The following is a 57,671-nucleotide window of genomic DNA, read 5'->3' as shown; positions in this document are numbered from 1 at the left end:
CTGGTGCATCTGCTTGTCCCCAACCACAGCGCAGACTTCTGGGGGCGTCTGGAACGTGCGATGCCCGACTACCAGGCGCGCAGGCAATGGCTCGCGGAGCAGGGGGCAGGGTTCTTCTGATCGTCGCGGACCATGTTGGCTGCCTCCGGTTCAGATAGAGTTCTTTCCGTTTGGATAAACTCTACGTGAAGAGGCGCGTCTGGATCAGCCTTCTGCCCTGCACTGCCTCCTGTCTTCCTCGGCGCTTTTGCGGCCCGCTGTCCTCCTTGGCCGGCGGAGGGTGGCGCAATTCAGGGGCACCGATCAGCTTTCGTCATGGGCGATCGTCTGAACGGATTCCGACCGTCGGCCCTCGACCGCAGGTTCAACCCTGCCGGCCCGTGTGCCAGGGCGTAGCGCCTCCGCTCCACCCGCACCCGATTGAATTCAACCCGTTCCGTGACCGATCATTCCGGCCCGTTCCCCGGAGCGACGGTGGCATCTACGGTGCCTTCGTCCCAGGCGCTCCAACGCGATCCACCGTCCGCCTGGACCGGACTCGGCGAGAAGGCACAGGCGGTTGCGAAAGCCGCGCACGCGCTCTACTGGCATGGCGAACCTCCGAGTATCGAACCGGATACGCCCGCCCTCGCCCGCGTCGCCGTGGAGCAGCTGGCCGCGGATTTCAAGGCGTCGCCACAGGCCTTTGTCGATGCCCTTGAAGGCGCACGTGCGGGAGCCGAAGTGCTCTCCACTGATCGCTTGCAGGGTTTCTCGGAAATCGTTCAGAACGCGGATGACGCGGGAGCGAGCCGGGTGGAATTCAATTTCCTCCCCGAGGAGCTGATCGTCACGCACGATGGTCGGCCCGTGAACCTTCGAGATGTTCTTGCACTCGCCACCCCCTGGCTGACCACGAAGCGGAATGAGGCTACGGCTATCGGCCGGTTCGGCATCGGGCTGATGACATTGCAGGCACTTTCGCCTGCCCTCGAGGTCTACTCGGGCCCTTACTCCGTCCGCTTGGAGAGCCCTTCGCTGGCGTGGATCGATCCACCGGCGGCCGCGGCGGCTACCCGCGCTTCGAACATCACCATACTTCGTGTCCCGCTCTCCCCGGGAACGCTCGAGCGGGACGAGATCGCCGGATGGATCGAGCGATGGGACGACGCGGCCCTGCTCTTCTGTGCCAGTGTGGAGGAGGTGACCCTCCGCGTCGGCGGTGAGCAGCTCGGCACCCTTCGCCTGCATTGGACGACGCAGGACGGCAGGAAAGAGATCTGGATAGGCGCCGCGTCGTGCCTGGTTCACCGCCGTCGGGCTGTGGCCGGTGACGGGCGCTGCTGGGCCGTGCACACGGCCGAGGCTCCCGCTCCGGAAGGAGTCCGCCGGAGCCATAAGGCCCACGGCCAAACCACACCTCTTGGAGTCGCGCTCCCGCTGACGCACGCCGACCAGGGCACTGTCTACGCGGGACTGCCGCTCGCGGCGATCGGCGTGCCGGCGAGGATCCATGGGCAGTTCGATCCGACTTCGAGCCGACAGGGCCTCGCGGAGACATCGTGGAATGATGCGCTCTATCCGCTCGCGGCGGACTTGTGGACGGCGGCTGCCGCGCGCCTGTTCCGTGAGCAACCGGCCGCGGCATGGAGCGTAATCCCCCTGCCCGAGGAAGATATGGGCGGCGGCGGAACCAGCGCGCTGTTGGACGAGATACTCGACCGTGCCCGCACAGCACTCGCCCGGCGGGCGGTGATCGACACTGGCGGATCGGAACGTCACTTGACCGAGCTTGCGGTGGAGGTCCCGGCCCTGACCGGCGTCATCACCCCCGACGAGGTGGCGCGCTTGGCCGGTCTGCCGCAGGCGCTTCCCGTCCCTGCACGTGACGCGGCGGAGCGCTGGCGCGAAGTGCTGGAAGACTGGAGGCAGGCAGATGCGCCGATCCCGCCCGAGGTGGACGTCGAACAAGCCTTGGAGCTCCTGAATGAGCCGGGACGTGGCCCAGATGCCGTCATCGCGCTGGTCGCGGCAGCGGTGGAGGAGTATCTCGAGTACGCCCTTGAGGAACTCCCGGCGGTGGTGCTCGCCGACGGCTCTCAGGTTCCGCCACCGGCAGCTTCGGATCCCTGGATGCTGGTCACCGGTGAGGGGGGAGTGGGAGCGACTCTGGACATTACCCGCGCTCTCCACCCCGCCTATGTGACCCGCTCGGCTCCCGTAGGCGTTGTGCTGAAGTGGCTCCGCCGCATCGGGGCCGCCGTAGACGCAAGTGACGTGGCCGCAGTCCTGGAACGGCTTGCCCGGACGGGCGCGGCGGGCGGCGCGCTCCAAGAGGCCCTCACGGATGTCCAGGTCGTGGCGCTCCGGGACGCGCTCGACCAGCTCAGCGCGGAAGGGCGCGCGAAGGTCGGCCCAGGAATCGGAAAGGCAGTCCTGCTGCAGGGTTTCCGGTTCGTGCGGGGCGGAACCCGCGAAGAACTCCCCATCAAACCGGCGGTCGCCTACCTCCCAATCGCGATCGAGCGCGCTCGAGAACCCGGCTTCGCGGAGGCGGCGGCGGAAACCCCAGGCCTGAGTTGGCTGCACGGGCGGTACGCGAAGGTGCTGCGGTCAACTGGGCGGGCCAGTCTCGGGCCGCTTCGATTCCTGCAACTGCTCGGAGCTGAGACCGCGCCGCGGCTTAGGCCCCACCCTAAGCTCGCCCATCGATTCGTGGCGGCGGAACGAGGGCTTCCGAGGATCGTCGAGGGGGGCCCCGCTGTGCGCAGCCGAGCGCTCAGCGAATTGGGTGCTAGCTATACGCTTGAGGATATCGACAGCCCGGACCTGACGGCCGTCCTGCGCTCGATCGCCGCCGAGCGGAAGCCTGTGCAGCGTCGTGAGAGGGCGGCCGCTATGCTCGCCACGCTCGCCCGCGCGTGGGAACGGCTCTCAGGACGAGCCTCCGTTCCCGCTGCGTCTGACTACTACTCCTGGCAGCCTCGGGGCAGGACCCGTGCGTTCTGGTTGTGGCAGGCGGCAGAGATCCCGTGGCTCGACGACGCGAAGGGAACCGCCACCGCGCCACATGCGCTCCAGCGCCGTACACCGGCGACGGTTGCGGTCCGGGGTCCGGCGCCCACGGGCTACCTTCACCGGGACCTGGTGCAGCACCTCAAGGTGCTCGAAGCTCTCGGCGTCGCCGGCGACCCGGATACGGGGACGCTGGTGAGGGCGCTCCGCGATCTCCGGTCCGCGGGAACGGACGATCCGGACCTGCCCGCGCGTACCGCCCTCATCTACCGCACCCTCGCGGAGCGGCTTGGCGACGACAGCCGGATCCAGGGCGACCTCCCGCAGGCGCAGATCGTCGCCGCCTTCCACGAGCCTCCCGGGCTGCTGTTCACGAACCTCGGCTGGCACCAACCCGGGGGCATCCTGACAGGTGCACCCATCTTCGGCCGGTGGCGCGCGTTCACGCCGAGCATCCAGGGTGCGGATCGGCTCTGGACGACGCTAAAGCTGAGGGAACCCTCCGCCGCGGACTCCATCGACGTGCTGCTTCGCATGGGAACGGCCGAGGCCACGCCGGACACCGACGACCAGATTGTAATGCTGGAGAGCCTCCGCCTTCTGGTCCGGAACACTGCGGAGGTGCAATCGACCAAGGAGCTCGCCCGCACTCTCGCCAAGCTCCCGCTGTGGACGAGCGTTGGATGGAGGCAGCGGCGGCCGGTCTATGCGGTTACTGATCTCCCGCTGGCTGACGGGCTTGCGAATGCGCTCCCGATCTGGCGACCCGGGGGCGACGTCAGCCAGTTCACTCCCCTCTTTGACGCGCTGCGGCTGACGCCGATCCCGACGGAATCCGTCCGGGTCATCGACCCGGACCAAGCGGAAGCGGACGAGCAAGCGACCGAAGTACTCCGTGACGCGGTGCATTTGCTGAAGGAAGATCTCGTCCGTAACGACAGGGGGGCAGCCCAAAGACTCACCGTGTCGTGGGAGCAGCTCGCGGAACTGCGGGTGTGTGTTTCGAACGACCTGCGAGTAGGGGTAACCGGCATCGTGGATGGCGAATTGGTTGCGCCAGTCGCAGCCAAGATGGACACGAGCTCCGGCGTACTATTCCTGCGCAACGCCGCCGAGTTGGACCGGGTCGACATCGGCGGTCGCGCCATCGCAGGCCTGTTCCGCACCGAGCCGCGGAGGATCGCGCAAGCATGGCTAGCCGCTTGCCAGGAGGCTCGCGCCGGTCGGGAGGCGGTGCGGGTGCGCACCGCCGAGGAGCACGAAGCGGTGGCGAAGGAGGGCCTCGCTCGTGCGGTGACGGAATTGCAGCGCCGGCTTACGCGTGGAGAAGCACAGCAAATGGCCGGGGGCGGGGCGAACGGTTCTGGTAACGCATCCGCGCCCAACTCCCCCCCGGAGCAACGGCATTCCAGTACGGGCCCAGTCCGCTCCCTGATCGACCCCTCGCGATACCAGACGCTGAATCCTGCGGGGCGCGTGGAGGGTGGCAACACAGCCTCCTCAAAGCAATCCCCTGCATCGCGCCCGCCGCCCGGAAGGTCCCTGCCGGAGCCCAGGCCAGGGGGCGCCCCGCCGAGGCCCGGCAAGCCCGCCCCGGCGTATACGGCCGCCGAACGAGAGGCGGTCGGCCTGGATCTACTCAGAAAGGTGCTCGCGCGCGATGATCAGGAGATCGTAGACCTCCGGGGCCAGAAGGGACTCGGCGCCGACGCGGTCCAGCTGGACCGTGAGTTCTGGGAACTGAAGGTGTATGCCGGTGCTGAACCAGACCAGATCACCTTGCAGGCTTCGCAGGTCCAGAGGGCGGCGAAAGACGAGTTTTTCGTCGTCATCGTCTCGAACGTGGAGGTGGCGGATGCCCAGCCGAGGGTGCGAATCATCGTAAAGCCCCTCGCCCAGTTGCGGATCGTTGACCACGACGCGGTCCGATTCACCGGCGTGCAGTCTGCAGACTCACTCGTATTCGACTTTGGTGCGAGCGACTGATCACCAGCAGTCGGCTCGAGCACCAGCTTCCAGACCGTCTCTGGATGGCCAACCTTCCTTCCAGCCAAATTCATGAACTACTTGGATCAGATACTCTTTACAGCCCGCAAGAAGGTACGAACGTACTTGAGCATTCGAATCGCCCCAAGTGATTTCGCACTTGATGGTCCACTGCTTGAGGAGAAATGGACGCGGACCCGGCGCGGGCTTGGCAGCCCGTTCAGATTATGGCCAATAGGCTTCGTAGCTAAACGGGCGCTTTTGCTACGTTCTCCGGTTCCCCCATTTTTAGTTCTTGGCGTAGTCGCTGCCGTATTTTACATATTGACGGCGCCGTTGCAGAGGTTCAAAGAATGGGACTACGTGCTGACTGACGATGCCGTCGCCCGTTTCTGGCTTGCGTTCATGGGAGTCATCGTTCTAGGTGGCGTGTTGCTCAATCTGGTACTGAACGCGGGATACTGGACGACATCGATTTTCATGATTACAGCGTCATGGATTGCGAACGTCGCTTGGGCGACGAGTAATCTGCCTCCTGACACAGTGAAAACGAACGCCGCGCTTCTCGTGGTCCTGCCATGGTACGGGGTGGTTGTCGCTCAACTGGTGCTCATCATTGCGCTCGGAATCTGGATCGTGATGTCGGCTAGTCAGGATTTCGTTGCCTCTGGCCGGCTTCTCTCGGAGTTTGCGGCGCTTCGTCTACTCGATGTGTTAGTTCTAAGAGACATTATCGATCGCGCAAGCAAAGTATCTCAACTACTTTGGGTGCGTGAGACTCTTCGCGCTGCCTCTAGCTATTTGGCAGCTGAACTCGAAAGGTCGCGGGAACCCGACACAGCCAAGTGCAAATCGGGTGAAGAGAATTTGCGCTGTCTCGACCAAGAAGCTACGAGGCGTTTTCGAAAGCGCTGGAGGGTGAACACCAGCGCCCGGCTTCGCCGAACCCGTGCCATCGAAGATGTAGCTCGGGCGACGCAATTGGGAATCCCGGCTCACTTCAATGCTGGGGATCAGGAAACGAACCGGTTGGTCAGCGAGATGCGTATGCTTCGAGCGAACGAGATTCGTGCTCTCAAGCTTCTGTTGGTGACCCCAACGGAAGCGACTGAGCAGGAACTTCAGAGGCGAACCGTTCAACTCTTGCACGGCATAGTTGCGGGGAACGAGCCCCAATTCGCTCAACGATCCCCGTCAACACGACAGCACCAGTTCCCTCCGGTTCTTCGCCATGTTTTGCTGATCGCTATAGCCGTTTTCGCACTTTACGCGACTGGTCGGGTTGGCGCCGATGGTGCCGGAGGTGATCTCCCTTTCCCCGGAGGTGGTACAGCCGCCGCACTTACCTTGGTCATCCCTTACGTTGCCGTACTCGTAATGACGATCATTGATCCTCTGGCTGCGTCAAGGTTGTCTGCCATGCGCTACTTTGGAGGTTCCTGATGTGTCTTCGTCAGCAGGACCTCGCGCTCTTCCGGCGAGGAGCGAGTCACCCGAATCCCAGCAGGTACACGGCGCACACCGCCATAGGAATGATGATCCAAAGGATTACGAGGCAGAACAGGCGTTCTATGGGTGAGGCATCTTCCGGAAGCACTTGCGCCAGCAAAGCACCAACCATGAGCCAGATCATGGCATAGGTTACTAAAGTGACCGGCGGCAGATTCGGTAACGTTCGAGAGGTCGCATCGAAGGCGAGTACAAGGGTATGCAGCGAAGCACTCATGTGAAACCTCCCTCTCGCCTGATCCGATGCGTCGGCTCCAGCACCACCTTCCGGACCGTCTCCGGGTCTTCCTGCATGCAGCGCTTGAGCAATCGCTCGTTCTTCCAGCCGCCTGCGGCCGCGCTCTCGGTCGCCGGGTTTAGGGTCTGGCCCATCGCCTCGTTCCTAAGTTGAATTGTCGCTTCAGAAATGCATTAGGTAGATCGGCCCCCTTTTCTGTCTTTAACTTTTGTCTACCCTCTGTGATCAACGTCCGCTAACTGGTAAACGGAAAACGGCCGGGACTCTATGTCCCGGCCGTCACTATTCAGCTCCGTTTCATTCCGCGTCGTCTGTTGGCCTCTGCCTCGTGATCACCTGCCCACCCAGTACGTCGCCTTCACCACGAATACGTTGGTGGCAGGCCCACGGAACAGCGCCCCGTAACCCGGTCGAGATCAAACTGTCCTTCAGGAACGAACCCACTGCGCAACTGTTGCCACACCAGGTAGAGTTCGGAGCCGGGGCGCCACTCCCACCGCAGCACCGCGTTCCCCTGCAGGGAGCGGCTAGTGAAGTCTGGGTTGGCGAGACGGAAGGGTGCGGCCGCTCCCGGGCCGTCGGGATCCACCTGGTATGCGCCGGTCGCTTTTTCCAGCGCAATGGTTCCATCGTCTCTGCCGTAGACGGCGAATGCCCGCGCCCGCGCCGATGGTAACTCGCCGAAGCCCCGGTAATCGCCGGACGCCACGAACGGCTGGGCGTAGACCTGGAGCGAGAGCGTTGGTGTGAACGTCTAGTCCAGCCGCGTCTCCAACGAGATCGTCGTCTGTGAGAGGCCCGCAAAGACGTACCGGTGCTCGTAGGTGCTTACAGCCAGTGAATCCCGGACGGCGGTTACGTACTGCCGTGCCAGCCATGCGGCGAGATCGCGGGACCTGCTATGACCCTGACAGCCAGGGACGGGCGCAGCTCTGCGGAACGGCCCACCCGCCGTTCGCGCGTCTCCGCCGCGTTTGAACGCAGGTAGACGTCGCTGCCCAAGCGGAGGTTCGCCGCTGGTCAGTGCTCAAAGACCCGTAGAGCGACGCCGCCGCAGGCGCATCCTACCCCGATCAGCGTCCCGAGCGCGACAGCACACTGGAATCGCTGGGTGTCTAGGGTGACCAGACGTCGCGCTCCCCGCGGACCGCGGCGTCGCGTATCCCCTGGAAGGCCCACGTCGTGTGACCCGGCCTGAAGCGGAACTGTGAGGCGGGATGCGGAACTCCGCTGCCCACCGCCGCTGCTGGTACCACCAGAGCCGTCGCATGCGTCGGCTCCCGAGTACTCTCGGGAGCGGAAAACCGCCTCGAACTCGATCTCCCCCTGCCCTATCCCACGCACCGCGTATTAACGGAAGATCGTGTTACGCCTCCCCGGCTCGTTGTAGAGATACCGTGCTCGAACTGGCACAGGAAATCTATTAATAGAGCTATGGCGCGCATGCTTTACGACAATCACAGGCGGAGTGAAACGGATCTAAACCCTTGCCCGTGGGATGGTTGAGTTTATGTCTCAAAAGGGGCATGCCGATTGCTCTCTTCCGTTTGCGAAGCCCCGCTCAGTTCGTGTCTAGCTAGCTGCCGTTCTTATCGAGTTTCTACAGGCTACCCGCGCCCCTATGCACTCAGCCGTGAACACCCGGATGCGCCCCAAGAAGGGGGCTGACCTCAGCGGCGCCCGGCGCGATGGCCCGGACGCGGTGGCCTGCACCGCAGGCGCGGGACGATTGCCGCTCCACGGCACCCCAGCCCCGGACTTTCTGGCGGATTCCGGAGTGGAACGCTTTCTCGTTCGCGCTACCGCTATCGCTGACGTGCTACAGGACAAGGCGGTGGATAGGCTAGGCGGGGGGATCACTTGGCAGGCCGCCCCCGGACACGACATGAAGTGCGCGCCCAGCGTCGGACCTCACATTTATGACGGCGTCCTGGGGATCGCGCTCTTCCTGGCAGCACACGACCACGCCTGCAGGAACGGTGACCACCGGGACTTGGTGTTGCGAGCCATTGGCCCGCTCAGGCGCACGCTGCGAGAGCTGGTTTACGATAAGGAACGAGCACAACGGCTCCGGATGCAGGTGGGCGGATTCGTAGGATTAGGCGGATTCGTTTACGCGTTTGTGCGTGTAGGCGAGTGGCTGCGCGAAAGGGTGCTGATCGAGGAAGCCCACGACCTCACCCTGCTGTTCACACGCGAGCGCATCGAGGCCGACAACCGCCTGGACGTGGTGGACGGGTGTGCGGGTGCGCTGCTCGCGCTGCTGGCCTTGGATGCAGCTGCACCCCAAGCGAATGCTGATGGCGTCACGCCGCTTGAGTTAGCGTGCACATGCGCCCATCACCTGATGGAACGACGCCGTTCGCACGAAGGGCGGCCGCAGGCATGGGCCGCCCCGGGAAAGCCACCGCTGGGTGGGTTCGCGCACGGCGCCTCCGGAATCGGCTACGCTCTGCTCCAGCTCTTCGCCCGCACTGGCGATGAGGCGTTGCGCGTGGCGGCGCGCGAGGGCGCCGCTTTCGAGCGCAGCCTGTTCGACCCCACCACAAACAATTGGCTGGACCTGCGGACCGGCCGCCCGCTGGAACAGAGCGCCTGGTGCCATGGCGCCCCCGGCATTGCCTTGGCGCGGCTGGGAGCGCCAGCCATCTACGAGTGTGGGCTCAAAGAGCTGCAGGGGCTGCTCCAGATCACCCGCTCTATCCCCGAGACACCACTCGACCACCTCTGCTGCGGCAATCTGGGCCGCGTGGACATCCTTCTCTGCGCCGGCCAAACGCTGGGCGACAGGACGTTCGTGGATGACGCGCTTGCCCAGGCTGACCGCGCTGTCTGCCGCGCCGAGCAGGCTGGCGAGTTTGCCGTCATCCGCCCCGGCGAGGCAGTCGGCCTAAGACCGGGCTTCTTCCATGGGCTATCCGGCGTCGGCTACGCACTGCTGCGACTGGCCAGCCAGGGAACGCTGCCTTGTACTCTCCGCCTGGAGTAAAAGTCCACATGGTGCTCGCGGATCCCGTCCTGACGGCCAACATCTACTGCGACCGGGGCCTCGACGCGCTCATCCATGGAGCGATCACACCGTTCCGTGCGCGGCTCCGCGACAGCGATCCCGGGGGGGGCTGGTCGCTGTGGCTGGTGCGGTATAGCCGGTGTGGCGAGCACCTGAAGGTGCGCCTGCACGGGCACCCGGAGCGGCGGGAACTCGCCCGCAGGCTGCTGGAGGAGTCGGTGCAAGCCTACTTCGCGGGACTTCCCCCCGTCAGCGGAGAGGTGCGTATCAGTCGAATGGGCGCGCCACCCATAGATGTCGAGGACGACGCGACGTCCGACTATCCTGACCGCACGCTCCTATGGACCCGGTATCGCCGCAGCCATGTAAATCTAGGTCCACCGCTCTTTCTGGAGGACGACTGGTACACCGCGCTTTTCACTGCATGTCTGGGCTCCGGGGCCGATCTGGTGCTGGATTTCGTGCAGCCGGATCAAGCTGGCAAGGTGCCGGGCGCGGCCCGCCAGCGCGGGCTACTTCGCGCCATCTTCGGCGGGCTTGCCGCTGTAGGTTTCTCTCCGGACGAACGCGCGGCATACCTAGCGTATCACCGTGACTGGTTGGTCCGCTTCAACGTGGCCGGCCCGGAAGCGGAAGCGGAACTGCTGGCTAGCTACGACCGGCGGGCGGAGGGGATGGCGTCCACCCTTGAGCAGTTGCGGCAGATCGCTGGCGGGTACTGGGGGGCTGCCCCGGGAAGCGTCACGGGCGCAGACGCCGACTGGCGGGACGCGCTCTCCGCCCTCGTGGAGTATCTGGCCCGATTCCGTGGAAATCCGGAGTACCGGCTGGACCCGTTCACGGATGACCCGGTGTTCCCGCCGCTCTTCAAAGCGTTTCACGCCCTTGCGAACCATCTGGGCATTGGCATGCTCGACGAGGCCCTCGTTCATCACCTCGTCTTGCGGGCCACGGCCACCCAAGTGGCCGGTACCGGAAAAGAGGCGGTCGTATGACCTGGCACGACCGCTCCTTCGTGGAAGGCGCGCCCCTCATCGCGCGGGTCGCGGGGTTGTCGGCCGAGATCGTGGAGCGATTCTCTACCGGTCTTTGCGCGGAACTCCAGGCTTTGCGCGGCGCCGAAGAGGAGCGCTTAGCAGCACGCGAGGCGATGGTGGATCGAGTGCACACGGCCGTTCCCACTGCCCCACCGGAATTGCGACGCTTTCTTTTGAACGTCAAGCGCGACTGCTTTAACGGCCGGTCGCTGGAGCGTCACCTGAAGTCTGCGCAATGGGCAGTGCTGCGGAATATCGCGGGCCCGGCCGCTGACCGTCTTGCGACGGCCGAAGAAGAGGCGACAGCCCGCTCGGCGGCATTTGACGAAAGGTTTTTCCGCGAACGCGACCGCCAGCGGCACCTGCTGGAGGAACAGTTGGACAACCCTGCGTTTGTTCGTGGCTTGGCGATGGCGAATCCGCAGATCTCCTGGATCACCCACCGTCTTCGCGACCGCGCGGGCTATGGCCACGGCAAAAAGAAGGCAGAAATCACCTTGCTGCGCTACGTCAGCCGCGCGGCTGTAAAGCTGTCGCCTTTTTCCACGCTGACTTCGCTCGCGCTTGCAACTCTCCGAAGCGACCTCGCGCCCGCGGTGCCGCGCCTCGTGGGAAGCGACTGGCGCGCTCGTTCGCTGGTGCGCATCAAGCCCTACTTGCTGGACCAGTATGCCGAGATGCTGCGCCGGTACCCGCCGTTGCGCGACCGCCTGCCGGTGGTGCTGAACAGTTCGGCAACCGAATCGGTGCCCGGGCGCTTCATCTTCCTCCGGCCTTCCCACTGGATCCATGACGAAGCGGCGGGCAGGCTCGGCTATCGCGAGCAATCCCTGGTACAGGTAGGGCTCAAAGGCCCGCTGGTCACCAGGCTTCAGGAAATCCTCATTGGGACCCAGCCTGGCTACCGGGAGCTGGTTTCGATGCTGGAGCGCGAGTTTGGCGCACGCGGAACCGCAGAACAGGTCGCGGGCCAGATTGACCAGTTGCTGCGCATAGGTTTTCTGCACCTCGTGCTCCCGTGGTCAGGGCACGAGATGCACATGGAAAAGAGGATGCTGCACCACCTCCGGTCCTTTCCACTTGACGACGCGCTCGTGCCGTTCACAGAGCGTCTGGAGCGCTTGGTCCAGTTAGAGGACGGATATGCAGCCGCGGAGGACCCGACGGAGTCGCTGCAGGATATCGAGCGGCTGACAGCGGAGCTTTGGCGGGCCGCCGCGCCCTTGGGCGGGCTCGACCCGGAGACAGGATACGGCCGGGCGTCCATTCATAACGTGCACGAAGAAGTCTTCCTTCTGCCCGAGGTCGCGAACGCCCCACCACCGTCCGTTGTCCACATGTCCGAGGCAGCGGCCGAGAAGGCACTGCGCAGCGTCGAGCCCCTGGTACGGTTGGCCTCGCTCTTTGAGCATCGCCACGAGTTGCTTCACGCGATGGAATCATTCGCCCGCGAGCGCTGGCCGGGCGAAGACGAGATCGCGCTGATGGATCTCTTCCAGGCGATGCAGCCTCTATGGCGGGACTACCTGTGCTTCCGTGTCGCCGCCCGGGAGGACGAGGGCTGGCGCACGACGTGGAACCCGCGGCGGTTGCCGGAGGTGGAGGCGCTGGACCGGTTTCGTGGCGCCGTGCTGGAGGGGATGGAGGAATGCCTGCGGCTTGAGCATGGGGTGCAGCACGTCTCAGGCGAGAAGCTGGCTGCGCTGCTGGACCGGGGACCGGCGCGCTACACCTCGGCTTCTGGGGGCGCCTGCCTTTTCCTGCAGCCGGCGAGCACTGATGGCACGCTATGGATGCTGAACCGGATGAAGGAAGGGACTGGCCGGTTCGGCAGCCGCTACACGCCAGTAATGGACAGCAGGACGCGCGCTGCCTACGCGTCGCACATCGCGGCACGTGGGGTCTTCCAACTGGACGGTGAACGGGTAGAGATGCTGGACCTGCGCTGCGTGCCGGGCGACAACATCAACGTTCACGCATGTCAGACGCCCGCTGTGTTGACCTTTCCCGGCGAGAATCCCGGCGTGGATGCACCAGGGCGGGTGCAGCTTAGTGATTTACGCGTCGTTTTCGGCGCGGGTGAGCCCGCGCTACGCGGCCGCGACGGATTGCGGTACGTCACGGCATTCCTGGGGCTCGCGTACGAAGACTACGTGCCGTCCCTGGTGCGGTTCCTCTGCGCGTTTGGGCCCAGCGAGATGAGCGCGGTGTTCCCACCCCGCGCCAGCCGGGATGACGGCCTGGTTACCATGAGCTGCCGAACGGTTATTGGCAACGTAGTGCTGCACCGCCAGGGATGGTCGTTCCCCACGCGCTTGCTACGGAACGCGATCGAGAAGATGACCGACACGGAAGCGTTCGCCGCGGTGAACCGATGGCGGATGGACCTCGGGATTCCCGATCGCGTGTTCATGGCGGAGCGGAGTCCCCACCCTATCCAGGGATTTCGTTACCAACCCCAGTACCTCGACTTCACCTCTCCGCTCTTTGTGGCCCTGCTGCGCTCGGCATTGGAGCCGCAGGGCGACTTAATCTCCTTCACGGAGATGCTGCCCACCTCGGCAATGTTCTCGCCCGACGCGGCTGGACGGCGGTGGGCGGTGGAGCTGCTTGTCGATTCTCTCGCATTAAGACCGGAGCCAGCCTCCGGTCCACAGCCCGGCGCGTGTGTGCGCGCCGTGTCCCCGCCCACGGTGGCGGGGAGTCGTTTCTCCCGAGCCTGATGGCTCACAGCCAGGAGGTAGCCCATGCCCGAAAACCAGAACCAGATCGAGAACGTGGAGATCGAGCCCCTCTCGGACCAAGACCTCGAGGGGGTCGCCGGCGGAAACGAAATCGGCGAAGAGTTGGTGGGAGACAGCGGCGGCACCACCAGCAGTGGCCCGAGCTGCTGCTCCTGCAGTAGCTGCTCGAGGTAGCCTGAGTTGCACCCGGCGGTAAGCGTCGGGACAGACAGCTTCTCAGATGGTGCGGGTCGTGTTCCCGCCGGTCCCGGCGGGGTGTCGTTCTCCCGAGCCTGATGGCTCACAGCCAGGAGGTAGCCCATGCCCGAAGACCAGAACCAGATCGAGAACGTGGAGATCGAGCCTCTCTCGGAGGATGATCTCGAGGGCGTCGCCGGCGGAAGCTTCTCCGCCGAATTGCCGGGAGACGGCGGTGGCACCAGCAGTGGTCCCAGCTGCTGCTCCTGCAGCGACTGCTCGAGGTAGCCTGAGCCGCGCCTGGCGGTGACGTCGGGAGCAGAGTTGGGCCAGATGAGCGGCTCGTTCACTGGCCTGCCTCTGGGCGGCCGGTTCTGCTTGCTGAGCAGGATCACGCCCGGCTCCTGTTCAGTCTCCAACAGGTGCACTTCTCTCCCGCCAATCGCGGCGGAGCGTCAGTCTCCCGAGCCTGGTGGCTCATATCAAAGAGGTATGTTATGCCCGAGGATCAGCACCAGCTGGAGAACCTGGAGATCGAGCCCCTCTCGGAGGAAGATCTCGCGGGCGTCGCTGGCGGAAACGAAACCGGCCAGGAGTTGGTGGGGGGTGACCCCCGCAGTTGTGGTGGCGAGTGCTGCTCGTGCAGCGCCTGCTCCGGCTGATGTCATTCCGCCCGGCATGAGGGGCGGCAGGCGGAAACCCGCTCGGGTGGTGTTCTAGGCGGTATTTCGCAATGTGCTCCTATGCTGAATGCAGCATTTCATCCGAACCCAATCGCGGACAGCCAGGAGGTAGACCATGCCCGAAGACCAGAACCGATCGATTGAGAACGTGGAGATCGAGCCCCTCTCGGAGGAAGATCTCGAGGGCGTCACCGGCGGAAACGAAACCGGCCAGGAGTTGGTGGGCGGCACCACCAGCAGTGGTCCCAGCTGCTGCTCCTGCAGCGACTGCTCGAGGTAGCCTGAGCTGCGCCCGGGGTGACCGTCGGGGACAGAGGCAGGCCAGATGAGCGGCTCGCTCACTGGCCTGCCTCTGGGCGGCCAGTGCTGCTTGCCGAGCAGGATCACGCCCGGTTCCTGTCCAGTCTCCCCAAAGTGCGCTTCGTTCCCGCCGATCTCGGCGGGGCGTCATTCTCACGAGCCTGACGGCTCATAGCCAGTGAGGTCGCTGTGCCCGAAAACCAGAACCAGATCGAGAACGTGGAGATCGAGCCCCTCTCGGACGAAGATCTCGAAGGTGTGGCCGGCGGAAGTACCGACCTCGTCACGACGAGTGGCGGAGGTTCCTGCTGCTCCTGCAGCCGTTGCTCCAACGACCCCTGAGCTGAAATGGCATAGGGGCTGGCACCCGCCAGCTCCTATGCCGGCATTGCGGTACACCAAGCGAGGGCGGGCAGGACCGGCAGTGAGCCGGTTTCGTTCCGCATCTCCCGGTTCCAGTCCCCTATCGTGACAGAGAGAGCATGGACGAAAGCCAGAAGCGGGCCCTCTTCGAGAACATGAAGATCGAAGGCCTGAGCGAGGAGGAGTTGGAGCGGTTGGCGGCAGGGATGCGCAACACCAGCCACGGCCCCCCCTGCTGCTCTTGCTCGAACTGCTCGGACACGACCGATCTCCGGAAGTGGCTGTCCATGGGGGAAACCCCGGCGGAGTGAAACGAGACAATCACGGCATCATGGGTTACGAGACGGTATTCCCCAGAGGTCACGAACGAAGGGCGAGCCCAAGCCATGGACCAGGTTTCATCCCAACATGCTGATTTCGGCTGGCTCCACTTCGTCGCCCGCAGCGGCGATGAAGGATCGCGCTGGGCGGAGCATTACCGGCAATTCGAAGCACTGGAGCAGCTGAGCACCCGTTCCCTCCTGCTGCTGCGGCGGGGCGATGTCCTGAGGGGCTACGAACTGCTTGAGGAGTTAGGCGAAGCTATACGCACGGTGGTTTCGGCGGACCCCTCCATTCGGTCGGTCTTGGAGCGGTGGTACTACGGGGTGTTGGGCTACTACTTCTACTGCATTGACCGCTCTGATGAGGCGGAGGACGCGATGGTCCAGGCGCACCGGGCAGTCACGGCAGCGATCGGCACCCGTCTCTTTCTGCTGCCGCTGGCCAACCATTGCCACGAGTTCCGTCTGCATCGCGCCCGCATCGCCCGCAACCGCCTTCGCTGGGAGCAGATGCAGGTGCACGTGGAAGAGGCTAGGGCAATGATGGCGGGCGTTGTTCCCTTCTGCGTGCTGAACGATGGCAGTCCCGTGCGGATTGCGGAGGTCTGCGCTTTTTACGCCGCCATTCCGTCGTTGACGGACGCGGAGCGCGACTCGTTGGCGGGATTGCTGAATGATGAGGTGCGTTTGCGCGGCTTTGAGCAATTCGTAAACAGCATGTACCGCGTTCCCGGCTTCGTCATCCCTTACCCCTGAGCCCGGCTTGGAGGACAAATGACCCACACGGCCCTTCATGTCTACTTTTGGGGCGAGGCTGAGACCAGCAGGCTCCTGACCGAGTGCCTGGGCCCGGCCGCCCGCGAGTTGCGGAAAAGCGGTCTGCTCGATCGCTTCTGGTTCACCGTTTTTGATACGCGGGGGCCCCACATTGTTGCCATCCTCAGCTCGACAGCGGCCGCTTCGGGTGCAGTCCGGCAGCTGGTGGGCGCTCGCCTGGAACGGTACCTGACGGAGCACCCCAGTACTGCGCAGCTCACCATGCAGGAAATCGAGCAGCGCCACGCTGAGTGCCGCGGAAAGCAGATCTCTGCAATCGACGCAGAGCCTGGCTTTGCACCGAACAACTCGTATCGCATGGCTCCTCACCCGTCAGACGGCTACCCCTTTACCCGGAGCGCCGGCATAGCGGCGGAGGACGATTTGTGGCGTACGGTCCAGGACGTGGTATTCTGGGCCATCGACCAGCGCCAAGCCGGCACCACCACGTTTGCCGCAGTGCAGTGGATCGGGTGGATGGACCGCGCGCTGGTGCGTGCCGGGGCGGACCCCGTGGAGTTCTGGCGCTATCACGCGCAGACGCTGCTGATCCCGTTGGAAGCAAGGCTACGGGAGGACGCATCCACCGTATTGGCCAACCTTCCCGGGGCTGTGAGGGAGCGGAATCGCGTGCTATTCGATCGCATCTGGGCTGAGCCTTCACAGTCGCCCTTGTGCGAGCAGCTGGTGGAGATCGTCCTGGTCAACGACGGGCGCACGGCCGAGCAGAAGCAGCAACTGCTGCGCGATATTAATCATTGTACGCTGGCGCAGCTGGGCCAGCCCGTTCTGCACCACATCCCGCTGGTTCTGTACGCATGGCAACGCAATCTCCAACTGCAGGCCGCGTAGCGCGAACGGCCACGCCGGACCCGGCCGCTTGGCGTGCGTGGCATTTGTTCTATCACGCCGCTCGGGAGCGGCTGGTGGCGGAGGTGGTGCGACCCACCGTAACGTCGCTCAAGGCCGACGGCGACATCACCAGCTTCTACTTTGTGCGCTACGATCTGGGCGGCCCGCACATCCGATTGCGGGTACGGCCCGCTCCCGGAAGGGATGAACTCGTAGAGGCAAAGGTCCAGTGGGCAGCGTCAGAGTTCTTCAGGCGGGAGCCGTCGACCAAGTCCGTTTCCGCGGAGACGATCCTCTGGCGGAACGCTGGCATAGCGGCATCCGACCCGCTTTCGGGAGGAGCGGCGGACGAGGTCCACCCCGACAACAGCATCCGGGAGTTCCCGGTGTTCTTCGAGGTGGAACGGTACGGCGGCCCCATGCTGTTCCGGCACTCGCTGGAGTATTTCACCATCTCCAGCGACGAGGCTCTCCGCTTCGTCTCGGCCGACCCTGGGGGCGCCGCAGGGCAGCGGCTGGTCATCGCGAGCCGCCTCTGGATCGATCAAGCATGGGGATTCGCGAAGGACCAGGTGGCGTTCATGGATCTGCTGGGCTATGCCAGCCGGCTATTCACGGGCGAGTGGACAGCACGTTTTATCCAGCGCGGTGACGAGGCCTTCGAGCGCCAGCGGGCGGTGCATACCCAGTTGCTTCGGCATGAGTTGAAGGCACTCGTCGCAGCGGACGGGACCCTGAAAGGCGGATTGTCACCGGTTTTGGCACAGGGTGCACGCCGGCTCGCGCGCAGTACCCGCCGCGAGGAGAGGGGGGCGTGGTGGATCATCGCCGCCAGCCAATTGCACATGACGGCTAACCGGCTGGGGCTGCTGAATCCCGAGGAGTTGTACCTGGGGCAGATCCTCTCGCGCGCCGCCCAAGAGCTTGCGACCGCGGAGCCGGAGTTCTGGCGGGCGTTGTGGGGGCGCCGGTAGGCGTAGGCTACCGTAAGATCCGGAGGCAGTTCGGAAACCAGGCGTAATCGCCGGCACTGCTGGCCGGCGGGCGCCACTATAAAACTTGCGCCGTTCAGCGCGTCCTTCTACTCGGTTCCGCCCCGCTTCCTCAGCCGATGCGTCGGTTCCAGCACCACTTTGCGGACCGTCTCCGGATCCTCCTGCATGTAACTTTTGAGCGAGCGATCATCCTTCCAGCCGCCCGCGGCGGCGATGTCGACGAGCGGATAGCCTTTGCGCTCGCTTACCCACTTTCGACGAAGCGTGTGCCACATCCCGCCGGGCTCGCGGGGAAGGCCGGCCGCCGCGAACGCCTTCTCCATCCAATCCCACATCGTCTTCTTGTTGACCGGTCTGCGCGGATCCACGCTCGACGGAAACACCGCCCAGTCCGGGTCCGGCCGCTCCGGCCGGATCGAGAGCAGTGCATCGCGCACCGCCGGGCTGAACGGCCGATAGAGCGCGGTCTTGCCCTTATCCGTCTCACCGGGCCACTGGATCGCCCCGAACTCCTCCCGGTCGAAGTGGATGTCGCACCAGCGCAGCTGCCGCCAGGCGCCGTTGCGGCGGCCGGTACCTTCGCCGACGATCAGCGCGGGGCGCAGCAAGGGATGGACAGTGTCGGCGGCCTGAAGGAGCCGCTCGACGTCGTCGTGCGTGACGATCGGCTGCCGCGGGTTCAGCTCCCGCGGGAACTCGATCCCCTTGAGCGGATCGGACGCGAGGAGCGTGACGCCTGCCTTGTTTTTCGTGACGCAGCCCCAGCGCAGCATCGTGTGCAGCGCCACCAGGTCGGCCCAGATGGTGCCGTCCCGCACGCCGGCGCTCCCGCGCCGGGCGACGTAGAGCAACGACGGATCGCCGCGCCGCCGCGCTTCCACGTATTCCAGCACCGCCTCCTCGTCGAGCGAGGAGGCGCGCTTCGTCGCGCCCAGGAAGGCCACGACACGTTCGAGCTTTCGCTCGTCTTCCTTCCGGGTGCGCTCCGCCTTGGCCGCGTGCTTCCGGCCGGCCAGGTACCGCGCCTTCAGCGCGCCGAGCGTGATCTCGCCCTGGCGCACGCCGTCGCTGGTCGAGCGCAGGTGCGCGATCAGCTCGTACGCCTCGCGGACGGCGCGGTCGCGGTCCTTGTGCCCCAGCGACTTCTTGTCTTCCTTGCCGCTCTTCTTTCCCGGGCTCGTGATCCAGACGGAGCGGTACAGGTTGCTGCCCGGGTACAGCTCGTAAACGCGTACGGTGAGCTTGTACTCACCGATCGACTGGCTCCAGCACTTCTTCCGCTTCGCCCCTGAGCGCTTCTGCGTGGCCATGCTCCGCTCCCGCGCGGCCGAGGCCGCATGCGCCGGGGTCACAGGGCACCCCGCCGGCCCGCGAGTCGGACTGCGTCCGCGGCCGGGTCGTACCCGCGCGTGAGCGCGGGCAGGTCGCCGCGGCGGACGAGATGGCGCCCGCGCCCGGCCGGCCGCCGGTCCGGCAGCGCGCCGGCGCGGAGTGCGCGCCGCACTGTCTCCTCGCATCGCCCGGTCACCTCGGCCGCCTCGGCCACGTCGACCTCGGCGTCCAGCCATTCACGGGCTGCTTCCACGAACTGGACGAGGAGGCGGCACCGCCCGGCGGCGGCGGCTTCCGCGCCATTCTCTCGCAGCACGCGGTTCTCCTCTTCGGCACGGCCTATCCAGGCCGCCATCCAGGGCTCCAGCCCCTTCGGAAGGTCCGGGAGTACGAATGCCGCGCCGGCTGAGCCGGACGCGGCAGAAGCGATCGTCATCGTCTTTTCGTGCTGAGCGCCTGACCGAGGGGTCAGGCGCGGTTGGCAGGTGTGGATTGGTGGAACCGGTGGGCGCGGCGCCCGGGGCGCCGGCGCGGGCCGCGGCACGCGCCGGCGCGTCAGCGGGGCGGTTTCGGCGGCTCGGCCATGTCCCTTTGCCACCTCGCGAAGTCCTCGTCGCGCCAGCCCTGCAGGCGATCTACGAGCGCGCGCAGCTCCGGGTCGCCGGCCATCCGGGCCTTGCTGGCCAGCCGCGCCGCGCGGCCGCCCTCCCCCATCTCCTCCGCCATCAGCTCCAGCAGCTTGGCGACGCCAGACTGATACGTCGCTGCCACAGTCAGCGCGCGCTGCGTGGGCTTCTTCACGGGCTTCTTCGGCTTTGCCATCGTCTCTTTCGATCCGTTTGCAGGGAGGTGTTGAAAAGGCTCGACGCAGCGGGGACACCTCCCGGCGGCGACGAGCCTGTTGTTTTGGGGGACAGAAGAAAGGAGGGCTGGTTCGGGTCGCGAGCGATGAGCATCTGCTCCGGCACCGGTATCAACCCTCCAACCGAAGTGAAGTGCTGAAATGAGATCAGAGCCTGCTGCCGGTGCCGCTAAACCGTCCGCTCAGACAGCCTCACCCTTGCGTGTGAGCGTCCGCCGGATGCCGCGGGTGAGTTTGGGAGGGGAATCTGACCATGCTCGAAGTGATCATCGAGCGCCTGTCCGAGAGAGCGCCGCGCGTACGGATCGCCACACGCTTGGCCGACCTGATCGAGGCGACGGATTCGCTAGCCAATCGGTCTTCCCCGCGTCCGACGCCGGGGCCGACGCTTGCATCCGTGCCGGACGGAAAGGCGGGATTGGATGACTGAGCGTATCCGCTACGCAGCCAGCTTGGAGCGGCAGTCCCGCGATTACGCGGAGGGCGTGGAAGCGCAGTACGCCATCACTCGGCAACGCGCCGCGAAAGATGGCTTCATGATCCCTGACGACCCGATGTTTCGCTTCACCGAAAACCATGTGCGCGGCCAATCGACCAACCGCAAAGAATGGGAACGGCTGGTGAAAGCGGTCGAGAGCGGAGACGCGCCGTTCGAGCGTGTGTACGTCAAAGCCAGACCGCGAACCGGGAGGTGGAAAGACCCCCGCGAGCATGTCCACTGGGAGTTCTGGTTCGAGAAGCATGGTATTCCGCTCGTCTACTGCAATCAGGAGCGGCACATCGACTTGCGCCAAGGGATGAAGGCCGAAGACCTCGGCCAGTTCGTGATGAACATTCTCGAGAGCGCGAGCAGTTCTACCGAGATCAAGGAACTGCGGGAGAAGGTGCGGGTGGGCCGTCGGCAACGCTTTATCGCCGGCTTCTTCCCCGGCACTCAGCCACCCTATGCGTGCGAGCGCTGGCTCGCGAATGCCAGCAAGACGTTCATCCGGGTCATACCTCCCGGAGAGCGGCTGTACATCGAAGGATGCCATGTCCGGCTCCGCTTCGTCGCGGACCAGCGGATTGAGGCCATTAAGCTGATCTTCGACCTGATCCGTCGAGGGAGTGGCACCGCGGTCGTGGCAGGAATCCTGAACGCGCGTCACTTCCCCAGGCCTACACCGGGCGTCCAATGGACCGGCGGAACCGTGCTCGCGATTGCCCGCCACGAGGCGTATTGCGGTGATTACGTCTGGGGCCGCTTGGAAGACGCGGACGGCTTTCGACACCCAGACAAGGCTTCGGAGCCCGTTCCGGCTTCGGAGGCGCTGGCGGCCGACTGGAAGCCGATCCGGTATACGGACTTCATCCCGGATCCGCCGGTCACTCGAGAGGTCTTCAACGAGGTGCAGCGAATCCTCGACGGCACCCGTGAGCTATGGCGTAGGCGCCACGCCACAAGCCCCAAGTACCTCTTGAGCAGTCTGTTGAGGTGCCAGCTGTGCGGGGCTACGTACCATGGACAAGAGGTCCGTGAGTACAAGAGTGGGAAGCGGTACGGCTACTACCGGCATACCCATCACACGCCGGTTGCGTTCGGAGGCCAGTGTCCGAACCCCACCCGAAGCCTGCCGGCGCCGGACGTAGAGCGGAGCGTGCTCTACGTACTGGCCGACCTGCTCCACAACCGAGACCTGGAGCAGCTTGTACGAAGTGACCTCGATCGTCGTCTCGGGCTGATACGGGCGGGAAGCAACGCCGTCCGAATCGAGAAGGCTGAAGAAGAGTTGGCGACGACCCGCACCCACATGCGCAACGCGCTGCAGATGGGCCACCACTTGGGCGGGGAGGCTGCCGTCGCGAACGCCGTGATCGCCAACCAACTCAGCTCGCGGGTCACAGAACTGGAGGAGGCAGTCGCACGCCTCAGGGAGGAAGAGGCGGACGTCCTCCGCATCCTGGAACAGGTCAATCGCATCCCGGATCTCGCGGGACGCATCCAGGCCGTTTTCGCCGAGGGCGATATACAGGCCCGGAACGAACTCATCGCCGACCTTTGCCCTCGCATTGAAGTGGATGCTACCGGCCCGCGGATCTTCATGAAGATCCGCGCTCTCTAGCTCCGCACAGCGTCACTTCGTGTCCACTGGCCGATGCACCCGGTATCACCCCCAACCCTGCTGAGAATTTTTAAGCCATGAATGACTTTCCTGGGAAGATCGTTCAAGACATAAAACTGGAGTACCGCGCGGACGTAGAAATTGAGGGAAGGAGCACTGTGGTGCTTGTTATCGAGGCAGAGATAAACGACTTTGTTCGCCGCGGATCGCACCGGAAGACGCTCAAACGCTTCGTTTCGGCGGACGCACTTCCAATGCTGCAGGAGTTGGCGATCTGTGAGCCGGGCCCCGACTGCACGCGAGACGGGATCCTTGCGGCGCGTGTGCTCTTGGAACTCGCGCGTGGGGCGACTCACAAAGAAGCTGGGGCGGCGGTGGGCCGCCCTTTCCATTTCTCAAGCCGTGTGCTGATTTGGGTTTTGAAGCACGGGCACGAGGCGTTGCGAAGGTTCAAGACCTATGAGAAGCCAAATGCCCGGCGATCAGCGGCCTCGAACCGCAAGGACTCCACCGGATAAGCGCTTGGGGGTACCGACAACGCGTCCGTTTTTCTCCTGTGCTCGTGTATACCCGCCAGTGTTCTATCGAGCTCTGCTTCCGATCTCCCACCGGCGTGAGCCGGGTTCTGGTCCTGACCTGCGCCGTTGCCGCGTGCCTAACCGCGGCGAGCCAGACCTCGCGCTCCAGCGCGTGCCGCAGCCGCCCCTCGTTCGCGTCCAGCCCCGCCAGCTCCTCCTCCACGCGGTCCAAGCTGCATCGCGGCCCTTCCTACCCCCGTCCCTGCCTCCGCATCCGGCCTTCTGATCCTGCGTCAGCCTTTTCTGTTCTGACCCCTCCCTGCGGCGGCGCGGCGCGGCCGGCGAGCCGAACGCCCGGACCCAGCGGATCAGAATCGACTTTAGCCGCTCGAGCGCTTGGGGCCGCCGTCACTGTCGGTGCCGCCGGTACGTCCGATCTGTGGGGGCGGCGGCGTGCGCGGCGGAGATGGCGGTCCGCCGTGGGCGCAATCACAGGCGGCGGGCTCACGTGCCCCGCGTGAGATCGCAAGCGAACACGGGAGAGAAGACGATGACGACACTGACCGGCACGATCCAGGGGGGGGCCACATTGCGAGATGCGCGGCGATACGGAATACGCATTTGCCGTGCTGAGGTCCGACGGCGACTCGTTGTACCAGCTGACCTACTCGGGCCAGGCGACGCAGATCGCCCTCAGCATGTCGGATGGTGAAACCGTCCGCGTCACCGGCCGGCTGCGCGAGGGCACGTCCATCACGGCGGCGGCCGGGATGAGCGGCGAGATGGCCCCGGAGGAAACCGAGTTCGCCCCGCCTTCGGCGCCGTCCCCGGGAAGCTGATGTAGTCGGTGGCGCCCGTTTCCTCCTGGCCGGATCGCGGAGGGGCGTCCGAGGAACCCGTTCCCAGGCGCTCCTCGGCGCGATTGCTCCACGCTGCAGCGCCGACGGGACCCGGACGTCGGTCCAGCCCGCGGCGCGCGCCTCTATGGCGCGGGGCGCGCGCCTCTGGTCCGGACCAGCTTCTCCCACGAGCCGCATCCCTCACCAATGGCAACCGCATCGAGCGCATGCTTACGCTGGATGCGGTCACGAATGGAGAGCGCCTGCTCAACAGTCGGCGGGTCCATCCAGGGCAGCTTCGCGAAAGCCTCCGCAGCCTTCCGGGAAATCTCCGGGTCGTCGCTCCTGAGCCGTTTCAGCAGGAAGGACGCGTCCTGGCGGTACGAGTCCAGCCCATCTCCATGCCGCATCGTCAGGCTCCCTGCCAACAGTCCCGCAGGATCTGCGGGACGGTAGATGTTGCGGCGGAGGCGTCACCGCGCGCCTGTGCTTCCGGCAGTATTTCGATCATCTCGCCTCCGTTGACCCTCGTGTGAGTGAACTCGGCGCATGTTGCGCCGCGGTCGACCGTTCGATCTTCCCAAGTATAGGACGTTCGGGCGGCACCGCGGCGAAGCGGCGCACCCCGCGGGCGTCTCCGACCGGCGACGCCTCTTCCTCACACATCCAACCAGACGTATTCTGATCCCTGCTGTAAAGGTTGTCCGTGGAATATCGTCCCGAATAGCGAATCCCCACGCACGCGCTCGCGCGCACGCGAGATGGCACATCCGAAGGTCTCGGTCCCCCGTGAATACGAGTTCAACGAGGCCGACCGGGCCGCGTTCCGGACGCGGTTCTGGCGCTGCCCCGTGCGCCTGGTCGAGGACAGCACGTGGGCGGCGCTATGGACGGCCGGCGGCCGCCGGAAACGCGGGGGCGGCGCCGCCGGCGCGCTGCTGCCGGTGCTGGCGCTGCACGCGTGGCCGGAGCAGGACGGCGCCGTGGCGGGGTGGACCGGAACGGCCTCCCTCCCGTATCGACGGCTGGCGCGCCTGGCCGGGCTCGACAAGGACACGGTCACTACGGCGCTCGGGGACCTGGCGGCCCTGGAGCTCGTCCGCGTGGAGGTCGAGCAGATCGCACCACGCGACGTGCGCCGGCGCGCGCTGGTGCGCGTCGCTGCCCAGGCTTTCGCGGCGGATGGCGAGCGCCACGTGCGCTTCCCGGGCAGGTTCGTCTACGGGGGCGGATGGGGCCGGCTGCCGGGTGCGGCGGAGAGGCACCTGTGCGTGGCGTGGGCGGCGTGGGCGCGCGCGCAGATTACAGACCCGGGCGCGGGGCCGCTGCCGCGCGAGCTGGACCTGCTCCGGGAGAGGCTCGGTCTGGTGAGCGGCATGGGGAGGACGGCCGTGCGGAAGGCGGTCGCCGAGCTGGTCGCGTGGCGGACGCCGACGGGCGCCGGTCTGGTGCAGGACAGGGGCGGATTTCTGCGTCCGGACCTGGAGGGGGAGGCGGCACTCCACGAGTGGCCGCTGGCCAACGCGGAGGCCGCTGCGGCCTCAGAGTCCGCGGAAGCTACGGCCGCAGAACCGAGAACCGCCCCGCGACCGGCCGCTGACCCGGAGTTGGAGAACAGCGCGGCACCCGCTTCCGACCGGAGCGGCGCGTCGGCCGCCGCGGCGTCAGCGCGGGAAGGAGCCGGGGCGGCTGAGGCGGAAGAGTCCGCTCGAGGGAACGCGGGAGAAGCGGGCGCAGCGAGCTGTGCGACCACGGGTGCGTGGTGGTCGGAGGCGCGCCGTTGAACCCGACGATGTAGCCGCTGCGCCCCCGCCCTTGCCGCCGCTCGAGGGGCAGGCCGCGTTCGAGGCGCGGAAAGCCTGGCTGGTGCGGCGGTACCTGGCGCGGTGGGCGGCCCGGGTGCTCCGGCGGAGTTGGGAGCCGGCCCGCGTGGCGGTGTTCGTGGACCTCTGCCCGGGGTCAGCTGTGGATGGTCGCCCGTCTGGGTTGCAGGCGGCCCTGGAAATCGCGCAGCGCATGCGCCTGAAGAGGCGGCGGGACGCGCCGCTGCCCCTGGAGGTTGTTGCGGTCGCGCAGGATCTGGAGCGTGCCCAAAAGCTGCGGTCGGCGTTCAGGTTCTACTCGCATGCGCGCCTGCTGAGGGTGACGCAGATGCCTCCAGGCGACTGCGTGGATCGCTTCGGCCCCCAGCAGGCCATCCTCGTCTTTCTGGGCGCAGTTGAGGACGCGGTGCTGACCGTCCCGGAGATTCAGCTGGCCTTTGCGAAGCCCGATCGGGAACTGGTGGCGCTGAGCAGAAGCGGGCTGCCGGATCCGCCAATCGGACGGCTGTGGCGATCGGTCCGCGATCTCCGGCAGGAGGACCAGGGGGATGTCACGCGTTTGGCTCGGGGCGCCATCAGGGCAGGGGCTCGGACGGTGCTCTCGACGCCGCTGCTTTCGCAGGCTGGGGCTCCCGCCGGCCTGGCGGTGCATGCTGCGAATGGCTTGAGTCCGATGCCGCAGTGGAAAGCGGCGCTATCTCCGTCCGGGCACCGCCGACAAGCGCCTGCGCAAACGGAGTTCAGGGGTCGCTCGGGCCAGGAACCCCAATCCGTGGCGGAGATGATCGCCCGCGCCTTTGCTGGGCGCCAGGTGCCGTGGTCGCACGCGGATTGGAAGTTCTCGCCGCTGAGACGGTATGCCTTGAGGGCGTCGGCGCTATTGCCCAGTGAGTTGCTGGGCTTAAAACGGGAGCTCACAGCCCGCGGCTGCCGTGAATCGCACCGGCCGCTGGCGTACCGACTTCCGAAAACCTGACTGAAGGCGGGCTCATCAGGCGTGAGCCCCTCCTCTATATCTTCGAAGGCACTTACGAGTTATGTCGGGCCGTGCTGTGCAATAATCAAAACGCGAATCTAGACCCATCATTTTCCCCACGTCACTACTGAAGCGTGCTCGCACCACACGAACTGGGGGAGCGTGAATGTAGTGAAATCCGATCAAATGAGAACCAAAGGTATTCCCGCCCCATTTCGAGGCGGAAACGCCCCACCTTGGGGCTTTTCGGACCTACCTGCTCAGGTGTGCAAAATCTCCGGAGATAAGAAACAACAACGACTTACATAACTGTCGTGAACAGTGTGTTTTTTGGTATAAAGGTTGCTTAGAGCGAGCCGTCACCTCACAAACCCCTCGGTGACGTCTCAACCCGTAACCAGCTTTCACCCCCACACCCCAAATGGAGGAGCAGATGCGAGTAACGCTGCACACTGGGTAGTGCGCGCCACCCCGATCATGGCATCATGTTCGACTTCTTCCTTTCCTCCTGTGGAGCCACAATGATGACTGTACCAGCCTCAATGCGCCGCGCGGGCGCCTGTGTCTGCTTGCTCGTGCTGATCGCTCTCTCCGGGGCGTGCGAACGTAACCCGATGGAGCCACCCGTGTCGGCCGAGCGCAGTAATCCTGCTTTGGGCGGTTACCTGGGCCCGAACAATTTTACAGGGGATGAGGACCAGACGGCCCCCTCATCGGGACCTCAAGGACAGGATTCTACAGTGACCGTAGAAGGCTGGACCTGAATCGCTGACGGTTGGTTGGAATGAGGGGAGGGGGTGGCTGATCGTCAGGCCACCCCCTCCCCTTTTCCAGTGCGGTCCATTGGAAGGCTATCGGAGGGCTTCCATTATCTCATATACAAGGTCGTCAATGCGACGCTCATTGAACAAAGCGCCAACACGAACGAATGTATTCGTATCAGGCCCGACTCTGGGGAGTTCCTGAAGAAAATCTTCGGCCTTTGCGACTACAAAGAGTTCTTTGCGCTTCTGGGCGATGGCGTGTGACCGTTCTGCATACCTTCGCGCCTGCTGATCGCGTCCGAGTGCTGCGGCACCATAACCGAGGTCCAACAGTGCCTGAGCGTGGTTTTCCCCGAATGCAGAGGTTGCACCAAGCAAGGCTTCTACATGGCTCGTAATTCCATCGAACTTGGCAGAATCTCCGAGCTTTCCATAGCTGTGGGCGATGTTGGCGAGCACCACCAGGCGACGAACGGGCTCTTCGACAACCTGCAAAACTTCGTTGAAGATGGACAGTACTCGTTCTGGGGTGCTTTCGCGAATCAGCCAGACATACGCGAGATCATGCGCCAATTGCGCGATACGGTCCTTTCGGGCGCCGCACGCATCCAACGCTTTGCGGGCGTACGACACTCCCTCGTCGGTCTTGTCACGCTCAAACGCAACTACGGCGAGGCTGTGGTAGCCATCGCTCTGAAGTTCACGAAGCCCGTGGTCTAGTGCAGTCGCCAAGCTGCGCATGTGCGATGCCTCAGCATCCTCGAACTCCCCTTGCTGTTCCTGAGAACGTCCCAACCCGGCGTAGGCGCGGGAAACTGTTTCCCAGTCCAGTGCTGCCCGACCTCGCTCGATGGCGGCTTTGAAAAGCCGTTCTGCTTCTTCGTAAACAGCGAGCCGCCGGGCCAGTCGGCCGGCCTTATAGGCAGCGACTGCACTGGAGGGATCCAAGTCTATCGCGACCCTCGCGTAGGAAATCGCCAGATCGAGTTCCAGCTTCTCCTCGGTCCAATCCGCCAACTGAATACATGCGTGGGCGGCCCCGGTCCGGTCTCCATGCCTCATCGCGCCGACGACTGCTCTCGACAGACGCGCAATTTCCTCGTCCCCACCCCGTGAGCGCTTCGGCAGCACGCCTACACATCTGCTGTCGTTCTCTTGGAGCGAAGCAATGCTAACGCGAAGCCCATTCAGGAGTTCGTGGAGCAGTTGCGTTGTCTGCGTGGACAGGGTCCGAGCTCCCCCACTCGCGCGCCGACGACGGTTCCCACGATCAAACGCTGGCATAAAAGTACCTCGATGCGAATGTTTCTTCCCGAGCGATGAACGGAAAACAGATGGACATGGCGGCACCTAGTTCTTCTTGGAAGAGCGGCCGCTTGGGAGCGCACGGCTTCCACTAGGTGATGCGGCCGGCGGCAGAGCGGCCGCAGGCTTGACAGGTGGGAGTGCTGCGGGAAGCGCCCGTTCTGGCCGACGCGGTACCGTGGGATGGTTATCGATCATCACACTGTTGATTCGCACGGTGTGCTTCTGGATCGCCCTTCTGAAATCCTTGATCGAGATACGGGGTTCAGCCCCGCTTTCCTCTTCGAGTGCTCCGACATGCTGGACGATCAGCCCTGTTACTTCGTCAGTGACCTCTTCAATGGCGGCTTCCAGCGCATCGTACACACGTGAGTCGAATGGCTCTGCTCCTGCCAGCAATGCGGAGCCTGTCACCTCCCAGTTCTCTTTAAGCTCTTTGATCAACCGGGTGCTCCTCGCTTTAATCGGGCCGATCTGCGTATTCGAAGCTATCATCTGGGACAGATCGCCGATGCCCGCGGCAAGCATCTCCACCGTTGTCGTGCGGAATTCGCGCAGGTAGTCCTGTACGTGATCCATCACGACATGTTTGTACAGTGATGCGAGCCGCTCCGCTTCCTTAGTCTCCCTGAGTTCTTTCTGAGCTCTCCGATTCAGTCGCACTGCGCTGAACGCAGCGATGGCACTGATGGATGCTGCAATCGAACTCAGTAGCGGTGCAAGCTCGAGCAGCGTCACCATGGGCGGCCATGGTGAGGCTGCTCGACAGAGCCCCGTGTGCCTGGGCAGTAGGGGGACACGGCTTGGCTCATGCGGCCGCGCGTGACTCAGCTCGCTGCAACTGAAGGACGGCTCGCCCGATCTCGTCCTCAATCTCGGCACTGAAATCCGGTCCCGTGAAGCTGTACTTCTCACGGAAGCGATCCTCGCCCAAGCGAAAGATAGAAGGCCGGATGAAGCCACGGAGGAAGGAAGAATTCACCGAAATCACCCGTGCTGGGATCACGATTTCCACCGGATAATCCTGAAGATCATGATAATCCAACTGGGCCTCCCGGCGTGCATCTTCGCCGGTTAGATCACCCGCTAGGAGCCGCTGGGGACCAACGATGGCATCGAGAATGGAATCGAGTTCGATGCGGACGGCGGTGGCGGTGGTCATGGCTTTTACCTCACGTCTTATTGTAGAAAGCAGTCGCACACGGCGAACTGCAGGGTCAACAGTGTGCCTGGGAACTCACACCCCAGGTTTGTGACGGCCGAAGGATCGGGCCGGTCACGCAAGTCCTTCGCCGCATTGAAAGCAATATCACGGCGTTTTGCTGTACGCCGACGCTCCAGCCGACTCTCCTGCAACGTGTATCGTCCGTCGAGGAGCACCCGGGTGGTACCCGAGATCCAGCACATCCTCGGGTTGCCCTCAGGAGCTTGAGCGAGGATGTATTCAAACAGTTCCAAGCCACGCAGGGTTCCAACGCCTCGTTCATCCTCGAAGGCGGTACTGCCATCCTGGATCGCGAGCAGGGTCAGAAGATCGGCTTTTGTCCATGAGGTGTCGAACCCGTCACGCCGCTCGTGCTCGGCAATTAGGAGTTCGTAGTCCTCAAGTGTCGGGAACCCGCGGGGGGCTGCTTGGATGGTCGACGCGATGCTCTGTCCGAAGTTGAAGACGGTCACATGGAGGATCGGAGCCCCACCCGTCCCGTTCTCTACGTGCTCGGAGATCCACCAATCCGAATCCGAGTGTGTCGCTGCGTTCGTCATGGCTTCTCCAAAGCCGTGACCGAACGATTTGCTGAATTCCGCGCTCGGCGTTCCTCTGCCGTGTTCCTCCAGCCAAGCCGCTAATCTGTCGTAGATTCGTTCTCCGTCGATCCCCGCAGCCTTCTGAGCCTTCTTCTTGTCCCACTCCGGCGCGCGCCGACCACGATGCAGAGGAAAGAGAGAGGGCTTCGGCAACTTGGTCCGGTCCTCGGCAGCAACCATTCGGGACGCTCCAGCAGCTGCGAGCGACGGGAGGAGTCTCTCAGTGTGCGGCAAGCGCAGAGTGATCTTAGATCCGCGGTTTCCGGCCTCTTCGAGCACAGCCAGCATCGTCGAGGCCGCACACGTGTCTACGTGCTCCAGACCGCCCAGCTCAATCTCGATCTCCGCAGCGCCGGCGAGAGCAGCCGCTGCGATGCGCCGGATGCTCCGGGTCGCGAGCTGGGGCTCTCTCACGAACGAGAATACCGCAGGCATGTCGATCGTAACCCTATCTGCATCCCGTGGGAGATCTTCATCACCGTGGGAGAAACAGGCGAGGTGATCGAATGGCTCTCCCGCGATCACGTCTGCACTGCCGGGAGACGGGCACCCGTACGACGGCGGTCGTGGTTTCGTTTCGAACCTCTTCCGCCAATTGAGCGCGCGTGGAGCGGAGTGCCCGCTCCACCATTCCTTCGGTCGGAAGTATCCGTGCCCGGTGCGCTGATGCATACGTTTACCACTTTCGTGGCCGGCGGCAACGTCCGTCCGGTGGTCAACAGGAACTGCGTCGCCCGCCTAAGCCTCGCATTTCCCGTCGCATCTTCCAAGCCAGTCCCGATCTGGATGTCACGATCTAACCTAACGAATTCCTCCGTAGCGACATAGCACGCCATTGGCTCCCAGGCAACCAGTCCAAGCCACCCGTTGCAGATTGCAACGACCGTGGCACAAGTGCCCCATTCCGGTGCGCGCCGCCCCATTTCGCTTCGCTTCGCATTTGTCAAGGTTTATAGATACCGGATCGCAAGATTTACGTAATTCACCAAGGCGAAGGCGGCGTTCCCTCCCGTGCATTCGATTCTGGTAGTTGACCTCGGCGCGAATCCCGGGGCTTCTGCTTTGCCTACAACCGATAAACCGGAGTCCGGCACAAGGGACGGCCAAGTAGCCGCCCCTGGTTTGCGGCAACGGAGCTTGGTGAGAACGCACGTTCACTGATCGTCTTCCGGTTCGTCGATGATCTCAAGTGGCGCTTCGCCGCGGATAGGGCCGTTGTCTCCCTGTGTTTCAGCGATGATGCGGACCGTTCCCCGGAAGGGGGTGTTGCCTGCGGAGAAACGTACACTAGCGGTGCTAGTGGAATCCGATGTGGACGGAAGACCAAACTGGCCGATTGGTGTTGTCGTTCCAGCCATCACTGCTGAAAAACTGACGGGTGTGCCGCGTGAAACCACACCACCCGAACGACGGAGCTGGGCGGAGATCCGTACCTCGTTCTGAATGCCTGCCGGCACAGCGAACGTTGAGGGCTCGACAGTGATCGACTGCGGCCGCGCGACAGAGAACGTGACAGAGTCCGTGAGGATGTCGGGATCGACGCTCACGCGCAGCCGGGCCAGCGATGGGCTGGTGGGCGCCCGCAGGAAAGCGGTGGCTGTTCCATTGATCGCTGGGAGTGTCAGTTCTCGCGTGCCACTCTCAGTGAAAACACCGGCTGTCGTTGTGAACTTGACGGATGGACGATCCTCGGGGCGGCCAAGAGGAACCGTCGCCGTGATCCGTATCGACGTCGAGCCGTCTGCGAGAGCGATCGCCGGAGTAACCTCGAGTGAGGTCAATGCACGGTCAGGAGGGATGTTGGGATCATCGTTGTAAAGGCAGCCGCTGGAGAGCGCCAGCGATGCGTACAACATCCAGTTTCGAACTCGCATGTGACTCACGCGACCGAGAGGGTGATTCTTGTGATGAACTCAATGCCTCGATCCGGTCCGAAAACGGTGATGTAGACGGGCGCGATAGCCACACGGCGTCCGTTCCCGCGGACAATACGGAAATCATGTGACGACTCGGCCGGGCTGCTTCTAACCGCGACGTCCTTGGTAATCGTCTTCACCATCTGGCCTTCGTTTCCTTGAAAGTGCAAATCGTTCTCTTGTGGTGCTGGGTTCTCTTCTGGTGGAGGGGTAAACGAGAAGCGCACGCGTGCGCGCCCCTCGCCTAGCGTCCCGAAGAGATGCAGCTTGATCGTGATGTCCTGCGGAAGTGCCAAGGTACCAGCTGGACCCGTGGGCTGGCGCGATTGATTGATGCTCATTTTCTATATCCTACTTCGACAGGACGTCTCCGAGTTTGCCGAGCGCCCCACGTGCGTCCCAGTCGAATGATAGCGACAGGAATGGGGCCACTGACAAGTGCGACTCTTCTTCGGTGGCAGAATTGTCCAGGTCGCGGAGGAAAACGCCCCCGCCCGACACCCGGAGCACATCGGCGAAACGAAAGCCGACTCCAAGCACTCCGGAGGTGCTGCCGAACAGATCGTCTCGCTCCCCCTCTTTCGCGAGCGAGCCAAGCGTTAATCCTGCCATGAAGCCGAGCGACCGATCCCAGGAGTTCAGGACCGACTGCGGAACACGTCGGTTCAGCGCCCTGGGGTAGTAGTTCACTCCCAGGTATGGAATTCCTTCCTCAACCAAGAACGCATACAGAAGCCCGACGTCGGCAGTGAAATACCGTCGACTCCGCAAATCCAGCGAGGTTTCGATCGAGCTTCCAATAAGGGGAGCATCGGTCCGTTGCTTCAGGACTACGTTCGTCGCGACCGACGAAATTACCTGCTTCCGGTTGACCAGTGACTGCTGCAGGCTCCCATAGTATCGCTGGACGTCTGAAAGCTCGGAACGCAGTATGTCGAGCGCTGCGACGAGCTGGGGCATCCGTCGGCTCCTGTCCGAAACTGCTCGCGGGTTTGCTGCTGCGACGGAGGCGAGTGTTCTGAGTGCGGCGAGGCGTTCCTGGGTTGCGGCCAGATTCCGCAACGGGACATCCACTTCGCTGCTGTCCCACATTTCCCCGACCGCGAACGGAACGAGCGGACTGATCGTTCCCTCATCCGTTAACGTTACTTGGCCTCCTGCAATCCGCTCGAAGAAGTCCGGAGGGCTCTCCTGAGCGAGAAGCCGTGCCGCGTCAGCGCCTAGAGTATGACGTGTTGCAGGTTCACCGACGTCCGAAATTGGGTTACGGAGGCTCGCGGCCAGCGTGCGGAGCTCGTTCGCATAGTCTCTGCCGACGTCAGCCAGCCGTGCCTCCGCTTGGGAGGCGGCGCGGCTGACGTTCCCGATTGCATCCGTTCGTTTGCCATGAGCGTCCGCCAAGTCCCTGGTCTGCAGTTGCGCCTGAGTCTGGGCAAGTGGTTGTGAAAGATCAAAGATCGACGACTGCTTGCGGTCGATGTCGCCACCTGGTGGCGCGGCCGGCAGGGCGTTCACCAGTTCGGTCTGAAGCGCGCGAACTTGTGCGTTGTCCAGATCATTGCTCAGGTTCATCGGACGCAGGACGTTGTCTATGTTCCGCTGCACTCGTCGCACGAACGCAACCGAGTCTTCGCCGACCGGCGCGCTAGTCGTCCGGATGCAGAAGAGATAGAAGCGATCCGGGCGTAGCAGCGGCAACTCGAGATAGAATGAATCGGCAGGAGCTCGTGTCCATGGCGGAACCGAGGTTTGCCACTTGTCGCTGCCGGTGCACGAAGGCAGTTCATTCTTGAGTTCCTTGTAACGGCCCTCGACTGTCAGGGCTCCAGGAAGATTCCGTCCGACGAGGAAAAAACGCTCATCGAAAGGGACTTGCCCGCGAACAGCTCCGGAACGCAGGTCAACAATGACCCGCTGAATAGGATCTTGAGCCCGAAGCGCATCTGGAAGGAGCAGAAGGACAGGCAGTAGGAGCAGGCGAGCGCAAGCTGGGAGAGTGTGGCGGAGGGTCGGCATTGAGCTATGTAGGACTGATGAAGAAAAGAAGCCTTAATCTGCCGCAGATTAATGAAGCAGATAAGCCAACGCAATAGATTCGTAGCCGGCGAGGCGAAGGCAATCGCCTGTACCGGTCGTCGCATGCTGGGCGGCTTTCCGCCGCGTGGGCGCCATACACAAAGTCCGAAGACCCGCAGCTCCGTGGGATCTGGAGGCAAGAAGATGACGACACTGGCTGGCACGACTCAAGGCCCTGGCCAAGGGGAGGACGCAGGAGCGCCGTCCTTTGGCGCGTCCCTAGTGGTAGCTCACGTAGGCTTGAAGCGCGCTGACTCCGTCGCGAACGCCTCCACAGTCACGTTCAACCCGAATGCCCACATAAAGATGGTGAACAGGTCTCGGAAGGTGCCTAGATAAGTCGGCGCGAAGGTCAGGTAGCCGATGGCCAAAAGTGCTGCCGCCACCACGGCCCACCGGGCAAAGCTGTCCTGGGCGATCTCATTTTTCGAGCGGGCGCGCAATTGGTCTAACGACACGGCCATTGCTACAGCAGGCTGTACGATCCGTTGGACCAGGGGTGCGGCGCTGGTCATCACCAAGGGTGCCGCCTCGTTCGACCGCGGGGCGGGGGTGTGTTCCGGGCCCGCCTCTTGGCGGTCGCCGAGTGGTGAGCCGTCGCGTTCAGCCTTGGCTTTGCGCGCTGCCCCCAAGGTGGCCTGGGCAGCCTCGAGATAGGCGTGCTGGTCCAGCTGCGCGATGATCGACGGCTGGTCCGACGCATTGACCTGCGCGAGTTGCGCCTCCACCGCCTGGCGAAATGCCTGGCCCAGCGCCACGGGGTCGGCTACGGCGCGCAGCGCGTCCTCAGGGGAGGGGGCGTCACGCAAGTGCCGCGCGAAGTCCTCCACCGCTGCGTGCAGCCGGTCCAACGCCGCCACGTCAGGCGCGGGAGCTGTGCGCAATATGGCAATCACCTCCGCGGCCGTCTGGCCCAGCCATTCCGGCACCCTGGCCAGCTCGCGCGCCTCGTACGCGCGCACGGCGTCTACGGAGCCGAGCAGTTGGTAAAGCCCGTCGGCTGTGATGTCGTCAGGGAGCGGGTCCACGGGCGGGAGCGCAGGGAGCACACGGCTCACCATTGTCCGCAGCGGCTCGGCCACCGCGGCCGGGAGCGGCAGCCTCAGCGAGGCTAGAGCCCCCAGCCAGCGGTGCTGGTCTCCCGCCCAGGCGCGGATCGGTGGGCGGAGCGCCTGCAGGAGCTGCGTCCGTTGCGCTCGCGTGGCGACAAGTGCGCCCCCGGCGTCGCGAACGTCCAGTGACGCACGGGCCGCGGCCAAGTCCATCTTGGAAAGCGGCTCGGCCAGCGCCATCGGGAGCGTCCACCCTCCTGACATGAGCCGCGCCAGTTCATCCACCGCGGTCTGCGCCGCTCCCAGCCGCACCGCGAGCCCCGCGTGTGCCTGCTGCAGCGCTGTCTCCGCCCCCGTGACGGCGCTTCGTAACGCTGACAGATCACTTCCCTTCAGCGCGGCCTGCAACGTGTCCAGCGGCGGCTGCGCCGCCCTCACAAAATCAGCGTCCATAGTGCGGTTCACCTCCGCCTGCATCCGCTCCACTAGATCGTACGCCGGCAGCCGCGCACGGTTGAGCTCAATCCGCTCCACAGCGCGCACGCGCAGCCACCATCCTGCGATCAGCCCAACCATGATGGAGAGGAAGAGCCAGAGCAGGGAGTTGCGGGTCACCACTTCGACGGGTATCTCGAGCGGGGCAGCAGACTGCGGGGAGTGAATTCGCAGAGTCCCCGTGGACTTGCCGAGGGGAAGCTCGCCTTCCAGTCGGTAGCCGACCGCCGCGTTCCCGCCGGCCGGCAGCTCAGGCACCGCCGCTTCTAATTCCAGTGAGCCGTTGACGGCGCCTCCGGCGGGGCTTAGCAGCGTAGGCCCCTGCAGCCGAAGCGAATCCGCTCGGGAGAGGCCACCGGTCTCACGCACTTGCAGCGTCCCGGCTACAGTGCTGCTCCCAGGCCAGCGCACGCGCTGCAGCTTGAGGGGGCCGGCTGCCAAGACTGCCGCAGGGCGCACCAGCCCCATCTGGAGCACTATCGGTGTCTGTCCTCGGGCGGTCGCCCGCACTGTCAGGAGGTACGGCCCGGGAAGGCTTGCCGCGGTGAGATCCGCGTGTACCAGCAGCGCTTCGCCTTCCGTCGCAGGCGAAACGGAGAACGCGCGATGCCAGTTCTCGTCGAAGCGCGCCCCTCGGCGCACGTCCACCACCTGCAGCGTCACGTCGGACAAACGCACTGCGGTGTCCAGCTGCAGGGGGATGCGCGCAACGGCCGTGTCCGTGGTCCCCCGCAACTCGTACTCCGCCCCTCGCAGCAGAGCGATCCACGTGGTGGACTGCGCGGCCAATGGGGCGGCGTGGGCGGCTGCCCAAGTCAGGAGCGGGAGGAGGACTCGTAAAACGCGCTTCATGAGAGAGTAGTGGGATCCAATGTGAGGTCGGCGTTGCCGTAGCAAGCGAACGCGAAAGCCAGCGGATTGCCTTCGGTGATGAGAGTACGGTTGAACGCCTGCACCGCACCGCCGAGCGAGCGGGTGCCCCGCCACAGGTCCAGGGTCACCTCCTGGGCAAAGCGGGCAGCCAGGCCAGAGAAGACGGTGCACTCCGCCCCGATCACCGCAGCGGGGCCGGCACTGGTGAGATGCACCACGAAATCGTTCAGCGTGTCGACCTGTGAGGCAGCGGCGCTGCACGCCATCAGCAGCACGATGGTGCGGGGCTGGTCCCGCCACCTTCCCTGCTGCGCCGCCTTGCGTGCCACCACTGTAGAGGTCAGCCACTTGCCGTGGGGCAGCGGCGTGCCGGCTTTCTGAGGGATCAGAGCAATGCGCGGTCGGTCGGGCTCGCCGGGGCGGATCTGGGTCTGCAGGTGGCCCAAGACGATGAGCACTGCAGGACGGCTAGTCGGGTTCCAAAGCAGGTGCAGTAGGTCGTCCTCGGCACTCAGCGGCTGCAGGGCCGGCCCCAACTCCCGACCCAACTCGTGCGCGAGGCGCTGTGCGGGACCATCCGGGTTTCCTACTGCCAGCGAGACCCCGCCTCCCGCAGGGCGCATGACCGCCGGCGGCCCCGCTGCCGCGGCGGTGCCAACCAACTGCTCAATGCGATGCCGCACCCCCCAGAACCCGTCCACGCAGCAGACGTCTTGGCCCGGATTGTGGGGGCAGCCGAGGACGTTCGGGTCCGAAGCGCCGAGCCCGTCGATCGGCCGGCCTACACATACTGGAAGGGGGGCAGCGCCAGCGACCGGGTCGGGCAATGGGTAGTCGTAGAGGATGGACCAGGGAAAGGCCAGGTTCGCGTCGTGGCGGATGATCTGCACCGTCTGGTCCCGCTCATTGCGCAGCATTCGCAGCCGCTCGGCCATATCGTCCCCCACGCGGCCCGTCAGGGAGAGGTAAAGCTCATTCCCAAGCCACGCCATCTGGCGTACCGCGTCTCGGAACTCCTCGCGCTGCTCGTCACCCGGCGCCGGGTAGGGAGAGAAACGGGCCTCGGGGAACTCCGTCCCCGCTGTCCCCGCACGGTATGTGGCTTCCTCCAGCAGCTTGCGGTAGCGGTCGACCTGATCCTTGAGAACCTCGTCCGTGAATGGCACCGGCTCCGCCGCTGCGTCCTTCTTGATCATGAAGGCGTGCTGCGCACCAGAGCCATTCTGGTTCACACCGATGGTGAGTGCGCGCGGGCCGAGCCGGTCCAGGTCTGCGAAGAGCTCGGTGCGCGAGAACTCCATCTCCACCTCAAGCTTCCCTTTCTCAGGCCTATTCAACGCCTCCCCCACCTCCGCTCGCAGGATGAATGACTGCAGCACGTGGTTGCGATGGTAGAGCAGCACCCGCAGCTCCTTGACGCCGGGAGTACTCGGCGCCTCGAGTTCGAACACCACGGGCGCCACCGAGCCCGCCAGAGGAAGAAAGAAGCCCTGTACCCGGGGCGAGTGCAGGATGAACTCCTTCTCGAAGACGGCCACCTCCACCTCGTGCCCGTCCGTCGCAGCGAATTCCTCCAGCACGATATCCAGCGAGGGGGGCCGCTCTGCCAAGAGTCCGCCCTCTACCCGCCCGGCGACTACGTGCACACGCAGCAGGTAGCGCCCCCCCGTTGCAAGCCGGCGTTCGCCCTGCTCCCCGCGCCCATTCTTGTCCGCCAGCGTCAGGTCCACGTAGCGCTCCTGGCGCTCCGCGATGAGGCGGGCTACCAGCGGTGAGCGCGCCACCTTTGTCAGCGAGGCCCGATATCCGTGGATCCCGGCGCGTACTCGCTCCAGTTCGTCCTCCGCCTCGGCCAGCGGTACCAGCCCCCAACGTTCCTGGCCAAAGTCCCAACGCAGCCGCTGCGCCCTCCCCAGCGCCTCGTCCATCGGCCGAACCTGCTCCCGCAACTCGTCCAGAAACGGCGCCGTCGCCGCGGTCATTTCCTTATCGGAGTGCGTCAGCACCCGGTCCAAGTTCAACGGAGGCGCGGCAGCCAGCATGTCCTGAACCTCGCGCGTGAACTCCTCCACTGACGACTGCATCCGCAGTGATTGGTTGGCCACCGGGTCGGTCCACAACCGAGGTGGCGCGGGAAGGCCCACCTCCGTCCGCCGCATGGCGGAGCGCACCGCCTCGTGCAGTGGGTGGTCGTGGATGATGCCGAACAGGAACTCCGCCACAAACGCACCTTCCCCGGGGCCGTCCGTGCGTACACGCAGCAGCGAGGTGTCCCTTGGTAGCGGCACAGGACACCCCTCGGACCACTCCTCCTGCGCCCGTTCCTCAAGCGCAATCACAAGGCGCGGGCGGTGCTCCCCGCGTGGCACGCCGCGGCTGAGCGTCGTCAAGGCCTGCTCCGCCGCATCTGCGTGGCCGATCACTACGTCGTACTGCTCGCGCAGGAAGGTCTGCCGCGGCGAGAGATCCGGACGCTGACGCAGCACCAGCCCGTGTGACCGCACGCTTGGATTGTCGCGGTACCAGCCCGCGTCGCGCAGCGGCTGCAGCACGCGTTCCGCCTCTGCATCCAGTACCAGGATGCGTAGGGGAAGCCGGAAGGGCGTCCGCTCGCGCCACGGCCGAATCGGAATTCGTGCGATCTGGATGCGATCACGGTCAACCATGGGGCCGATCAGCTCCCCCACGAGGGCCTCCCACGGAAAGGCGGACAGCCCCGGAGGCGCCTGCACCAGCACGGGAAGCGGGGTAGGCCCGGTGGCATGCGGCCCCGTGCGATCTGGCAGAGAACCCGTCAGCGTCACCAAGCGGTCGTTAAGCAACTCGGCGACGTACACGCCAGCTTGGAGCGCGTGATCCAGCGACGGTCCCCTGCGTCCGCTGCTCTGTCCGGCCAGAAGTCTCTGGAGCAGGGCGGCCTGCGCCTGGGGGAGATCTGCAGGCCGGAACGACTCGCGTCGCCGCCAGCCGCGGGAGGGGACAACGTGAAGTCCGGTGTTGTCCTCATAGGTTAACCACAGGCCGTCTGTGCGCACGGACCAGCGAAGCACGACCCAGGCGACGGGAAGCATCTCTGCCATGGATCCTCTTGGGCAGAATCACGGGAGCAGGCGAATGGAGGCGCGACCGAGGATGATCTGCGCCGCGGAAGGACATGTATTGTCGTTGGACGTGCGGTACGCAACGTTCGCCTAAGCCCGACATGATTGCCACCGGAGGGCGTACGGCACCCGCAGGGTACATCGTAATGGTTGGTACGCGGGCGCGGTTTTCCCCACTTGCCGGTCCCGCAACCGGGACAGGTCTCGGTCCTACTCAGAATGAGGCTTACCCTCATTGGTGAATTTTAGAGGCACGCCCCCTCAACCTCCTTACTCGGAAACGATTGTCAGACCCGCCTCGGTGCCTTGTGGATGGGTACCTCGATGGCTGAGAGGCCGGGGCCGCGCGGCGGTGCGCCGTGCTGCCCTACAACAGCGCGGCCGGCATGGCATGGACCGGTGCCGTTCTCATGTGATGCGGCGCCTCTCGACTACTTGGAGCGGTCTGAGCGGTGCCGCGGTTTCGTCCCCTATGTGGGGAGTGAGGGCGCGTTCGGCGGAAACGGGCGGTTTGCCCGCCGCCGGCGCGTTCACAGGTACGAAACACGCGCTCACGCGAGATCACAAGCAACGATGGAGGCAAACAGATGACGACACTGACCGGCACGATCCAGGGCGATCCGCATCGCGAAATGCGCGGCAATGCAGACTACGCTTTCTCCGTGCTGAAATCCGACGACGGTTTGCTGTATCGGCTGACCTACTCGGGCGAAGCCATCGAGATTGCCCTTCCGATGCTGGATGGTGAGACCGTCCGCGTCACCGGCAGGCTGCGCGAGGGCACGTCCATCACCGTGGCGGCCGGGTTCAAAGGCGAGATGGCTCCGGAAGAAACCGAGTTCGCGCCGCCTTCGGCGCCGTCGCCAGCAAGCTGATGTAGTCGGCGCGGCCGCCGGCTCATCCGGCCTGAGAGTTTCGGAGCCGCGGTGGGGCACGGCACCGAGTCGTGCCCCACGTTCCGTGCTGAACACAGCATTCCGTGCTGAACACAGGATGCTGTCGGGTACCGCGGCGAGGGCCGAAAGGTCGCGGTGGGTTTCACCCCGCCGAGGTTCCCTGATTGCTGACACTTTCCCTGCTGGAATGGGGCGCGGATACGCTGTGCGCTGGCTGACCACCCTATTTTCCAAGGGAAGAGCCGTTGCTGGATTCTGTTGTTGATCCGCTCTTGAAGGCGCTGGTGTGTGCGCTGGGCCTTTGGCTGTCACATCACGCGCTTACGGTGGAGTGGGACCATGTGCGGGAGGCATCGCGGCGCGAAGGCATCAGCGAAGAGGATCTACGGCGGGCGCGGCGGAACCTGTTCGCCATCTGGTTCGGACTGACGGCGGCGCTCGCGTGGGGCTTGGCAGAGGCGATTGTGCAGGTGTGGGTAGTGCTGGCGGCGCGGGGTGCCGCGTGACGCGTTGGAATGGGAAGGGCGTCCGCACAACGAGGCAGCTTGAGCGTGAGTTCAGGCGGGGAGCGCAGGTGCTGGTGTGGATAGACGCGTAGGGCGGCGTGCCACGTCGGGTCGGCCGCAGCCCCTCGCTCCTAGCGACGCCGGTACTCGAGCGCATCACGAATGGCGAAATGCGGGTTCGGCCGGAGGCGTGCGTCACGTACGCCTAAAGGGTAGGCGTTCGCGCCGGCTGGTGCTGTGTGAGCGGATCGTCCTCCGGGTGCCCTAGTACGGGCATCTCGGCCCGCGCACACCGTCTGTTGTGCTCCTTCCTGAACTCGCGGAACTCCGCGATCCAATGCTGCAGCCGGGGCACGAAGTACGCGAACACGTGGACGAAAGCCACGTTGACGGCTGTGCCCGCGGCGAGGATCGGGCGGAACGACCACGGTGAGGTGGACCTCAACGGCCTGAGCCAGTCCGGATCATTCTCTGACCCCGGGTCCCCGCTGGCTGCGGCAATTGCCATGAGCGGCATTCCCCCGTGCGCCACGGGGTTCAGGTCCTGGTAGAGGTGGGACAAAGGGTCCAGTCCAACGTCCCTTATCAGCTTGTGGATGTTGTCGGGCCCATTCCGCAGGGCATACCAGGGTCGCCCAGGCCCGAGAGGCTGCAGCGCCGCGAGGGCCTCCTTCCCCGCACGATCGCTTGCGTTGGCGCTGTATAGCTGCTGCAGGCCGTCCAACGCATCCTCGAAGCCCGCCCGGTCTTCCTCGTCCAGTCCGCCCGCCTTCTTTTTCCGCTCGAGCTCGTGCTCCATCTGCCGCAGAGACGACAGCAGATAGGCGGCAGCGAGGACGGGATCCCGCCGGGTCGCAAGAAGCACCACCTGCGGCGCGTGCTCGAGTGCTCCGCGCGCTTGGGCGGCGGCCGGCGCGATTGCCATGTGCCGGAGGAGGATGTCGACGGCGTCAGCGAACTCCAGGCATTGGCGGAACGCCATCGCCACGACCATATCAACCTCGCTGACAGAGACGTCGCGGCAGTCGTGGAGGAACTTGTGGGAGAACTGGACCAGGGGCCGGAGCACTTCAAGCTTGTGGCCGAGCTGTTTCTGGGCCGCTTTGCGGCTCTCGCCGAAATCCAGATCCCACGGAGAAGTTTTTGCCATTGAGGTGGCGGCATGGAACGAGAGGTCCGCCGATTGGCGGGCGGTGAATGAGAAGGCGGCGAGGCAGTTGGCGCCGACTTGTCAGGTGCCTCGCAGCCGGCGCATCGCCTCGCGCGCGGCGGCCTCGGCCTGTTCCTGTTCCTCAGCCGTCGGCGGGTTCGGATCGGGCACGTAGCTATCGAGATCAGGCGGGGGCGGGAGTGCCGGCCGGTCGGGTCTGCCGCGCATGCGCAGGTATGCGCGGATGAGCCGGTCGAGCAGTCCGGACGGGAGATCGTCGGCGTCGCGCATGAAGGATGGAAGTCTTTGTGCGGGTGGCGGGGTCAGCGCGGGGCAGCGATGTCCATCGCGGCGAGGTAGCGCCGCACCGCGGCCGCTTCCTCGTACGTGAGCGTTACGATCCTCCTGAGCACGCCTGTGCGGAGCCGCTCCTGGAGCCGCTGGAACCGGCGCTTGGCCGCGGTATCCGCGACCCCGAGCGCGGCCCCCGCATCCGCCCAGGCATCCCCCTGCACCAGCCGGTGCCAGAGGAGGGTCTGCGCGTCCTCGCCTGCTTCGGCCAAGGCCTCGTCCAGCAGGCGGAGCATCAGCCGCTTCCCCTCGGACACCGGAACCTTCCCGCCGTTCCAGGGCTCCTCCTCAGGCTCGACCAGCCCAAGCAGGTCCAGGTGCTCCGGGTAGGCGGTGGAGTCCCACTCTTCGCGGGTCCTGCGGGCGTGGTCGCACGCGATGTTCGAGGCCACTGTCCGCGCCCACGAGACCAGCTGCCCGCTGGTCTCTCCACGGAATGAGTGCAGTCCCTGGGCCACCCTGACAAGCGTGTCCTGCGCCAGGTCGGCCGCCAGCTCGTCCCCTTCCCTCCAGTCCCGCAGCCAGCGGCGCAGGTAGCGGAGCACATCCACGTGCACCTCCGCCAAGAGCTGCGCCATCGCAGCCTCGTCTCCCGCCCGCGCCGCCCGCGCCAGCGTCACGAGCAGGTTCCCGGGTCCCGAGTCTTCCATCGCCCCTCCCGCGGTGCACGCGCATCCGTCCGTTCACGCTGGCAGACGAAAGCGCGGCACCGGGTGCCGCCGTTTCGTCCTGTCGTGCGGATGGCGCGGTGCGGCCGGGGCGGGTGCTCCCGGTGCGGGCGCCCTGGCTCGAACGCGGATGCCGGAGACGAAAGGGCCGAAGGACTACCAGGCGATGGCGCGGCGGCGGAACGCGGCGTGGCTGGGGCCGGTGGCGAAGAACGCGAACACCCGCACGTGGTGGAAGTGCCTGGTGTGCGGCAGGTGGTGGTGGACCATCTACAACGCGCTGCAGCGCGGCAGCGGCTGCCCCGACTGCGCGGTGCGCCGCCGCACTGGGCTGCGCACGCTCGGGCCCGGCGCGTACCGGGCGCTGGCCGAGTCCCGCGGGTTCCGGTGGACGGGCCGCCACCCGGGCACGGCGAAGGCGCGGACGGAGTGGACCTGCGCGCGCGGGCACGCCTGGCGGAGCACGTATACGCGGATCGCGGCAGGACGCGGCTGCCCGGGATGCGCACGGGCCGAGCACCTGGAGCGCTGCGCGCGCGATCGCCACACGGACGCGGACTACCGGGCTGCCGGCGCGCGCGCGGGGCTGGAATGGCTGGGCCCGCTGCCCGGGAGCGCATGGGGCAAGACGCGGTGGCGGTGTCTCGGGTGTGGGAGGGTCTGGGTCGCCCCCTTCCACAAGCTCGCGCAGGGACGCGGGTGCCCGAGGTGCAGGCTGGACAGGCGCAACGCCGGGCTGCGGATTCCGCCCGAGCGCTACCATGCGCTCGCCGCCGAGCGCGGCTTCGAGTGGCTGGGGCCGCCGGCGCGGCGCAACGTGCACCACACCCGCTGGCGCTGCCGCAAGGGGCACGAGTGGGAGGCGAGCTACGCCTGCATCGAGCGGGGGGCGGGCTGCCACGGGTGCCAGGACCGCGTGAACGGGATGCCGGTTTCCCAGAACCAGAGGCGGCTGGCGCGGATGCTGGGAGGGGAGCTGAACCGTCGCGTCGGCCGGCTCGCCATCGACGTCGCGGTGGAGCGGGAGGGCGTGCGCATCGCGGTCGAGTACGACGGGTGGTACTTCCACGGAGCCCAGCAGGACAGGGACGAGGCACGCGACCGCTCCATGATCGCGGCGGGCTGGCGCGTGCTCCGGATCCGCTCGGCCTACATGATCCCTTCGGAGGAAGATCTGGAGGGGGCGGTCGGCCGCCTCTTGGCCGGCGAGGAGCGCGTGGTGCTCACGCTGCCCGACTGGGGCGTGGGGCGGGCGCGGGGACTCGCCTGGGAGCCGGCGCGCCCGCCCCGCCCGTACCGTCGGCGCCACGGGGCAGCCCATGCCTGACACCGTGCTGCGCGACGCTGCCTTGGAGCGCATCGCGGATGCGCTGGACACGACCACCGCGTTCCGCGTGGCCCGCAGGTTCGAGCCGAGGGGCCGGTACGCCGAGCCGGATGGCAAACCCACGTACCGGGCCCTTTTCGTCGATGTGGAGACCACGGGACTCGACACAGAGCGCGATCACATCATCCAACTCGCGCTGCTGCCGTTCGAGTACGCGCCGTCAACGGGCCGCATCTATGCCGTGGGCGAGCCGATCGTGCAGATGGAGGATCCCGGCCGGGCGATCCCGCCGGAGATCACGATGCTCACGGGGATCTCGGACGCCGACGTGGCGGGTAGGTGGATCGACGAGCAGGCTGTGGACTCGCTCGCGGCCGCGGCCCGCCTCGTCGTCGCGCACAACGCCGCGTTCGACCGCCCCCTGCTGGAGCGCCGCCTGCCGCTGTTCCGGGAGATGCCGTGGGCCTGCTCTCGGGTGGAGGTGCCGTGGGCGGAGCACGGCATCGCGGCGGCGAAGCTCGAGTTCGTGCTCTTCAAGCACTGCAGGGCCTTCTTTGAAGGGCACCGGGCGGACCAGGACTGTCACGCGGCGCTGCACGCGCTCGCGACGCCGTTCCGGTCGGGAGAACTGCCTTTCGCCCTGCTTCTCAAGGCCAGCCGCCGGCGGACGGTCCGGGTCTGGGCGCTGGATGCGCCCTACGAGGCGCGGCTGGCCCTCAAAAGCCGTGGCTATCGCTGGAGTCCGGGGGAGGGCGGCCGGCCTAAGGCGTGGTATGTCGACCGGCGGGACGAGGAGGTGGAGGGCGAAACCGAGTGGCTCAGCGAGGCGGTCTATCTCCGCCGGCGCGACGCGCCATGGCGGCTGCATGCGTTCGGCGCGGTCGACCGCTACTCGGTGAGGGTCTGAAGGCGTGCGCGGGCACCAGGACGGCCGGGTCGAGCGCGTCACCGACGCGGCGGTGGCGGAGGAGATGGCGGCGGGGCGGTTCCCGGCCGGCGATGCGCTGCAGTCGATCCGCGTCCGGGCGGAGGCTGCCGTCCATCTCGCGGACCTCGCGGAGCACGACCCGGAAGACGTGTATGTGGTGGGCTGCTCCCGGGAGATCCTGCTCGGAGGCGAAGGGCCTGGCGGGTACCTCGTCCTCGGACGCGTCACGCGGACGATCTCGCGGCCGGACCAGCGGGTCGCGCTGGTAGTGGCCGCCGGCGTGTCGCGGGAGGACGCGCTCGTGCGCCTGGCGCACATCCAGGCGCACGTGGCGGCGTTGCCGACGGGCTCCGTGCTGGCGCCGGCGAGCGACGAGGAAGGCGCGGACGGCGACGCCGCGGCCCGGCTCGAGGCGGCCCTGCGCATGTTGCTGGAGGAACAGGCGCCTGCGACCGACGGGTGATGCGCGAGCCGGCTGGCCTGCGCATGGCCATGCCCGTGGGTTCGCCAACCTCCTACCACTTCCCCGCCGTGAGCCCGTGACCCTGCAGTGCCAGCCATCGGCGCGCCGCTACACGCGCCGGGTCATCGCTCCCGGTCAGCGCGCATTCCACCTTTCGCCGGACGCGGGCGACCGTGCGCTGGAACCGGCGTTTCGCCCCGGCTGCGGTCAGGCCCAGTGCGTGGGCGGCCTCCTCCCAGCTGTCTTGCCGCACCACGCGGTGCCAGAGCAGCGCGTGGACCGCCTCCGGCTCCGTCCCGAGCGCCTCGTCCAGCACCGCCAGAACGGCGCTGACAGCTTGGCTCCGTTCGGCCGCATCCGGATCGCCTTCCACCTCCGCGAACTCGTCGCCCAAGGCGCGCACCTCCCACTCCCGCAGGTGCTCCCGCAGCCGGTCCATCGCGGCATTCCGCGCGACGGCGCGGCACCAGGCGAAGAGGACGTCGTCGGTGCCGGCGCGGCAGGTATGGATGCCGGTGGCGATCCTCACCAGCGCTTCCTGAGCCACCTCTTCGGCCGCGCCATCTCCGACTCCCGCGAGCCATGCGCGGCAAGATCGGACAACATGGACATGGACGTGCGCGAGCAGGCGCTCCAGCGCGTGCTCGCACCCATCCTTCGCGGCCGCGGCGAGGTCGACGAGGCCGGTGCGTGCGGTTGAATCTGGCATTCCGCCGGAGCCCGGGGACACGGCGCCACGGGAGCGCCGCATCGTGACGAGGCGTGCCTGCCCTGCCTGTGCAGTAGACAGAGTAAACACGGAATCCGGGCATTCTAACAGGACGGCGCCTCCGGCGCGCGGGCGCCAGTCGCCGTTTTCCGGACACATTCGGCCATGTGGGGCGGAAGGCCCTACTTGCCGGCTGGAGTCCCAGCAGGCGTGCCGGCGGCGGCGAGTATGTCGGGGGGCAGTTCGATGCCTGCGGCTGCGTGGTGCTCGCGCAGGGAGGCGATCACGCCGCCTGACGCGGCGGGGCGGCGCTCGGGCGGGAGCGCGCGGACGAGGACGAGCAGCGCGTCTGAGGCGGTGATCGGCGGGCCTTCGATCCGCTCAATGTGCTCATAGTACCAAACGAGCAGCTTCTCGAGCGTCTTTGGTTGCGGGCGCGACCCTTCAAGGAAGAGTTCAAGGCCGCGGTGAGCTATGCCGATCTCGCGCGCAACGGCTCGGCGGGAGGTCGCGTCAGCCCGCGCCTGCGCGGAATCGCGGAGGCGGGAAATAGAGACATAGCGGTCAGGGAGCATTGCGACCCCGGCCGGCTATGGCTAAGTTTCGGCTAAAATAAGTTGGGTTACACTGGAGAGCATAGGCGCGGGCGCCTGCATCGGCAAGTTCGGCGTCCGGCACGGTGTACCCGGCCTGCGACTCACCCCATTCGAGAGTGTGCCCTGATGCCCTTCCGAAGGACTGCCGCCCTCATCATTGCCGCGTCGGCGCTGGCCGGCTGCGGCGACGCCGCTGATCCCGGCCGCTCCGCCGAGATCATTGTCCTGTCCGTTGACCCCGTCCTTTACGCGGATGGCTCCCCGGCCCTCGTTTTCCTGGTGGAGAACCGTAGTGGCGTGACGGTCGAGAGCGTCGCGATCGAGGTCGACGCGCGGCGGGACGGCCGTACAGTAGCCCACGCCGTCACGCAGTTGAGCGACGTGTCGCCTGGGGAGCAGGTGGAGTCGGATCCCGCGGTCTTCGCGACCCTGGACTCGCATGCCGACTACGAGTGCTATCGCTACCGCGTGCGTGGCTACGATGGTCGGGCCCGGGTGCTTTGGGACCAGTCGTCCGACGAGGCGTGCTCGTGAGGGGCGGGACAGGCTCCGCGCGGGCGCTCTGCGGGATTGCGCTGCTGCTGGCCGCCTGCGGCGCCCGCGGCCCCGATGAGGGCGAGTTCCGTACGGCCATCGACCGGCACCTGGCGAGCACGCCGAAATGCATCGGGAATATCGCATGGCGGTTCCCGGCCGACGTCCGGCGCGAGTACCACCCGGTCCACGAGCCGGAGCACGAGGCTATGCTGGCGCGCCTCGACGTGCTCGTGCGGCTGGGGCTCTTGCGCTCCTCGCCTGTGCCGAACGCCCCTTGGGGCCGGCCTATGCGGTACGAGCTGACGGAGGCGGGCAGCCAAGTCTTCCGGGAGTTTCCGGCGGGGCGGTGGGACCCGAGGAAGCCCGTCGGGGCCTTCTGCTACGGCACGCCGGCGGTGGACTCCGTGGTCCGCTACACCGAGCCCGCTGAGGAGATGGGCCAAGTCCAGACGGAGGTCACATACACGTACAGCTTGCGTGACGTCGCGCCGTGGGCGCGGGACCCGCAGTTTCGCCGCGCGGCACCGGAAGTCGAGCGCGAACTTGCGGAAGCGGGCCCTCCACGCGAGGCGCGGGCGATCCTGGTGGAGGCGAGTGATGGCTGGCGCGTGCTCACTTTACCGTGATCACCTGCGGGGATTCGCATTGAAGGACAAGGCGGCCCCCCGGCAGGGGGCCCGTGCGTTTCCCCATAGCCGCCATGCGTATCACCTGTACGTGGGCTGACACAATGGACAACGGCACCGCTCATCACGAGTGGAGTCGGGAGGGCGGCGCTGTTCACGCTGTCAGGCAGTTGCAGTAGCAACTGCACGGCGTACCAGGCGACCAAAGGGCGAGTTCAGCAGGGTGCGGCGGCGAGCGGACGGGACGCTGGTGCGCACCTACCCCCAAGGCGGGACGGTGGAGTTCTTGGCCACCGGCTTTCCGCTGTACCTGAAGGACCGGTACGGCAAGGTGCACGTCCAGTATTCGTACGATGGGCTGCAGCGGCTGGTGCGGCTTACTGATCCCGCGGGGCGGTACATCCACGTCACCCACGACGCGGCCGGGTATGCGCACACCATCACGGATCCGGGCGGGCGCGTGGTGGTGCTGGCGCACGCGGGGAGCGAGTTCACGGGGATCGTGGACCCTGACAACGTCTCCGCCCTGGCGCTGGAGTACGTGCAGGACGGCACGCATTTGGTCACGCGTTGGACCGAGCGGGCTACGGCGCTGGAGCGTGACCTACGACCACACCGCCTCCATGCGGCAGCTGCTGGCGCCGCAGGTGACGGTCGGCACGAGCCTGCAGCGGCCACGACGCTTTACACGCCGCTGCCGACGGCGCTGCTTCCGGCCGCTGGAGCCGGAACCGCCGCTGTGCCCGGCGCTCGGGTGAGCCCGGCGGCCCTGTACGTCACCGAGCGTGATCCGCGCGGCGCCGTGACGCGCATGAAGGTGGACCGGCTGGGCCAGCCGGTCGAGGCCGTGGACCCGCTCGGGCGCGTGGAGGTGACGGAGCGCAACGATCGCGGCCGCGTGACGCGCACGATCTCGGTGGCCGCAGATACGGCGGATTATGAATACGACGCCCTCGGGCTGAACCTTTCCCGCGTGACGGACAGGCGGACCGGCGGGGTCGTGACGATGACCCACACGGCGGACAACCGCCTCCTCAGGGTCTGTACCACGTTCGCCAACCCCGGCTGGAGCCGGAAGACAGGGTTTAGTTTTAGCAGGATGGGCGGCAAGCAACCCAACGAGCCCGAGCTCCTGCTCCGCCTCCGCGCAGCCCTCCCGGGTGTCCCAGCGTTCGCAGACCAAGGCAGCCACTTCGGCCGTGCATCCGCAGTGGGGGCACCCGTGTGTCGACCGCACCAAGTACAGGGGACTCCAGATCGGCAGGTCGCAGTCCTCGGGCATTGGTGGGGAGGGGGTCATCAGCGGGTGTCCGCGTCTCCAAGCTGCTCTGCAGCATGCCGGATCCGGGTCGCCTACAGCTTTCCCCTAAGGAACTTGGGTACGTTTCCGGAGCCGGCGGCGCGCCGCCGGCTCCGGCTGCGGCCTGCGAACCTGCGGGAACGGAGCACCCTCACCCGTGCAGGTGGAGCGCCGCTTCAGCAACCCGCGCGAAGGGGTGGGGCTGGGGCTGGCCATCAGCCGCGACCTTGCCCGCGCCATGGGCGGCGAGCTCACCGTCGTCAGCGCCCTGGGCCAGGGCAGCAACTTTACCCTGCGCCTGCCCCGCGCCGGGCCGTCGTAGCACCGGGCGGCGCCGCGTCTACATTCCCCACGTTACGGCGCTCCCATTGCACGATTTTTCATTCCTGCCCAGATTCAGCTTCCGCTGATCGGCCAGCCGCCGCACGCCCCACGACGTTCGTGGCGACCCCGCCCTTCCAGGCCCCCTCCCGCAGTCCCGCCGTTTCTCCCAGCCTCATCCGACATGCCCTGTCCCAACGCGCCGTCCCAGGCCGTCGAATTCCTCCATTCCTCTCTGTTTTCCTCCGTTCCTCCGTATCCACGCTCCTGGATCCAGCGGCCGAAGCTCAGGATGGTCTGGAGATCGGATCTCGCCCGCGCCTTCACGCCCCTGCTGATCGCCCTCGCCGCGGTCGTGGCCGCACCCGCCATGGCCGGCGCGCAGGTGGAGTGCAAGCCGCCGGGCGCGGAGGAGAACCAGTCGGCGCCGCTGTGCTACACCGAGCCGCACGTCTCCATCGTTCCGGGATCGGTGCAGGTGAGCCAGCCCAGCGTGCCAGTGACGATTGAGGCGTCGGACTACTACCTGGACGGCGGCAACCCGTCCAGCTTTCGCGTCTACCTGGACAACGTGGACGTGACGGCGCAGTGGCCGGTCACCACCACGCCCACGGGAAGCGGCACGGGAAAAAAGTTCACGCTGCGCACGACGGGGAGCGTGGCGCTCTCGCAACTGGCGCCACGGCGGACGCTGCGCGTGCGGCTGTGCGACACCGCCACGCAGTGCCGCACGCCGGAGGCCGAGTACACGCTGGCGCTGCCCGGCGTGCAGGTGAACGGCGACAACCAGTCGGGGATCGCCGGGGAATCGGGGAGCGTCGCCTTTGAGGTCTACAACACCGGCACCGTGCCGGCCACGTTCGACGTCGCGCCCGGGTGCACGGGCGTGCGGACGGGACAGGCCTACGCGTGCTCCGCCGACCAGGCCAGCGTAACCCTGGCGGCCGGGGAGAGAAGGCTGGTGTGGGTGGCGTACGCGGGGTTCGCCGTCCCCGCCGGCACCACGATGTCGGTCACGCTCAACGCGGTGCAGCGGGGCGCGCCCGGCGTGCGCGACGCGGGATGGGTGCACATGGTGCGGGGCGCGGCCTTCGGGGGGACGCAGGTGGCGCCGCAGGTGGCGGTGGTGGACCTGAACACGGGCGCCACGGTGGACCGCGGGGCGTGCGTCACCGTGGCGACCGCCCCGCGCGGCGCCTACGAGTGCGGCGACCTGCGCCTGGCGCACGCGCTGCCGGCGCAGCTGACCCGCGGCCGCGCCTGGGCGCCGGCGCTGCTGTACAACAGCCAGCACGCCGCCCCGCGCCCCACGGTGTACGTGGACGTGACCCTTCCCGCCGGCGGCGCCACCCCCGACGGGGTGCAGATGGTGGTGCGGCTGGGCGGTGCCACCTACAGCGCCACCTTCCCCTCCGCCGACTACGTGCCCGGTGTTCCGCGGCGCATGGCGCTGCAGTGGGATGGCGCCGCGATGGCCACGGGGGCGTACGACTACACGGTCCAGGTCATCCACGTCTACGGGACCACCCAGGTGGGCTCGGCGCTGGTTCCGGGGGTGCTCACGGTGGTCAACCGCGCGGCCGGCCAGTTCGGCGCGGGGTGGTGGCTGGCGGGATGGGAAAGGCTGTGCATTGGCTGCGGCCCCGCGGGCGCGATCCTGTGGATCGGCGGCGACGGCGGCACCATGCTGTACCGGCGGGCCGCGGCCGGGGCGCCGTGGGTGGCCATGCCGCCTGATGGGCCGCCCGACACGCTGGCCGTCACCGCCACCGGCGGATACGTCCGCAGGCTGCGCGGCGGCGCCACGGTGCACTTCGACGCGTCGGGGCGGCACCGGCGCACGCTGAACCGGCTGCAGCAGGCCACGGTGTTCGACGTGACGCCCGGGGGGCTGCTCACGACCGTCCAGGCACCCGCGGCAGGCGGGGTTACGCCCACCTGGACCCTGTGGTACAGCGACGACCGGCTGCAGCGGGTGGACGCCGCCCTGCTTCCCGAGGGCGCCGTGCGCAGCACGAACGTGGCGTACCCCCTGGGCGGCGCGCGGGTGACGGGCATCACCGACCCCGACGGCGACGGCGTGGCCTTTGAATACGACGGGGCCACCGCGCGAGTGAGCGCGCAGCGGGACCGGCGCGGCACCTGGACGCGGTACACCTGGAACAGCGCCGCCAAGCTCACGGGCGCGCGGCTGCTGATGAACGGGGCAGCGCCCTCCGCCGACGACATCATCCAGCAGTTCACCCCGGCCGAAGGGCGCAGCGTGGCCCAGGCGGGGGGCGCCGGACCGTTCATGGACGCCGTCGTCAACGCGTACACCGAGCTGGACGGGCCGCGGACGGACGTGGAGGACCGCACGCGACTGTGGCTGGCGGAGCGCGGTGCGCCCTACCGCATCGTGGACCCGCTGGGCGCGCAGACCCTGCTGCTGCGCACCGACGCGCGCTTTCCCGCGCTGGTGACGGAGAGCATCGGGCCCACCGGGCAGCGGGCCACGGCCGGCTACACCGCGCGCGGCATGGTGGACACCACCGCCGTGGTGAACCCGCTGGGCGACGGCGTGAACGTCATCACCCGCTACACCTGGGACACCCGCTGGGACGCGCCCACCAGCACGCGGACCGAGACGCTGAACCCGCAGACCGGCGTGCGCGCCGCGGTGCCGGGCACCGTCTCGCACACCGGGTACGACCCGCTTACGGGCCACACCACGTGGCGGCAGGACGGGGACGACGCGGCGCGCCGCACCACGTTCACCTGGTACCCGGCGACGCACGCCGCCGCGGGACAGCTGGCTTCGGTGCGCTCCCCGGCCGCCCCCGCCGCGGGCCTCGGCGTCGCCGTCGCGCGCGACTCGCTGGTCTACGACGCCCGCGGCAACCTGCACATGACCGTGAGCCCCACGGGGCTGCTCACGCTGCACGTGCGCGACGCGCTGGGGCGCGACTCCATCGTCTACACCCCCGTGGCCGACGACGCCGCCGCGCGCGACCCGGGGCTGCTGACGATGCACGGGGCCCGCCAGCTGCGCTTCTACGACCAGATGGGCCGCGACACGATGACGGTGAGCATCGGCCCGGCGATCAACCACGCGCCCAACCCCGACGTCACGTTTACGCCCAACCCCACGGTGCAGGAGCACCTGACCGTGCGCACGCTGCTGGACGACGAGGGGCTGCCGCTGCGGGTGACGCGCTGGGCAACCCCCGACACGGCGGAGGTGGGCGAGCAGGTGACGGAGTACGTGTACGACGCCGCGGGGCGAAAGCGGCAGGAGATCACCGGTGGCGGGCACCTGCCGCAGCTCTTCGAGTACGACGCGGCGGGCAACCTGGTGGCTTGGACCAGCGGGCGGGGGCTGCGGACCACCAGCGAATACGACGCGGTGGGCCGGCTGGTGCTGCGCGCCACCCCGCCGGTGCTCTACGAGAAGGCGCCGTACTGCGGCCCGGCCGAGTCCTGCAGCGGAACCACCTTTCCGCTGTACCCCAACGAAGGGACCGGCTACCGCGTCCCGGCGGAATGGACGCACTTCGGGTACGACCTGCTGGGGAACATGGTGCGCGCCGAGAACGCGGACGCCATTGTCTCCCGCACCTACTATCCCAACGGCGCGCTGAAGACGGACTCGCTGCGCATCCGGAGCGTGGACGGGGTGGATTTCTCCGCGCACGTGTACGGGCTGCGCTACGCCTACGACCGCGCGGGCCGCGTGGCCGAAGTGGAGCATCCGGCGGTGCTGGCGGGGAGCAGCAACCTGGATCAGTACGCGTACGACGCGGGGACGGGGGCGCTGGCGGGGATGACGGACCGGTTCGGCAACCCGTTCAGCTTTCGCTACGACGTGCTGGGCCGCCTGGCCAGCATCCGCATGCCGCCGGCGGGAACGCCGGTGGTGGATTCGCTGCAGTACGATCTGGAGGGGCGGCTGGTGTGGCGGCGCGAGACCACCCCGGCCTCGACGGTGCCGCTGCAAGACGAGCGGCTGACGTACGACGCGCGGGGCAAGCTGGTGCGCGTGCAGGTGCTTCCCACGCTGCGCCGGGGCGGCAGCACCTACTCGTCGTGGTACTCGGGGCTGGGCAGCCTGGTGGCGACGGACTGGAGCAACACGGGCGACGTGCAGTGGTCGCGGGAGCAGTTCGTGATGGATGCGCTGGGCAACATGGCGCACAGCCGCACCTATCGCCCGGGTCCCGAGAACCCGGCCAACGACTATCCCGACTTTCGCTACGAGTACGACTTCCTGGGCCGCGTAAGCTCCATCCACAAGGAGGGCTACGCGGTGGGCACCGACCACACCGACCGCCACTTCGACGCCGCGGGGAACGTGCGCGCGGGAACGCAGGTGGTAGAGAGCTACGACTTGGCGAGCGGGGTGACGCAGCGGGTGCGCGCCGTGAACAGCCGCTCGTACTACGACGCGGACGAGCGCCTGCGCGTGTTCCAGCAGTACGACACCGACTTCAGCGGCAACAAGGGATCGGGCGTGTGGGAGGAGTACCGCTACGATCCGCTGGGCCGGCGCGTGCTGGTGCGCACCCGCCGCGAGAACCCGCTCTGCTACGGCGACCCCAAGACGTGCATCAGCAGCGTGACGCGGTTCGTGTGGAGCGGCGACCAGATCGTGTGGGAGTTGAAGGACGCGACCGGCAGCTACGCGGCCGATGCGGGCGGGCGGGTGAGCTACGTCCACGCCGGCGGCATCGATCGCCCGCTGGCCATCTGGAAGCAGGGCGTCGGCACGCTTGTGACGCACCAGAACTGGCGCGGCCAGTTTGCCATGGGCACGTACACCAGCGGGGCGCCCAGTGATTGCCAGCAGTATCCGCCCAGCGGCTGCGTCCCCGTGGGCTGGCCCGGGTGGAGCACCACCGCGTGGCACGAGAAGGCGGGCACGGCCCCCACGACCGGCTACGAGCACTACTGGATTGGCAGCCTCGCCGTCGGTATGCGCGACGCCAGCGGCCAGGTGTACATGCGCAACCGCTACTACGATCCGCAAACCGGCCAGTTCACGCAGACTGATCCAATCGGATTGGCGGGCGGGCTGAACGCGTACGGCTTTGCGGCGGGGGACCCGGTTTCCTATTCGGATCCGTATGGGCTCAGCGCCGAAGAGTGTTGTCCGAAGTGGCTGGTCGACGGCGTGGCAGGATTCGGGGATGCTGTAAGTCTTGGACTCGCTGGCGTGATCCGCCGGAACACACCCGGTGGAGATGGGGTGGACTACGGGAGCGGCGCCTATGCCGCAGGCACAGCAGCCGGTGTTGCCGTTGGAACCGCTACAGGCGTCGGCGTCGCCGCAAACGCCGGCAGAGGCGCGAATGCCGTCTCGGGTACCGCGCGCGCACGACAACTCGGAGGCGCCGGTGAAGCCGCCGTCGGTCTGGCCCGGAATACCGTACGAATTCCGTCCGCAACGAGAACAGCGGCTTACCGAGTACCGGATGGGCTCACGGCTACGACTGTAAGTGAGGTGAAGAACGTGGCGCGCCAGGCCCTCACCTCGCAGGTTCGGGATTTCATCGCATTCGCGCAGCAGACCGGGCGGCAATTCGATCTCTATGTGAGGCCGACGACGCAACTCTCCGGACCGTTGCAATCCGCGATCAGAGCAGGGCAGGTCAACCTCAGGTTCATTCCATGAGCAAGAAAAGCTGGGTCAGTGCAGCTGACCTGATGGCTGAACTCCAGCAGGATCCGGAGTATCAGAAGCAGCAAGCCGAGCGGGAGCGCACGCACGAGGAACGTGTGCAGCGGATACGGGCAGCCGCCGAGCCGGTCGTGCACGGACTCCAGAGCGCGGGCTTCGCCGTGGACGCGGTAGAGGAGCTCGCAATCCGATATGCTCCGATCCCGAAGCCCGCCATCGACATCTTGTTGTCTTGGCTCCCCCGCGTGCAGGACGACACGGTACGGGAGATGATCGTACGCGCCCTGGCTGCCACAACGGAGCCCTTCGACGGCCAGTCGCTCGCCCGCGCCTTCGAGGAAAGTGGCTCGGAATCCCTCCGCTGGGCCATCGGGAACACGATGGCGCTGGCACATCCGACAGGACTGGCGGAGTGGGTGCTCGAGGCTGTCGCCGATCCAGCATCGGGAAAGGCCCGGGAGACACTCGCGATCGCAACGGCGACCCTGGTGCCTGCGGCAATCGCCTGCCGAACGCTACCGCCCCTGCTGGAGGAATTTCCCGTCAGCGTTGCACAAGCGTTCGCACAATGTGGCGGCCCCACGGAGGCCGCACTGCTCCAAGCATGGCGAGGGCGCACCAAGGGCTGGCAGCGGAAGGAGATCGACAAAGCGATCCGTGCGATTCAGAAGCGGCATGGTTCAGCCACGTAGCGCTTCCTAAGCCTTGGAACTCAGCGACAGTGCTGATTCACTCAAGAGTCACTCGAGCATGCGTTGAGATGGTCATGACGGGACCTCTACGGCCTAGAGCGGTTTGCAGGGCAGTCTGTAGTCGCCTGCCGGGCGCAAACCGTGGAAATTCGCGAGATCGACGCGGCCTATCGACTGCAAACCAGATCGCAAACCGCTCTAATGCCAGCCCAAAAGCCATGTTGGGTGTTCTGGACAGCAGCGAGAAACCGGTATTGGCTAAGACATTGGACGGCCGAGTCGTGCGTGCGCTGCTTCGTCGTGGATTGGGCGCAGGAAGATCGAAAGGGCTTTCAAATTACCCCCCTGGGCAGGACCGCGTGCCGGGAGCCCATGGACTCCCAGAGCGGCAGTAGTGCCGGTGTGAATCGGTTAGCGAGCTATGGATCTGTGTTCAGCGCGTTGAAAGCGTCACGCGTCCCCGCGGCCACGATAGAAATCTGCAGCTCGTTGCCGAGATACTTCAGCAGGTTGCGGAACTGGTGCTGCTTCGTCAGATGGCGGCGACGATGTGGTGGATCTCATCGATCACCAGGACGCGATGCCCTTCGCGCACGCCTCCGCCCCCTCGCGCCGCCGGAGGCTGACTTCGGCCTATTCCAGGGCACCGCGCGTGGTCGTTTCGGCAATTTCGCGTGGGCCGCGAACTGGACCATGCTGATGAAGCGGGAGACGGACGCGCGCCTGCGTGAGCACGGCGTGTCCCGGCCCCCTCGCGCGTGCCGGAGCTCTGCACGCGTGGGACGGGAAAGGACTCTCTGCCCGACTTGGTGGAGCCGCAGGCAACCTGTCCCGGGCCGGGCTCAAGGACCCTAACGACCAGCCTTGCCCGGCCTGCGGCCGCTTGGCCTCGGGATTCCGGGCGCTGTTGATGGACGTCGACGCCACGCTCCCGGAGGGGGTGGACCTTTGCCGCGGCCGCAACAATCCGGCGATCTACATCGTGACCGAGCGCTTCGCGAATGCGATACGTGAGCTGGGGCTCACCGGGTGCGTCGTGCGCCTCTTCGCTACTCCCTCGCAGCGGCTTCTGACGCTC

At 66.2% G+C, this 57,671-nt stretch carries 52 protein-coding genes (2 of these 52 only partly in view); 31 read left to right on the top strand and 21 right to left on the bottom strand.

Going from position 1 to position 57,671, the window contains the following annotated elements:
* The 3 genes from VGC13_RS04495 to VGC13_RS04485 all read left to right on the top strand — a co-directional run.
* Positions 1–120, top strand: the 3' portion of a protein-coding gene (locus tag VGC13_RS04495) for a SprT family zinc-dependent metalloprotease (protein WP_331124014.1). The gene continues 579 nt to the left of window position 1, outside the view; the window shows 120 of its 699 coding nt (coding positions 580–699); its start codon lies beyond the left edge, outside the window; the stop codon is at positions 118–120.
* 354 nt (positions 121–474) lie between these two features.
* Positions 475–4,980 (top strand): sacsin N-terminal ATP-binding-like domain-containing protein, encoded by a 4,506-nt coding sequence (locus VGC13_RS04490; RefSeq protein WP_331124013.1) that lies wholly within the window; start codon positions 475–477, stop codon positions 4,978–4,980.
* Positions 4,981–5,106: 126 nt separating this feature from the next.
* Positions 5,107–6,423: a hypothetical protein gene (locus VGC13_RS04485; RefSeq protein ID WP_331124012.1), complete on the top strand. Its 1,317-nt coding sequence runs from the start codon at positions 5,107–5,109 to the stop codon at positions 6,421–6,423.
* Between the two features lie 46 nt (positions 6,424–6,469).
* Here VGC13_RS04485 and VGC13_RS04480 read toward each other — a convergent pair whose 3' ends face one another.
* Positions 6,470–6,706, bottom strand: a complete 237-nt coding sequence (locus VGC13_RS04480; RefSeq protein WP_331124011.1) for a hypothetical protein — start codon at positions 6,704–6,706, stop codon at positions 6,470–6,472.
* Positions 6,703–6,861: a hypothetical protein gene (locus VGC13_RS04475; RefSeq protein WP_331124010.1), complete on the bottom strand. Its 159-nt coding sequence runs from the start codon at positions 6,859–6,861 to the stop codon at positions 6,703–6,705. Before VGC13_RS04475 ends, VGC13_RS04480 begins: the two co-directional genes overlap by 4 nt.
* Positions 6,862–8,372: 1,511 nt before the next feature.
* Between VGC13_RS04475 and VGC13_RS04470 the strand changes: the two genes are divergently transcribed.
* The 10 genes from VGC13_RS04470 to VGC13_RS04425 all read left to right on the top strand — a co-directional run bounded on the left by VGC13_RS04470 (position 8,373) and on the right by VGC13_RS04425 (position 18,006).
* Positions 8,373–9,716 carry a lanthionine synthetase LanC family protein gene (locus VGC13_RS04470; RefSeq protein WP_331124009.1) on the top strand — a complete coding sequence of 448 codons (1,344 nt, stop codon included), beginning with the start codon at positions 8,373–8,375 and terminating at the stop codon, positions 9,714–9,716.
* An 8-nt stretch (positions 9,717–9,724) separates the two neighbouring features.
* Positions 9,725–10,732 carry a lantibiotic dehydratase C-terminal domain-containing protein gene (locus VGC13_RS04465; RefSeq protein ID WP_331124008.1) on the top strand — a complete coding sequence of 336 codons (1,008 nt, stop codon included), beginning with the start codon at positions 9,725–9,727 and terminating at the stop codon, positions 10,730–10,732.
* Positions 10,729–13,497: a lantibiotic dehydratase gene (locus VGC13_RS04460; RefSeq protein WP_331124007.1), complete on the top strand. Its 2,769-nt coding sequence runs from the start codon at positions 10,729–10,731 to the stop codon at positions 13,495–13,497. The genes VGC13_RS04465 and VGC13_RS04460 overlap by 4 nt, the downstream gene beginning before the upstream one ends.
* Positions 13,498–13,521: 24 nt before the next feature.
* Positions 13,522–13,692: a hypothetical protein gene (locus VGC13_RS04455; protein ID WP_331124006.1), complete on the top strand. Its 171-nt coding sequence runs from the start codon at positions 13,522–13,524 to the stop codon at positions 13,690–13,692.
* Between the two features lie 126 nt (positions 13,693–13,818).
* Positions 13,819–13,983, top strand: a complete 165-nt coding sequence (locus VGC13_RS04450) for a hypothetical protein (RefSeq protein WP_331124005.1) — start codon at positions 13,819–13,821, stop codon at positions 13,981–13,983.
* A gap of 510 nt (positions 13,984–14,493) precedes the next feature.
* Positions 14,494–14,658: a hypothetical protein gene (locus tag VGC13_RS04445; RefSeq protein WP_331124004.1), complete on the top strand. Its 165-nt coding sequence runs from the start codon at positions 14,494–14,496 to the stop codon at positions 14,656–14,658.
* 502 nt (positions 14,659–15,160) lie between these two features.
* On the top strand, positions 15,161–15,352 hold the full coding sequence (locus VGC13_RS04440; RefSeq protein WP_331124003.1) for a hypothetical protein: 192 nt from the start codon (positions 15,161–15,163) through the stop codon (positions 15,350–15,352).
* Positions 15,353–15,427: 75 nt separating this feature from the next.
* Entirely contained in the window at positions 15,428–16,120 is a 693-nt protein-coding gene (locus VGC13_RS04435) for a hypothetical protein (RefSeq protein WP_331124002.1), read from the top strand.
* 18 nt (positions 16,121–16,138) lie between these two features.
* The gene (locus tag VGC13_RS04430; RefSeq protein ID WP_331124001.1) at positions 16,139–17,032 is read left to right on the top strand and encodes a lantibiotic dehydratase C-terminal domain-containing protein; all 894 of its coding nucleotides are present in this window, start codon (positions 16,139–16,141) and stop codon (positions 17,030–17,032) included.
* Positions 17,033–17,106: 74 nt separating this feature from the next.
* A complete protein-coding gene (locus tag VGC13_RS04425) occupies positions 17,107–18,006 on the top strand; it encodes a lantibiotic dehydratase C-terminal domain-containing protein (RefSeq protein WP_414682978.1) in 900 nt (299 codons plus the stop codon).
* Between the two features lie 107 nt (positions 18,007–18,113).
* Here VGC13_RS04425 and VGC13_RS04420 read toward each other — a convergent pair whose 3' ends face one another.
* From VGC13_RS04420 to VGC13_RS04410, 3 genes are all read right to left on the bottom strand, one after another.
* Positions 18,114–19,337, bottom strand: a complete 1,224-nt coding sequence (locus VGC13_RS04420; RefSeq protein WP_331123999.1) for a tyrosine-type recombinase/integrase — start codon at positions 19,335–19,337, stop codon at positions 18,114–18,116.
* Positions 19,338–19,375: 38 nt separating this feature from the next.
* A complete protein-coding gene (locus VGC13_RS04415) occupies positions 19,376–19,795 on the bottom strand; it encodes a hypothetical protein (RefSeq protein ID WP_331123998.1) in 420 nt (139 codons plus the stop codon).
* 119 nt (positions 19,796–19,914) lie between these two features.
* The gene (locus tag VGC13_RS04410) at positions 19,915–20,181 is read right to left on the bottom strand and encodes a hypothetical protein (RefSeq protein WP_331123997.1); all 267 of its coding nucleotides are present in this window, start codon (positions 20,179–20,181) and stop codon (positions 19,915–19,917) included.
* A 293-nt stretch (positions 20,182–20,474) separates the two neighbouring features.
* Here VGC13_RS04410 and VGC13_RS04405 point away from each other — a divergent pair, with 293 nt between their 5' ends.
* From VGC13_RS04405 to VGC13_RS04390, 4 genes are all read left to right on the top strand, one after another.
* Positions 20,475–20,651, top strand: a complete 177-nt coding sequence (locus VGC13_RS04405) for a hypothetical protein (protein WP_331123996.1) — start codon at positions 20,475–20,477, stop codon at positions 20,649–20,651.
* On the top strand, positions 20,644–22,323 hold the full coding sequence (locus tag VGC13_RS04400) for a recombinase family protein (RefSeq protein ID WP_331123995.1): 1,680 nt from the start codon (positions 20,644–20,646) through the stop codon (positions 22,321–22,323). Before VGC13_RS04405 ends, VGC13_RS04400 begins: the two co-directional genes overlap by 8 nt.
* A gap of 77 nt (positions 22,324–22,400) precedes the next feature.
* Entirely contained in the window at positions 22,401–22,841 is a 441-nt protein-coding gene (locus tag VGC13_RS04395; RefSeq protein ID WP_331123994.1) for a hypothetical protein, read from the top strand.
* 626 nt (positions 22,842–23,467) lie between these two features.
* Positions 23,468–23,680, top strand: a complete 213-nt coding sequence (locus VGC13_RS04390) for a hypothetical protein (protein ID WP_331123993.1) — start codon at positions 23,468–23,470, stop codon at positions 23,678–23,680.
* Between the two features lie 143 nt (positions 23,681–23,823).
* On the opposite strand, the gene VGC13_RS04385 is transcribed toward VGC13_RS04390, so the two are convergent.
* On the bottom strand, positions 23,824–24,090 hold the full coding sequence (locus VGC13_RS04385; RefSeq protein ID WP_331123992.1) for a hypothetical protein: 267 nt from the start codon (positions 24,088–24,090) through the stop codon (positions 23,824–23,826).
* A gap of 351 nt (positions 24,091–24,441) precedes the next feature.
* Between VGC13_RS04385 and VGC13_RS04380 the strand changes: the two genes are divergently transcribed.
* The gene (locus VGC13_RS04380) at positions 24,442–25,464 is read left to right on the top strand and encodes a hypothetical protein (RefSeq protein ID WP_331123991.1); all 1,023 of its coding nucleotides are present in this window, start codon (positions 24,442–24,444) and stop codon (positions 25,462–25,464) included.
* A gap of 31 nt (positions 25,465–25,495) precedes the next feature.
* Complete coding sequence (locus VGC13_RS04375; protein ID WP_331123990.1) at positions 25,496–26,479, top strand: hypothetical protein; 984 nt, start codon at positions 25,496–25,498, stop codon at positions 26,477–26,479.
* A gap of 851 nt (positions 26,480–27,330) precedes the next feature.
* On the opposite strand, the gene VGC13_RS04370 is transcribed toward VGC13_RS04375, so the two are convergent.
* The 9 genes from VGC13_RS04370 to VGC13_RS04330 form a co-directional block, all read right to left on the bottom strand.
* A complete protein-coding gene (locus tag VGC13_RS04370; protein ID WP_331123989.1) occupies positions 27,331–28,260 on the bottom strand; it encodes a tetratricopeptide repeat protein in 930 nt (309 codons plus the stop codon).
* A gap of 333 nt (positions 28,261–28,593) precedes the next feature.
* Positions 28,594–29,289: a hypothetical protein gene (locus tag VGC13_RS04365; protein ID WP_331123988.1), complete on the bottom strand. Its 696-nt coding sequence runs from the start codon at positions 29,287–29,289 to the stop codon at positions 28,594–28,596.
* A 67-nt stretch (positions 29,290–29,356) separates the two neighbouring features.
* Positions 29,357–29,710 carry a hypothetical protein gene (locus VGC13_RS04360; protein WP_331123987.1) on the bottom strand — a complete coding sequence of 118 codons (354 nt, stop codon included), beginning with the start codon at positions 29,708–29,710 and terminating at the stop codon, positions 29,357–29,359.
* 17 nt (positions 29,711–29,727) lie between these two features.
* Positions 29,728–30,879 carry a hypothetical protein gene (locus tag VGC13_RS04355; protein WP_331123986.1) on the bottom strand — a complete coding sequence of 384 codons (1,152 nt, stop codon included), beginning with the start codon at positions 30,877–30,879 and terminating at the stop codon, positions 29,728–29,730.
* Positions 30,880–31,508: 629 nt separating this feature from the next.
* On the bottom strand, positions 31,509–32,207 hold the full coding sequence (locus tag VGC13_RS04350) for a hypothetical protein (RefSeq protein ID WP_331123985.1): 699 nt from the start codon (positions 32,205–32,207) through the stop codon (positions 31,509–31,511).
* 26 nt (positions 32,208–32,233) lie between these two features.
* Positions 32,234–32,611, bottom strand: coding sequence for a hypothetical protein (locus tag VGC13_RS04345; protein ID WP_331123984.1), 378 nt, complete (start codon positions 32,609–32,611; stop codon positions 32,234–32,236).
* A gap of 10 nt (positions 32,612–32,621) precedes the next feature.
* Positions 32,622–33,842, bottom strand: a complete 1,221-nt coding sequence (locus VGC13_RS04340) for a hypothetical protein (protein WP_331123983.1) — start codon at positions 33,840–33,842, stop codon at positions 32,622–32,624.
* Positions 33,843–34,576: 734 nt separating this feature from the next.
* Entirely contained in the window at positions 34,577–36,682 is a 2,106-nt protein-coding gene (locus VGC13_RS04335; protein ID WP_331123982.1) for a hypothetical protein, read from the bottom strand.
* A 59-nt stretch (positions 36,683–36,741) separates the two neighbouring features.
* The gene (locus VGC13_RS04330) at positions 36,742–39,846 is read right to left on the bottom strand and encodes a hypothetical protein (RefSeq protein WP_331123981.1); all 3,105 of its coding nucleotides are present in this window, start codon (positions 39,844–39,846) and stop codon (positions 36,742–36,744) included.
* Positions 39,847–40,454: 608 nt separating this feature from the next.
* On the opposite strand from VGC13_RS04330, the gene VGC13_RS04325 reads away from it, so the two are divergent.
* Entirely contained in the window at positions 40,455–40,742 is a 288-nt protein-coding gene (locus VGC13_RS04325; RefSeq protein WP_331123980.1) for a hypothetical protein, read from the top strand.
* Positions 40,743–41,008: 266 nt separating this feature from the next.
* Positions 41,009–41,269: a hypothetical protein gene (locus VGC13_RS04320; protein WP_331123979.1), complete on the top strand. Its 261-nt coding sequence runs from the start codon at positions 41,009–41,011 to the stop codon at positions 41,267–41,269.
* 205 nt (positions 41,270–41,474) lie between these two features.
* Here VGC13_RS04320 and VGC13_RS04315 read toward each other — a convergent pair whose 3' ends face one another.
* From VGC13_RS04315 to VGC13_RS04305, 3 genes are all read right to left on the bottom strand, one after another.
* Positions 41,475–42,419: a DUF5677 domain-containing protein gene (locus tag VGC13_RS04315; RefSeq protein WP_331123978.1), complete on the bottom strand. Its 945-nt coding sequence runs from the start codon at positions 42,417–42,419 to the stop codon at positions 41,475–41,477.
* 81 nt (positions 42,420–42,500) lie between these two features.
* Positions 42,501–42,710 (bottom strand): hypothetical protein, encoded by a 210-nt coding sequence (locus tag VGC13_RS04310; protein ID WP_331123977.1) that lies wholly within the window; start codon positions 42,708–42,710, stop codon positions 42,501–42,503.
* Between the two features lie 32 nt (positions 42,711–42,742).
* Positions 42,743–43,420, bottom strand: coding sequence for a sigma-70 family RNA polymerase sigma factor (locus tag VGC13_RS04305; protein WP_331123976.1), 678 nt, complete (start codon positions 43,418–43,420; stop codon positions 42,743–42,745).
* Between the two features lie 148 nt (positions 43,421–43,568).
* On the opposite strand from VGC13_RS04305, the gene VGC13_RS04300 reads away from it, so the two are divergent.
* Genes VGC13_RS04300 through VGC13_RS04290 form a run of 3 tightly spaced genes read left to right on the top strand, consistent with a single transcriptional unit; the run spans position 43,569 to position 46,156 of the window.
* The gene (locus VGC13_RS04300) at positions 43,569–44,765 is read left to right on the top strand and encodes a DUF559 domain-containing protein (RefSeq protein ID WP_331123975.1); all 1,197 of its coding nucleotides are present in this window, start codon (positions 43,569–43,571) and stop codon (positions 44,763–44,765) included.
* Complete coding sequence (locus VGC13_RS04295) at positions 44,758–45,672, top strand: 3'-5' exonuclease (RefSeq protein ID WP_331123974.1); 915 nt, start codon at positions 44,758–44,760, stop codon at positions 45,670–45,672. Before VGC13_RS04300 ends, VGC13_RS04295 begins: the two co-directional genes overlap by 8 nt.
* A gap of 4 nt (positions 45,673–45,676) precedes the next feature.
* On the top strand, positions 45,677–46,156 hold the full coding sequence (locus VGC13_RS04290; protein WP_331123973.1) for a hypothetical protein: 480 nt from the start codon (positions 45,677–45,679) through the stop codon (positions 46,154–46,156).
* Positions 46,157–46,208: 52 nt separating this feature from the next.
* On the opposite strand, the gene VGC13_RS04285 is transcribed toward VGC13_RS04290, so the two are convergent.
* Positions 46,209–46,865, bottom strand: coding sequence for a sigma-70 family RNA polymerase sigma factor (locus VGC13_RS04285; RefSeq protein ID WP_331123972.1), 657 nt, complete (start codon positions 46,863–46,865; stop codon positions 46,209–46,211).
* Between the two features lie 182 nt (positions 46,866–47,047).
* Positions 47,048–47,440: a hypothetical protein gene (locus VGC13_RS04280; RefSeq protein ID WP_331123971.1), complete on the bottom strand. Its 393-nt coding sequence runs from the start codon at positions 47,438–47,440 to the stop codon at positions 47,048–47,050.
* 147 nt (positions 47,441–47,587) lie between these two features.
* On the opposite strand from VGC13_RS04280, the gene VGC13_RS04275 reads away from it, so the two are divergent.
* The 5 genes from VGC13_RS04275 to VGC13_RS04255 all read left to right on the top strand — a co-directional run bounded on the left by VGC13_RS04275 (position 47,588) and on the right by VGC13_RS04255 (position 56,593).
* A complete protein-coding gene (locus tag VGC13_RS04275; protein ID WP_331123970.1) occupies positions 47,588–47,995 on the top strand; it encodes a hypothetical protein in 408 nt (135 codons plus the stop codon).
* Positions 47,986–48,624, top strand: a complete 639-nt coding sequence (locus VGC13_RS04270; RefSeq protein WP_331123969.1) for a hypothetical protein — start codon at positions 47,986–47,988, stop codon at positions 48,622–48,624. The genes VGC13_RS04275 and VGC13_RS04270 overlap by 10 nt, the downstream gene beginning before the upstream one ends.
* 1,457 nt (positions 48,625–50,081) lie before the next feature.
* Positions 50,082–50,246, top strand: coding sequence for an ATP-binding protein (locus VGC13_RS04265; protein WP_331123968.1), 165 nt, complete (start codon positions 50,082–50,084; stop codon positions 50,244–50,246).
* 291 nt (positions 50,247–50,537) lie between these two features.
* Complete coding sequence (locus VGC13_RS04260; RefSeq protein WP_331123967.1) at positions 50,538–55,895, top strand: RHS repeat-associated core domain-containing protein; 5,358 nt, start codon at positions 50,538–50,540, stop codon at positions 55,893–55,895.
* Positions 55,892–56,593, top strand: a complete 702-nt coding sequence (locus VGC13_RS04255) for a hypothetical protein (RefSeq protein WP_331123966.1) — start codon at positions 55,892–55,894, stop codon at positions 56,591–56,593. Before VGC13_RS04260 ends, VGC13_RS04255 begins: the two co-directional genes overlap by 4 nt.
* A 419-nt stretch (positions 56,594–57,012) precedes the next feature.
* On the opposite strand, the gene VGC13_RS33400 is transcribed toward VGC13_RS04255, so the two are convergent.
* On the bottom strand, positions 57,013–57,078 hold the full coding sequence (locus tag VGC13_RS33400) for a hypothetical protein (RefSeq protein WP_349264183.1): 66 nt from the start codon (positions 57,076–57,078) through the stop codon (positions 57,013–57,015).
* 4 nt (positions 57,079–57,082) lie between these two features.
* Between VGC13_RS33400 and VGC13_RS33605 the strand changes: the two genes are divergently transcribed.
* Positions 57,083–57,448 carry a double-CXXCG motif protein gene (locus VGC13_RS33605; RefSeq protein ID WP_414682977.1) on the top strand — a complete coding sequence of 122 codons (366 nt, stop codon included), beginning with the start codon at positions 57,083–57,085 and terminating at the stop codon, positions 57,446–57,448.
* Positions 57,363–57,671: the 5' portion of a double-CXXCG motif protein gene (locus VGC13_RS04250; protein ID WP_414682979.1), read on the top strand. The gene runs 27 nt beyond the window's last position; 309 of the gene's 336 nt are visible here — the first part of the coding sequence; it begins with the start codon at positions 57,363–57,365; its stop codon lies beyond the right edge, outside the window. Before VGC13_RS33605 ends, VGC13_RS04250 begins: the two co-directional genes overlap by 86 nt.

Origin of the sequence: Longimicrobium sp. (genome assembly GCF_036399255.1) — a bacterium.
GTDB lineage: Bacteria > Gemmatimonadota > Gemmatimonadetes > Longimicrobiales > Longimicrobiaceae > Longimicrobium.
This window is presented reverse-complemented; position numbering and strand designations above follow the sequence as displayed.

Coding starts and splice junctions, on each gene's coding strand:
- VGC13_RS04360 (WP_331123987.1), bottom strand. CDS start 29,710: ATGACCACCGCCACCGCCGTCCGCATCGAACTCGATTCCATTCTCGAT.
- VGC13_RS04295 (WP_331123974.1), top strand. CDS start 44,758: ATGCCTGACACCGTGCTGCGCGACGCTGCCTTGGAGCGCATCGCGGAT.
- VGC13_RS04280 (WP_331123971.1), bottom strand. CDS start 47,440: ATGCTCCCTGACCGCTATGTCTCTATTTCCCGCCTCCGCGATTCCGCG.
- VGC13_RS04445 (WP_331124004.1), top strand. CDS start 14,494: ATGCCCGAAGACCAGAACCGATCGATTGAGAACGTGGAGATCGAGCCC.
- VGC13_RS04440 (WP_331124003.1), top strand. CDS start 15,161: ATGGACGAAAGCCAGAAGCGGGCCCTCTTCGAGAACATGAAGATCGAA.
- VGC13_RS04380 (WP_331123991.1), top strand. CDS start 24,442: ATGGCACATCCGAAGGTCTCGGTCCCCCGTGAATACGAGTTCAACGAG.
- VGC13_RS04275 (WP_331123970.1), top strand. CDS start 47,588: ATGCCCTTCCGAAGGACTGCCGCCCTCATCATTGCCGCGTCGGCGCTG.
- VGC13_RS04285 (WP_331123972.1), bottom strand. CDS start 46,865: ATGCCAGATTCAACCGCACGCACCGGCCTCGTCGACCTCGCCGCGGCC.
- VGC13_RS04315 (WP_331123978.1), bottom strand. CDS start 42,419: ATGGCAAAAACTTCTCCGTGGGATCTGGATTTCGGCGAGAGCCGCAAA.
- VGC13_RS04480 (WP_331124011.1), bottom strand. CDS start 6,706: ATGAGTGCTTCGCTGCATACCCTTGTACTCGCCTTCGATGCGACCTCT.
- VGC13_RS04470 (WP_331124009.1), top strand. CDS start 8,373: ATGCGCCCCAAGAAGGGGGCTGACCTCAGCGGCGCCCGGCGCGATGGC.
- VGC13_RS04255 (WP_331123966.1), top strand. CDS start 55,892: ATGAGCAAGAAAAGCTGGGTCAGTGCAGCTGACCTGATGGCTGAACTC.
- VGC13_RS04340 (WP_331123983.1), bottom strand. CDS start 33,842: ATGAACCTGAGCAATGATCTGGACAACGCACAAGTTCGCGCGCTTCAG.
- VGC13_RS04475 (WP_331124010.1), bottom strand. CDS start 6,861: ATGGGCCAGACCCTAAACCCGGCGACCGAGAGCGCGGCCGCAGGCGGC.
- VGC13_RS04465 (WP_331124008.1), top strand. CDS start 9,725: ATGGTGCTCGCGGATCCCGTCCTGACGGCCAACATCTACTGCGACCGG.
- VGC13_RS04260 (WP_331123967.1), top strand. CDS start 50,538: ATGGTCTGGAGATCGGATCTCGCCCGCGCCTTCACGCCCCTGCTGATC.
- VGC13_RS04460 (WP_331124007.1), top strand. CDS start 10,729: ATGACCTGGCACGACCGCTCCTTCGTGGAAGGCGCGCCCCTCATCGCG.
- VGC13_RS04450 (WP_331124005.1), top strand. CDS start 13,819: ATGCCCGAAGACCAGAACCAGATCGAGAACGTGGAGATCGAGCCTCTC.
- VGC13_RS04435 (WP_331124002.1), top strand. CDS start 15,428: ATGGACCAGGTTTCATCCCAACATGCTGATTTCGGCTGGCTCCACTTC.
- VGC13_RS04325 (WP_331123980.1), top strand. CDS start 40,455: ATGACGACACTGACCGGCACGATCCAGGGCGATCCGCATCGCGAAATG.
- VGC13_RS04345 (WP_331123984.1), bottom strand. CDS start 32,611: ATGAGCATCAATCAATCGCGCCAGCCCACGGGTCCAGCTGGTACCTTG.
- VGC13_RS04415 (WP_331123998.1), bottom strand. CDS start 19,795: ATGACGATCGCTTCTGCCGCGTCCGGCTCAGCCGGCGCGGCATTCGTA.
- VGC13_RS04395 (WP_331123994.1), top strand. CDS start 22,401: ATGAATGACTTTCCTGGGAAGATCGTTCAAGACATAAAACTGGAGTAC.
- VGC13_RS04430 (WP_331124001.1), top strand. CDS start 16,139: ATGACCCACACGGCCCTTCATGTCTACTTTTGGGGCGAGGCTGAGACC.
- VGC13_RS04305 (WP_331123976.1), bottom strand. CDS start 43,420: ATGGAAGACTCGGGACCCGGGAACCTGCTCGTGACGCTGGCGCGGGCG.
- VGC13_RS04420 (WP_331123999.1), bottom strand. CDS start 19,337: ATGGCCACGCAGAAGCGCTCAGGGGCGAAGCGGAAGAAGTGCTGGAGC.
- VGC13_RS04365 (WP_331123988.1), bottom strand. CDS start 29,289: ATGGTGACGCTGCTCGAGCTTGCACCGCTACTGAGTTCGATTGCAGCA.
- VGC13_RS04300 (WP_331123975.1), top strand. CDS start 43,569: ATGCCGGAGACGAAAGGGCCGAAGGACTACCAGGCGATGGCGCGGCGG.
- VGC13_RS04330 (WP_331123981.1), bottom strand. CDS start 39,846: ATGGCAGAGATGCTTCCCGTCGCCTGGGTCGTGCTTCGCTGGTCCGTG.
- VGC13_RS04410 (WP_331123997.1), bottom strand. CDS start 20,181: ATGGCAAAGCCGAAGAAGCCCGTGAAGAAGCCCACGCAGCGCGCGCTG.
- VGC13_RS04385 (WP_331123992.1), bottom strand. CDS start 24,090: ATGCGGCATGGAGATGGGCTGGACTCGTACCGCCAGGACGCGTCCTTC.
- VGC13_RS04310 (WP_331123977.1), bottom strand. CDS start 42,710: ATGCGCGACGCCGACGATCTCCCGTCCGGACTGCTCGACCGGCTCATC.
- VGC13_RS04400 (WP_331123995.1), top strand. CDS start 20,644: ATGACTGAGCGTATCCGCTACGCAGCCAGCTTGGAGCGGCAGTCCCGC.
- VGC13_RS04405 (WP_331123996.1), top strand. CDS start 20,475: ATGCTCGAAGTGATCATCGAGCGCCTGTCCGAGAGAGCGCCGCGCGTA.
- VGC13_RS04455 (WP_331124006.1), top strand. CDS start 13,522: ATGCCCGAAAACCAGAACCAGATCGAGAACGTGGAGATCGAGCCCCTC.